The sequence below is a fragment of the Bacteroides sp. Ga6A2 genome (assembly GCF_000702225.1).
Taxonomy (GTDB): domain Bacteria; phylum Bacteroidota; class Bacteroidia; order Bacteroidales; family Bacteroidaceae; genus Ga6A1.
The window spans coordinates 115344-173014 of the sequence record NZ_JNKX01000007.1 but is presented as its reverse complement, the minus strand read 5'-3'; the positions used below and the strand labels follow the sequence as shown (position 1 = coordinate 173014).

Below are 57671 nucleotides of genomic sequence, written 5' to 3'. Positions count from 1 at the left end.
GTGTCAGCAACCTCTACACCATCTTCCCGGTGGGACAGGTTGTCCGCATCAGCCTGAAAGGTCTTTACATCGGCGGATATGGCCAATGCCCAAAGATTGGCGAGCCATACATCACCGCCAGCGCAACACCTACCCAGCGCATCGGACCAATGTGCCTGCCGTCAATGACAAAGCACATCCAGAAGGTGGGCAAGGCTGATGCCAAAAACGTAAAGGCTCGCGAACTTACAGCCGATGACGTGAAGAATGGCGACCTTTCAAAACTCTCGCCAATGCTCGTTAGTCTGAAAACCGTTAAGATTAAGGAGGCTGACGGATTCACGATGTATGCGCACAAGGAAAGCGCAACAACATATTCGGTCGAGAACAACATCTTGTTCAGCGACAAGAGTACAAAGATTCTGCTCTATACAAGTTCGAGTGCGACATTTGCCAACAATCTGCTGCCCGAAGGATGGCTCAATATGCAGGGAATCCTTTCGCGCTACAACAGCAGTTGGCAGTTCCAGCTTATTTCTGAAGACGATATAGAGAAAATAAAATAACATTAAACTGAAGATTTATGAAACTTTATTCAAAAATACTTACAATGGTTGGCTTGGCTGCTACTGTTGCTTCGTGCAGCGATGTTCCAGCGCCATACGAGTTGAACTTCGACCCAACCGCTGCTTATACGATGCCTTACAAAAACGCTTCGTTGCAGAATAACTTCAATACCATTACGGTAAATGGTATTGCGTGGTCGCTGGGCTCAACATATGCAAAGGCTTCGGGCTACAATGCCGACGACAAGTCGTACACAGCAACCGAGGCTTGGCTTGTTTCTCCTGCCATTAACACAACTACAACCGAGAATGCCGCTTATCTTAGCGTAGACTATGTTGTACGCTACGGTTCAAAAGAAGAGGCTGACTTGAAGGCTAATCACAGAATTCTTGCAAGTACCGACTATGCTGGCGATGTAACCAAGGCTACTTGGACAGACCTCGGCTTTACTCCGGAGCAGGCAAGCGACTGGACTTTCAAGACAAAGGAAATCGCTCTTCCTGAAGGTTTGGTAAACAAGGAGAGAGTTGTCTTTGCATTCGTTTACAAGAGTGGCGAAAAGCAGGCTGAATGTTCAACTTGGGAACTCGAGAACTTCCTTGTAAAGGCTGGTGTTCCTGTTGCCGACGAGCCAACTCCAACGCCAGACCCAACTCCAACTGTTGAGCCAACCGGTGAGGGTACACTTGCAAGCCCTTACAACGTGGCTAAGGCTCTTGCAATAATCAAGGCTGGCACTTATACTACAGACGAGGTTTATGTTTCTGGTATCATCTCTCAGATTGATAATATTGATACTGGTAGCTACGGAAACTCAACTTACTACATCTCTGACGATGGCAAGACTCCAACTCAGCTCGAGGTTTATCGCGGTTACAGCGTAAACGGCGAGAAGTTTAAGGCTGATGACGAGATTAAGGTTGGCGACAAGGTAGTAGTTCTTGGTAAGCTTACTCTCTACAAGGAGACTCCAGAGTTCGCTCAGGGCAGCAAGATTGTTTCTCTTAACGGCGGAACAGTTGAGCCAACTCCAGACCCAACTCCAACTCCAGACCCTGTAGGCGAGAATCTGCTTTCAAACGGCGGTTTCGAAACTTGGGCTGACGGACTTCCAACAGGCTGGAAGAGCGCATCAACAGCAAGCAATGCAACTCTGTCTCAGAACACAACAGCTAAGTCGGGCAATTACTCAGTCTTGGTAGAGGGTGCAACAGCAAACAAGCGTCTTGCATCTGCCGAGATGACTCTTGCTGCAGGAACATATAAGTTCTCAGTATTCTACAAGTCGGCTGAGGCTGGCGTTAACGCTTCTATCGAGCTTGGCTATGCAACTGTAGATGCAGAAAATAAGGTAAATTACGTTTACCCAAACATCTATGTGGATTCTTCTGACGAGTGGAAGGAGGTAAGCAATACCTTCACTCTCGAAACTGAGACAAAGCTCTGCCTTGTTGTAATGAACTCAAAGAAGCCGGGTAAGAGCGTTCTTATCGACGATGCAAGCCTCTACGCTGTTAAGGCAGCATCTGCAAAGAAAAGATAATCTCAAAAACAGAAAAGATAAGTTATGAAAGCTAAATATCTGCTCCTCCCGCTCGCATTCCTTGCTGTGGCGATGGTGTCGTGTGGAGATGATGACGATGTGAGGAAGACGAGCATCGAGAAGTCAGATGTTAATGTAAATGCCAACAAGAGTGCCGACCCTTCTGCCCGCAGATGGGAGATTCCGGCACTCAACAATGGCAACGACTACATAACTCATTACACGGGCGACGGCGAGCTGAACTACGCTCTTGAGTGGAACAAGTCTGCCAACCATTCGCAGTGGGTGGCATATCGCTACGACAACTATCTCAACAAGCAGAAAGTTGGTCGTTCAGACGAGTGGGGCGCAGACCCTTATTATAACAGCCAGCCGCAGTATCAGATTGATATTCAGACTTTCAAGGGATACAACCGCGGCCATCTTGTTGGCTCGGCAGAGCGACTCTACTCGCGCGAGGCAAACGTCCAGACGTTCTACATGACCAATATGTCGCCTATGAACGGCAACTTCAACAGCGAATATTGGGGCGAGATTGAAGACCGCGTTCGCGACTGGGGACGCAGTTGTAGTGCCGGCGACACGCTCTATGTAGTTAAGGGAGGCACTATCGACGACCGCATCAATGGCTCGGTATCGCTTCGCACCACAAACGGAAACCGCATCGACATGGTTGTACCAAAGTATTACTACATAGCGGTTTTGTCGCTATCGGCAGACGGCACGGCAAAGGCTATCGGCTTCTGGATGGAGCACAAGGACTATGCCAACACAAGCAGTTCGTTTCTGAAGGAGTTGCGTCGCAGTTCGGTATGTTCTGTCGACGAACTCGAGGAGCGTACTGGCATCGATTTCTTCTGCAACGTTCCCGATTGGATTGAGAATTTTGTGGAGAAGGCATATACATTGAGCGATTGGAACGGAATGTAATACGTATAAAAAGGCGTTGGATTCGAAAAAAAATCCAACGCTTTTTTGTTTGATATGTATATATGTAATATCTTTGTAGCGAATAAAGATACTATAAAAGTAACGTAAACAAATTAAGGTAAAAATGAAAAGATTTCTGTCGTTTTTGGGCGTAATGCTTTTTTGCGTTGTAAGTGCGGTGGCACAGGTTACAACTTCGGGCATTACCGGAAAAGTTACAACTGAAGGAGAGGCTGTTATTGGCGCAACCATTCAGGCTGTACACGTTCCTTCTGGAACACACTATGGTACGACAACCAACCTGAACGGTCGTTTCGACATTCAGGGTATGCGTGCCGGTGGTCCATACAAGGTGGAGATTTCGTATGTTGGTTACGAAACCAAGGTGTACAACGAACTCTACTTGCAGTTGGGAGAGGCTTTGACTCTGAAGGTCAACCTGAAGGAAGACTCTAAGGAGCTTAACGAGATTGTTGTTGTTGGTCGTTCTGGACTCGATGCTAACAAGACTGGTGCTGCAATGAGCATCAACGCAAAGCAGATTCAGAACATGCCTTCTATCAGCCACAGTATTGCCGACATCACACGTCTGAATCCTCAGATTAACGTGAGCCAGAGCGGTGCCATGACTTTTGCTGGCGCAAGCAACCGTTACAACAGTTTCCAGGTTGATGGTGCAATGAACAACGATGTGTTCGGTCTTACATCAAACGGTCAGAACGGTGGTCAGGCAGGTTCTCAGCCTATCTCACTTGAGACGATCGACCAGATTCAGGTTAATGTTGCTCCGTTCGATGTTCGTCAGTCTGGTTTCACCGGAGGTTCTATCAACGCTATCACTAAGTCAGGTACAAACGAGTTCCACGGCTCTCTCTACGGCGACTGGAACAACCAAAAACTCATCGGTAAAACATATAAGATGATGAGTGGAAAGAACAGTGAGAAGTACGAGAAACAGAACGAGTATCACTTTGGTGCTACAATCGGCGGTCCGATAATCAAGGACAAGTTGTTCTTCTTTGCAAATTTCGAGAAGGCTAACAAGACTTATCCTAATAAGTACGGATACCGTTCAAGCGCATCTAAGCTTACTCCATCTGGAACAAACGGAAAAGACGGATGGGCTGTTGTTGACGAGATTATGAGTTTCATTACAAAAAACGCAAATCAGAAGGGCTTTAACTATACTCCATCGCTTGCAAATCCTGATATCTATCAGAAGTCAACAAAGGCAGGCTTGAAGCTCGACTGGAACATCAACGACAAGCACAAGGCTATGGTTAGCTGGCGCTTGAACGATGCAAAGCAGCTTAACGGCGGTAGCAACGCTTCTACATTTAAGGCTGCCGACCAGCAGTACGACTTCGTTTCAAACACAAATACGTTTACTGCCGAGTTGCAGAGCCGCTTTAGCCAGAGCGTAGCAAATGAGTTGCGTGTGTCATACGTTCGCGTTCGCGACCACCGCGATCCAATCGCTGCCGCTCCGATGATTCAGATTTCGGGCGTTGGAAACGGAACTTTCACAACTGGTACTGAGTATTCATCAGCAGCTAACGCGCTCGATCAGGATACTTACACATTCACCGATAACTTTACACTTTACAAGGGAAATCACACATTCACCTTCGGTACTCACAACGAGTTCTACAATTTCAAGAACCTGTTTATTCAGAATTACTACGGATGCTACTACTTCAACAGTCCAGAGGATTTCTACGGATTTGCTAATGGCGACTACACTAAGTTGAAGCAGTACTACTATACTTGTGCAAACGAGGAGCTAACTGGCGACCCTCGCTGGGCTGCTGAATTTGGTGCAGGTCAGCTTGGCTTCTATGTTCAGGACAAGTGGGATGTAACAGACAACTTCCAGCTTACTTACGGATTGCGTGCTGACGTTCCATTGTGCTTCGACACTCCAACAGAGAACCCAATATTCAACAACTATGCAAAGTCAATGTACGACAAGTACGGCAAAATTGCTGAAAACTACAGCAATTTGGCTGCTCAGGCTTATAACTCAGGCGATATTGAGGCTGCAAATGCTTACGACCGTCAGTGGTACGAGACTGACCAGATTAGACAGCGTTGGGATTGCAAGACAAACCAGAAGATGAGCAGCGCGCCAATGTGGAGCCCTCGTATTGGTTTCCGTTGGAAGCTTGACGATGCAAGCAAGTATGTTCTTCGTGGTGGTGCTGGTGTCTTCACTGGCCGTATTCCATTCGTTTGGTTGAGCAACAATATCTCTAACACTGGTATTCAGCTTAAAAGTTATAGTACAAATTCTGGTATCGATGGCTTGACTCTTAGATGGGATCCAAATGACCAGCAACCTAATGCTGAGGTTATGCAGGCATCAGGTTCACAGCTTATCAATGTATTCGACAAGAACTTCCGTTTCTCACAGAATGCACGTTTCAGCCTCGGTTTCGACTTCCGTGCTGCTGGCATCGACTGGACATTCGACGGAATCTACTCAAAGACTCTTAACGATGTTGTTTACCGCAACCTTGCATACGATTTGAACGGCAAGACTGTGGCTGAGACTTATCCTTCATTGTCATTCGACAATCGTCCGATGTTTGCTCGTCAGACTACAAAGGCTCTTGCTGGTGCTAAGGCTGCAAATATCACAAACATCTACCATCTTGGCAACACTTCACAGGGCTATTCATACAGTTTGTCTTTGAAGGCTGCAAAGAGCTTCGCATTCGGTCTTGACTTGAGCGCAGCTTATACTTACACTCAGTCTAAGTCTGTAAACAGCGGTACAAACTCTGTTGCTCAGTCTAACTTCCGTTACAACTATACTCATGGAAATTCTAACGAGCCAGAGCTTGGCTACAGCGCATACAACATTCCTCACAAGATTGTAATCTCTGCATTCTACAACAAGGAATATGCTAAGCATTGGAACACAACTGTAGGTCTTATCTATACAGGTTCAACTGGTGCTCCATACTCAGTTTACTACTATGGCGACCTCAACGGCGATGGTGCTGATGGCAACGACTTGATGTTCATCCCAACTGATGCTCAGATTGATCAGATGAGCTTCAAGGCTACTTCTGCATATTCTGAGGAGCAGCAGAAGGCAAACATGAAGCAGTGGCTTGCAAGCGACGACTATTTGAGCAAGCATCGTGGCGAGTACTTTGAGCGTTATGCTGCAAACGATCCGTTCGAGCATCACTTCGACTTCCACTTTGCTCAGGGCTTCAAGTTCAACACAGGCAAGTATGTTCACAAGTTCGAACTTACATTCGATGTGCTTAACATCGGTAACATGTTCAACAAGGAGTGGGGACGCTATTCTTCAGCAGCAGGTAGTGCTTCATACTACAGCCCTGTTACTTATGCTAAGAACGGTCAGTTCCAGTTCTTGCACGACGGCGACTACAACATGCATTCATACTCTGACTATTACTCTCGCTGGAGAGGTCAGATTGGTTTGAAGTATACATTCTAATCAAGAATACATATACGCTAATACAAAGGCTACTTCGCATAGAGGTAGCCTTTTTGCGTTTTGTAGTAATTTTTGTTTTATTAGACTTTATTGTTTGGATATTTGATTTTTTGGTGTAGTTTTTCCATTTTTTATGGTTATCTTTGCACTCGCTTTGTGATAGCTATTTTCCGATGAATATTTTGAAAGTGATACTTCTTGCCTGCTCTTTCCTTGTAAGTGCAGGGGTAAATGCTCAACAAATGGTTGGGCTTTCAAGCGTACCGCGAAAACTGAACTACCTTCCCGACGGAGAAAGCTTTGTAAGCATAAACGGTAAAAACCGATATACGCGTCCTTTGTATGGCTCGCACGACTCATGGCGACTTGAGACTTCAGATTTCCCGGTTTTTGCAATATATTCTAAAAACGTACAGCGAAACATTCAGTTCTATCTGCGCAAGCATAGCGGCGGAGTGGTGTATCTTGACTCGGTTGACTACTGCGAGTCGCGTTTCACTCCAGGAAAGCGTTCGTATCATCTGAAGGACAGAAACTGGAACGGCGGAACAATCGACATAAATGTAATTGCTAATTACAAGTCGGAAGAAGCTGTAATGAAGATTGAGTTCAAGAACATACCATCGGATATCCTTCTGTATGCCTACGTTCGCGAGATTCGAGGAAAGGAATTGCAGCACAACGGCGATTTGGGCGGAGAGAAGCCCGATGTCTTCGAACCCGACTTGAAATCGCCTCCAATCCAGCATCAGCAAATATATCTGCAAAGCGGAAAAGTATATCTTCTTCTTCGCAACTATCAGATTGTGGTTCCGCGTGACAACGAGGCTGTCTTGGCTTATGAAAAAGCCGAGGAGGAACGGCACAAACTCGTTTCGCAGTTCGAGATAAAGACTCCCGATGTGTTCATAAACAATCTTGGCGGCGTGCTGATGGCGGCAGGCGAGGCTTTGTGGACAGGTTCGGTTTGGCGACACACGCCGATGGACTGGTGTATTCAGCATCCGGGCATGAGAACCGCCTACGTTGGCGATATGCTTGGCTGGCACGAGCGATCGAGAATTCATTACAGCAACTACGCATCTAGTCAGGTGGTTGATGTAAAACAGAAACTTTTCCATCCAACGCAAGACCCCGAAAGAGGCATGAGTTCGAGCCGAATGGAGTGGGGATTGCCAATTTATAGCAACGGATACATTTGTAGCGTTCCGCGCCGAAGAGACGACATGCGAATATACAACAACAACGAGTCGTTTATCGATGGTCTGATCTCGCATATCAGATGGACAGGCGACAAGGAGATGGCGAAAAAAATGTGGCCTGTAATAGAAAACCATCTGAAATGGGAAAAAAGCAATTTCGACCCCGATTTCGATGGCTTGTACGATTCGTACGCAACGATGAATTCCAGTCCCGGAATTTATTACAATGGAGGAGCAGTTACATACTCGTCGGCTAACAACTACAAGGCTTTCCTTTTTGCTTCGGAACTTGCAAAGATGCTCGGAAAGGATGGTACGGCATACCGTCAGGAGGCTGAACTGATAAAGCGTGCAATGCATAACCGCCTCTGGGTTTCGGATTGCGGACATTGGGCAGAGTACGAAGACCTGATGGGGCACCGAATGTTGCACAAAAGTGCAGGATTGTGGAGCATATATCAGCCTATTGACTGCGGACTGAATACAACATTCCAGTCTTATCAGTCAACACGATATATCGATTCTGAGATTCCGCACATTCCTGTACAATCGGTTGGCAACACTCCGATGGACGCCGAGGTGAATCGCGGAGATTATGCCGATGTGTCGACAACAAATTGGATGCCTTACGCGTGGAGCGTAAACAACGTGATGACAGCCGAAAGCATGAATGCTGCGCTGGCTTATTTCCAGTCGGGCAGAGCAAACGAGGGCTTCAAACTCTTCAAGTCGGCAATCATAGATATTATGTATCTTGGCAGATGCCCGGGAAACGTTGGTTACATCAGTTATCTCGACCAGGCGCGCGGCGAGTTTGCGCGCGATTATGGCGATGCTGTGGCAACAACGGCTCGCACGGTGGTCGAGGGCTTATATGGAATTGCGCCTGATGCGTTGAAGAGATGCCTGCACATGAAGCCGCAGATTCCAACCGACTGGCAGTTTGCAAGCCTCAAGACTCCCGACATCACGTTCGACTATCGTCGCGACGGAAGCGTGGAGCGATACACAATAATGCACAACATAATGGCTGTCGATACCGTAGAGTGGCGTCTGCCGCTGAAGTATTCGGCTGTCGAGATAAAGGTGAACGGAAAGGTTCAGAAAGACTGCTATGTTGACCCAAACAGCGTTCAGAAGCCTTACATGGTCTTCAAGGTTGTTCTGAAACCCGGAAAGAAATGTAATGTTGAACTTAGAGGACAGGAAGGCGAGGAACTTTTTGCCAATATGCTTTCGCTCGGATTGCAGGGTCCCGGCTCGTTCGCAACGCTCAAAAATCCTTCTGAATTGCACGTCGATTGGCTCAGATGCTACGACCCGGAACAGATTTTCGGCGGTTCGGAACGATTGACTCGAAGCAGTTTCAAAGGCGAGATAGAGCAGAATGTTCCCGAAGGTCATCACACGTTCTTCATTCAGGCTCAGCAAGGCTATCAAAACTGGTGGATTCCGGTTGATGTCGAAGTCCGACAGAAGGTAACGCGAATGGTCAAGCCCGAGGCTTTCGACGAGATGAACGTCGCAACTCTCGAACCTGTTGATATGTCGGGTTGTTTCAACGCTAATGTTACGGACATTTTTAAGAACAAGTATCTTAAACCGCGTCCGCCATACACAACGCTTCAGATTCCGATAAGTGGTTTGGGCGACTGGCGACATCCCGACAGAAAATTCGACGTTGATGACAGCGGATTGCGCGCAATGTCGAAAAACGGATTGTTCGTAACCGACAAGGGCTGGAAGTGGCTCACGCCATCAAGCGGAAAGAATATTTTGTACACAACGCTCTTCGACAATTATCCTGATAAGGGACGGGTGCAACTCTCAGGCTTTGCCGAACACGCCTATCTGATGATGGCAGGAAGTACCAATCCAATGCAGAGCCGCATCGAAAATGGAGTGGTAACCGTTGTCTACAAAGATGGCTCAAAGCAGAGAATGTATCTGGTAAATCCTACAAACTGGCCTTCAATCGACCAGGCTTATTTTGAAGACGGAAAAGCGTTCGACCGAAATGCCCCAACACTCTATCGCCTTTGCCTGAAGACTGGCTATGTAACCAATCATCTGGCGCGAGACATCAACTCAACAGTCTTGCTCGTAGAGGGCGGCGCGGCGGTATTGCTCGATATGCCTCTTGATATGTCAAAAGAACTTGATTATCTCGAAGTCGAGACTCTTGCAAACGATGTCGTAATTGGTCTGATGGGTGTAACATTACAGAGATAAAAGAAAATCTCCACAAAAGCAATTCGCATTTGTGGAGATTTTTCTTTGTTGTCTTATTTTCTCTTTGTATAAAGGTCTTTAATTTCTTTAACCATCTTTCCGATGTCGTCCTTGCCGATTGGCTTCCATTCGCCGCCCATGTTTTCCGAACGATGAATTACGTTGTCGTTGTCGGCATGGAAGAAATTGTGAATGTACATGTATCTGTCCTTGGACATATCGATGGTAATTTGAATGTTGCCTTTCTGGAACTTGCATGTGTATTCTGTGAAGTTCTTGTAGAAAGGCGATGTGCTGTACCATTGAGTGTTTACTACGAGAAACAGACCGTCGGTCTTTTCCCATTGCAGGTCGTCGTTGATGAAGTACACGCTTTTCTTTGCTTCTGTTTCGACCGTGAATTGTGGAAATCTGTAGTGGTCTCCGATAATTCCTTCTATTTGCTTGTGGATGGTTCCGACTCTCTTTTGTGTTGTCTGTCCAAACACGTTGAGGCTGCCCATCAAAAGTAATGCTAATATAAAGACTTTCATGTTCATAGCGCGTGGATTTTCTATATTATGTAATACTGCAAAGATAGTCTTTTTTAATTTTATGGCAATATTTTTATATGCTTTTATTGCGTAATCGTCTATATTTATTATGCGAGTTCGGCATAATTCTGTAATAATATGCAAAAAAAACGAATCATTACTTAAAAAGTTAAGACTTGAAAGTTGAAAAAGCTATTTAATTGACAATTGTCAGTTGACAATTATTTTAGTTGAGAATTGAAAAAACTTTTTTAATTCACAATGGACAATGAAGGGAAAAATCCCATATCGTAGTAATTAACGATATGGGATTTTTCCGTTGAATACGCTATTTTGAATTTATTAAGGAGATAGTAAGGGGAAAACAAGGGTGTAGGTACGGGGAAGATACGGGATAGCAAACCGAAAGGTATGCTCAAGGTACGGGATAGTAAGGAAATAGTAAGGGAGTAACAAGCCGGAAGATTTGGAGTAGCTACGGGGAAGATACGTTCAAGCTACGTTGTAGCTACGGGGAAGGTACGTTCAAGTTACGTTCAAGTTACGTGGAAGGTTCGGGGAAGTAAGCCGTAAATCCCAATTCACAATTGCAGTGAACAATTGACAATGAATGGGGGAGTAAGGGGATAGCAAGTGGTAAGCAAGCAGAAAACTTGGGACAATGTTTTTGAATTTTGGAACTTGAAAGTTGAAAAATCCAATTCACAATGGAAGCCGCGTAGGAAAGAATTGTCAGTTATCTTTCAACTTTCAAATTTCAATTCTCAAATTTATGATTCACTTTCGGCATAAAATGGATGTGATATCTATGTTTACCGAATGAAAGGTATTTGTGCTTGAAAGCGTAGGATTTTCATCGGCCTTTTTCATCCAGAACATAACCATCTCTGGCGATGTAATGGTATGGCTGTCTTCGAAGATGCACTTTTCGGGCTTGATTTCTTCCCATTTGCGTGATGTATGGCGAAGGGTTCGCATATTGTCAAGTTTGATGCTTTCGTCCACATCGCCGTACAGATTGTCTCTATTTATGAACATCTCTGCCATGCAGTCGGCTTGCAACTCAAAACGTTCTTCGAGAAGTGCTTTTCTTTCCTCGTCCATTCTCGTGCCCAGTTCGTTTATGTAACTGCTTATTCCAAGAATATTCTGAACGTGATGACTTACACAATGTGCCACAAGATAGGTGGTTATGAAATCTTGCCTTATGCCGCTTTGCTTATGCAGAAATTCAAGATATGCCATGTCGAAGTATATTGTGCTGTCGGCTGCCGAGTAGAAGATTCCGGTATGCGTCTCTCCCTTTGACGATTTGCGGCATTCCACCTCGCCCTTATATATAATAAGGTTAGGCTCTCTGTATTTCGGAAAGCTATCAGAAAGCACGTACAACCAGAAATCGGTCGTACGTGCAATATTGTCTTTTATAAACCTTACGGTCTTATCCTCTTCTTTTGTTGTCTCGAATCTTATTCTTTCTGTCGATTCGGTGTTCTGCTTGTCCCATTGGCTTTTGGCAAGGAAGCAGCCGCCAATGATGATTGCCGCAGTCAAAAAGTAGTAATACTTTCTTTTCATTTGTTCATGTCTTTGTCGGTGGTCGATGCGTACATACCTATGTATGCGCCCGTAAATCCGCCTGCAACTTTAGTGCTCAGAACGGTTGCATCCTGCTCGCTGAATTTCATTTCTATCTTGTTTTCAGCCTTTGCTTCCTGAAAGAAATAACTGAACTGCATCTTGTCGCCAACTTGCTTTACCTTCAGCACAAGTTCCGACAGTTTCTTCTTGTTCGGAATCAGTTGTTCTTCCGAAAAAGTCTTGTCTTTGTTTCGCCCGCTCAGTCTGATAACCATCTTGCCCTTGCTGTTTACTGTCTTTCCGAGAGTATAGAAGTGCTCGTCGTTGTAGAAGCAAGCCATTCCTGCAAATTCGCCTTCTTTCAGAGGCAGATAGTCGAGGTGTACGGTGGCTGTGTATTCTTTGCTGATTACGCGCTCGCCAATGAACGACGGATTTCCGTAACTGTCGAGCGTAACAGGGCGCGGCGTTATTCTCAGCTTTCCGCCGCCAACCTGATACCAACTGTTTGCCGGCTCTTGCGGAGTTCTGATAAAGTTCCACTGATTAGAGAGTTTGTTTGCCATGAAGTCGTCGCAGTTGCCGGTAAGATCGCGGTTTTCCGGGCGCAACATTCCCTTTTTCAGTTTCAGCGGAACGCTTTCGCCTTCTTTCAGGATTATCGGCTGCTCGTCGTTCCATGTTACAGGCAGCAGGAATGTCTCTCTTCCGGTATTGTAGAAGTCGTCTTTGTACGGGCGGCATCCGAGGAATACTGAAAACCAGTTGCCGTTTATGTCTTGAATAAGGTCGGCATGACCTGTGCATGTTACAGCATCTTTTCTTCCTGCCGGCAGATTTCTTTGGGTTAATATCGGGTTGATAGGGCATTGCTTGTAAGGTCCCATCACGCTGTCTGCCGAGAAAATAACTTCAGAGTGAGCCTCTGCTGTTCCTCCTTCGGCTGCCATCAGATAGTATTTGTTGTTTACTCTGTAAAGATGCGGTCCTTCAATCCAGATTGGTTTCTTCTCCGGATTCGTTCCTTTGTCTATGATTACCTTGCTTGTGCCTTTCACAACCTTGCCGGTCTTTACGTCAAACTCGTGAATCCATATTGCTCGATGGCCGTCGTACTCGGCAGGGTAGGAAGGTGCGTCGTTGTTCACGATATACGCCTTTCCGTCAATGTCGAAGAAGAACGAAGGGTCGATGCCGCCAACCTCAGGCAGCGGAATAGGGTCGCTCCAATGATTGTACTTCGGATTTGTGGTCTTGACATAGAAGTTTCCGCCCATATCGACGGTTGTATAAACAACGTAGAACGTATTGTTGTGCTCGTTGAACTGAATATCGGGAGCATATACGGCGCGCGACATTCTCAAGTCCTTGATGTTGAGTTGCGACTTTCTGTTCAGGACATATCCGAGTTGCTTCCAGTTTACGAGGTCGGTGCTGTGCCATATCGGAATTCCCGGATAATATGCAAACGAAGAGTTTACAAGATAGAAGTCTTCGCCTCTTCTGCAAACGCTCGGATCGGGATAGAATCCTCTGATTACCGGATTCAGATATTCCTCGTTTGGGTCGTACTCTATTGTTTTGTCATCGTTGTGGTAGAAAAAGTTAGAGAAAACGGCTTTTTCCTGCGAAAAGCAATGACCATAGGCAAAAAGTAGTGAACAAAATGCTGCAACTCTTATGAATTTCATGATTTTTAATATATTTATTATGATGAAAACTCCTTAAATACTTGGTAAATATAATATAAGGTATTTAGAAATAGCATATAAAATATTTTACTGCAAATATATACTTTTCCAAGAGATAAATTTGTATTTAAAAAAGGTTTTTTATATTTTTGTCCCCAAAAGCATGTTCTATGCTCGTAAAAATTATGAGCTGTAGTTCTTAAAATTAATATTTCGGTATGAAATACACCATGATGTTAAAGCCTTTTGGGCTATTGTTTTTACTCTGCATGTTGCCTTTGTGGGCAGCTGCGCAGACTATTACAGTGCGTGGTACCGTTAAGGATAATGCCGGTGAAGCTATTATTGGTGCTAACGTCGTACAGACTGGTACGACAAATGGTACTATCACCGACTTTAACGGTAATTATACTTTGAAGGTGCCAGCTAACGCCAGTTTGAAAATTTCGTTCGTCGGATACGAGCCGCGACTCGTGTCTGTTGCCGGCCGTCATAACATCAACATTGTGTTGCGTGATGACTCTAAGGTCTTGAACGAAGTCGTTGTCGTTGGTTACGGACAGATGAAACGAAGTGACCTTACCGGTTCCGTTGTGTCTGTATCTAACGAGGCTATTAAGAAATCTGTGGCAACATCTATCGATCAGGTACTTCAGGGTAGAGCTGCTGGTGTGCAGGTACAGATGAATAGCGGTTCTCCGGGTGCAGGTTCTGCAATTCGTATCCGAGGAATCAACTCTCTGAATGCAACATGTCAGCCAATCTTTGTTATTGATGGTGTCGTTGTTGATGGCTCAACCGAAGGTGTTAATGATAACCCTCTGTCAACCATCAACCCAAGCGATATTGTCTCTATGGACGTGCTGAAGGATGCTTCTGCTACAGCTATCTATGGTTCACGAGCTGCAAATGGTGTAATTCTTGTCTCTACTCGCCGTGGTACAAAGGGTGATGCACATATCACTTACGATGGTTACGGCGGTGTTCAGCAGATGCCAAAGAAGTTAGATTTGCTGAACTTGCAGGAGTATGCAGCTCACCAGAATACTTTGGCCAAGTTGGGTCTTACAAGCTTCGATGATAACTTTGTAAGCGCAAAGGATCTTGGTGATGGTACAAACTGGCAGGATGCATTGTTTCAGAATGCGCTTATAACATCGCATAATATTGGTGCTACCGGTGGTACTGAGCGTTCTAACTTCGCGCTTGGTGCTGGTTTCCTTGATCAGGAAGGTATTGCACGCGGTTCTGCATTTACACGTTTCTCCCTTCGTTCAAATGTCGACTGTTTGGTTAAGGACTGGGCTAAGGTAGGTATGAACTTCGCCGTAAGTGATGCCCGCCAGAAGGTTGGTTGCGATAATGACGTAATCCTTACTTCTTTGCGTCAGACTCCAAACGTATCAATCTTTAAGGCTGACGGTACTTACGATGGTCCTCATACATCATTGAGTAACAAGGATGTACAGAGTAACCCGATTGGTCTGGCAAGTCTTACTGAAAACAAGAAGAAAATTGCTGACTTGAGAGGTGATGTGTATGTCGACCTTTCTATTGTAAAGGATCGTCTTTCATTCAAGACTGAGTTCTCATTCGACTACTCTGTAGCAAGTACATATTATTATCTTCCTTCTTACGAGTTTGGTACGGTTACAAACGACCAGCGTACATCTACTCGTTCAAAGGCAACTTCTGAGTACTATTGCTGGAGAAACGTTGCAACTTATCAGAACCTTATTGATAAAGTTCACTCAATTAACATCATGGTTGGTCATGAGATGAGTAATACCAACTACGAGTATTTGGGCGGTACACGAAGCGGATTCCTTTCAAACATTGCGCATGACCTCGATGCCGGTAATGCTACAACTGCTTTGAACAGCAACCATTCATACGACAACTCTATCCTTTCTTTCTTCGGACGTGCGTTCTATTCTTACGACGACCGTTACTTGCTTACTGCTACAATACGTGAGGATGGATCTTCACAGTTTGCAAAGGGTCACCAGTGGGGTATGTTCCCTTCAGGTGCGTTTGGATGGAAGGTTTCTAACGAGAAGTTCATGAAGGATTTCAAGTTTATCAACAGCTTGAAACTTCGTCTTGGTTATGGTGCTGTAGGTAACCAGAATGTTGAGCAATGGGCTTTCGCTTCAACGATGAAGGCTATTACTAACAACTGGGGTGGTGGTTTGAATTATATGAACATGGGTAACGAAGACCTTACTTGGGAGACAACATATGCTGCCAATGCCGGTTTCGACTTGAATATGTTCAAGAACCGAGTAGAACTTGTATTTGATGTTTACTATAAGAAGACAAAGAACCTGTTGCTTGAGTTGGCTTTGCCTGCTTATATGGGTACAACAGGTAGTGGATCTATGGAGGCTCCTTGGGCAAACGTAGGTTCCCTTATAAATAAGGGTATTGAGGCAACTATCAATACCATCAACTACGATAAGAAGGGCTTCTCTTGGAAGAGTAATATCGTCTTCTCAATGAACAAGAATGAGGTTAGCGAGTTGAATATCCAGAGCGGTGTTGTAGACCGTACCATGACAGACCCTAACGGTGTGTCAACAGTTGTAACTCGTACTGTTGTTGGTCAGCCTATCGGTCAGTTCTATGGATACAAGGTTATCGGTCGTTTCAACAACATGACAGACTTCTATTATAAGGATGCTTCTGGCAAGATTAAGGAAGTGCCACGTCCAGAGGGTACAGCAATTAGCGAAAATAGTGTTTGGTTGGGCGACTACATCTTCGAGGATGTTAATGGCGATGGCGTAATCAACGCAAACGACCAGACATTCATCGGTGATCCAAATCCATTATTTACATTCGGTTTCGGAAATACGTTTGCTTATAAGAACTGGGATTTCACAATCTATTTGAACGGCTCTTATGGAAACGATGTGCTTAACTATGTTCGTCGCTGGAGCGAGGAGCCTTCTCAGACTACAAATTTGTTCAAGTCTGCTCTCGACTATCCTGTAGTTAAGGGTACAGGTAGTGAGGCAACACTTTCTGGTGGTGATGAGCACATGTATCGTTTGAGCGCAACAAACGCTAATACAAACAATCGTATGAGTAACAGATATATCGAAGACGGTTCTTATATCCGTATTCAGAATATATCATTTGGTTATACTTTCCCTCGAAAGATTACTCGTAAGTTCAGTGCCGAGGCAGCCCGAGTTTACGTCAATCTTCAGAATGTTTACACATTCACAAAGTATAAGGGATATGATCCAGAGGTAGGTTGCTACGGTTCAGATGCCTTGTTGCAGGGAGTTGATTACGGTCGATATCCATCGGCTCGTGTATTCACTGCAGGTCTTAGTTTAACATTCTAAAAGTTTGATTGTATGAAATTTAAGTATATACCTGTATTTTTCGCATTGTTTGCCGTTTCGTTTGCAAGCTGCGATTTCCTCGAGAAAGAGCCTTCTGATCGTCTGGTCGATGAAGAGTTCTACAAGGACGAGGCGGACTTGGCTGCGCTTACCGGAGGTTTGTATAATACGGCTTGGTTCGATTTTAACAGACATTTCTATCACGCTGTCGGAGATGGTTTCGCAAACAACTTGTGGGGACCATACGACAAATATCTTGCTCCGTTCAATAACATTTCTGATATTTCAAGTAGTGGTGCTATTGACGAAGGCTGGAACTCATTGTACAATGTCGTTAATCAGTCAAGTATGATGATTAAGAAGATAGATGAGTATTCGGCAAGCACTATTCCAAGTGAAGTAAAGCAAAGATATATTGCTGAAGCAAGATTTATGCGTGGTTTGGCATATTGGTATCTTGCATCATGTTGGGGTGATGTGCCGATTATCGAGGATAATGCTGCAATCATCATGACTCCTTTGATTCAGAAGGTTAAGCAGGAGGATGTATTTAAATATGCCCTTGCAGATATGGAATTTGCGGCATGCCATTTGCCAAGAACCCAGAATAATGCCGGTCGTGTAACTCGCTATTCTGCTCTTGGTATGTTGTCACGTTTCTTCTTGGTATATGCAGGATATAAGGCAGCTCATGATTATGCTAATCCTGCAACATATAACCAGAAGTTCCGCGATGCAACCTATTTGGAATATGCAAAGTTTGCTGCTTTTGCTGTAATCAAGATTAGTGGTTTGTCGCTTCAGCAGAACTACAAGGATCTGTTCACTACAGATAATAATAACAATAGTGAGAGTTTGTTCGCTTTGCAGTGGGTTCCGGGTGTGTATGCTTACGGAACATCAAATACTCATCAGAATTGGTTGGGCTATTCTACCGCTATCGTTGCTGGTCAGGTTGCCGAGGGTAGTGATATTTACGCATCTGCTGATATGATAAGGTCATATTCAAATGATGACCTTCGCTTACATTCAACATGGTTCAGCTATAAGGATACATATTCTGAAATATGCAAGATATATGGTGGCTTGACTTTTGATAGAACTCAGAACTTGAGCGATATGATATATCGTGCAAATGCAAAGAAGGGTATCGTTGGTTCTTACGAGGATAATGGTGTGAGTTACGAGAACAACTCAGGTCTTAACACATATATGCTTCGTTTGGCTGAGGTATATCTGAACTATGCAGAAGCATCTATTACAAGTACAACAGACGTTCTTACAAGTAGAACACAGGGCGTTAGCGATACTAAGATTAAGAAGACTCCTCTTGACTTCTTTAATGATGTTTATTCTCGTGCCCATAATGGTGAGAAACTGACATCTGTAGATATGACAACCTTGCTGAGAGAGCGCAGACTTGAGTTCGCTTTGGAGGGAAGATATTGGTACGATTTGCTTGCATGGTCATACTACGATCGTTCAAATACAATCAACTACATTTTGGGTGATCAGAACCGTACATATCAGTACTACTATCGTACACAGGAGTTGAGATATGAGATTGACAAGACAAAGACAATCGGTGTTGTTGGTGTAACAGCTGATAACTTCAACTTCCTCTTGCCTTATCCAGAGTCTGAGGTAACTCAGAATCCATACTTGAGCGGTGATGCAATATCGTACCCTGAAATCAAGTCATTGGAGAAGGAAATTGCTTCTTATGAGGCTCTGCTGATGTCTGCTTATCAGAGTACTGTTTTAGGTAGTGGTAACTAAATGAAGTTTAATATTCTAAATATATTAACAATGAAATCAAAGTTTTTCTTGATCGCATTGTCTGCGTCGATTATACTTACATCTTGTAACAAAGATTTGTTTAAGTATGAGAACGGAGATTCTACTATAAGCATCAGCCAGATACATTATTTGCATGCTTCTGCTAATGGTACGACGGATGTGTCTACTGATTATGCGCGTTTGGGTGAGACAATACGCCTTACCGGTACTGGTTTTGTTGGTGTAAAGCATGTATATGTAAACGGTTATGATACATATTTCAATTTGCAGTATCTGACAAACAACTCTATGCTTGTTACAATTGACGAGAATACTCCAATTGAACAGGTGAATGACCAAGTGAATAACAAGAATTGGATTGTTCTTGTTAAGGAAAATGAAGCAATAAAGGCAAAAAAGGCGTTGAAGATTCGTCGTGCTGCCCCTGTCGTGCATGATATTTCAAACAGTATGCCACAGCCAAATGAGTGGATTACTATTTATGGCGAAAATCTGCAGAACGTTGCTTATGTACAATTTCCGGGTGCAGATATAAGTACCGTATATGCTGATGGTGGGGATAATTTGTATAGTGATGATGAGAAAGGTACGTATGTAAGGGTGAAAGTGCCTGCAAATTTTGATACCCGTACTGCAGAGAATAACAAGCATCAGGGTGCTATTATTATAAATGCCGACCATGATGGAAATGGAGTATGCGAAACACCTGCATATTTCAACTATCGTAGGGGCTTGTTGGAGAATTTCGAAGAGGGTTCTTCTGCTTTCAACAACTCTAAGTTTGATGCTTCGGAATGTACTATGACAGATGAAGCGTCAGGAAATGAAGACGGTACGAATGACGGTCATTATTATGTGATGAATTCTAATTCTACTTATATCAGTGACACTACAGCTTCACGCAGAAATATTTATGTATTTGAGAAGCTTGAGGCCTTCAATAATCTGCCAAGCGAATTGGATGAATTGTATTCAACAGATGTTGCGTTGCAGTTTAATGTAATGTGTCCGCAGGAATGGAATTCAGGAAATATTGATGTTGTATTCGATATTAACTATGGAAACTACAAGATGACTTATGCCCCTTGGGTGTCAGGTAAGACTGATGATTTCAGTAAGGGATTTGCAAAGGGTAGTTGGTTTACTGTTACCATGCCGTTCAGTACTATTACTGATTTCCAGGGCAAGACATTCGGTGAAATCCGTAAGATATTGGCATCTATCGAAAGTCCGGTTTGGGGAATCTATTTCGAGAATGTAGATCAGACAAATGTATTAAATGGTGTTTCTGTTGAGTTTAAGGCTAAGATGACCACGATAACACCTTATATTGACAATATTCGTGTCGTTCCTTTGACTGTATCTAAAGATAAAGTATATGGACGCGATAATGAATATAATTAAATAGAGGAGGGCATATTATGAATAAGTATTTAAAAGTAGGTTTCGTTTCAGCTTTCGCAGCAATAGCGTTGCAGTCATGCTACGATGAGAAGATGGAATGGTATAACCCATATACCCCTATCTCTAAAAGTGAAATTCCTCAGGAAACAGAAAAGTTGGTAGCACAGTGTCAGCCTTTGAAGAGTTATGCAGCCAATGCATCGTCTGACTTCCACTTGGGTGTTTCAGTCTTAGGCTCTTCGTATGTTGAAAATACTAAATATGCTGAGACTGTAAATGACAATTTCAACTCAATTCAGCCAAGCACAGAGTTTGCGTTGTGTAATGTTGTTACCGATATAAACGGTACTTACAACTATGATATGCCTGATGCTCTGTATAATGCTGCGATAGATAATGGATTGAGCATTTTTGGACATTGTTTGATTTCAAATCAGTTCCAAAATGTTGAGTTCCTTCAGAATGCCATTGCAGACAAGGTTAGTCCAAGTGAGGAGACAAACTATATCAATGTATCTGGCAACGAGAATGAGTATGATTTCTCATATAGTTTCAATTTGGAAGATTACCAGTTGTATGGCAAGGATCGTGAGCATTACAATGACGGATGGTCTTTCTCATCAAACGTAAGCGATTCGTACTTCAATGTTGGTGTTCAGTCTTTGGAAATCACAGATGGTGACGACTGTGTGAAATCAGAAAATAAGGCATGTCTTTGGGCTTCAACAGAAGGTTGGGAACAGGGTGATGCAACGGATGTTGCGCAGGTTGTAAGTGATTATGTACCTGTACCTAATACAGGTAAACTGTCATTTTCATTCTATGTGAAAGGATATTCGCTGACAGGGCAGACTGCAAAAATGAGAGTTAGGATTCTTGGTGTGAAAAATGGTCTTAATGGTCTTGTTCCTGCGTCAGGTGGTACTTCTGCATATACTTCAGAAATTAGATTGACTAATGATTGGAAGCAGATTACGTTCCGCGACCTTTTGCCAGATGGTACTGTTTCTGATTATTCTTCACCAGTTCCTGCTGTTCGTATTGTGTTTGATATAACAGAAGCGCCAAATAGTTATGTATATTTCGATAACTTGGTTTTGAAAGTTTCTGGAGGAACTTCTGCTGATGGTCCGAACTATATCGCAAACTCATATTTCGATGGTAACGAAAAGACATATAATTGGTCGTTCGTTGAAAACCGTGAGTCTGTTGCAAGAATGGAGCTTGGAAAGTCAATCAATGGAAATGACAACTCAATCTCTGGAGGCAATTGCTTGAAGATTGTTAATACTGCAAGTTATAACAGCGCTGGCGATGTTACGGTAAATGCTATGTTTACTGATAACAAGACGCTTGTTATGGGACAGAGATACCGTCTGACATTCTATGCGCGTGCAGATGTCAATAATGCAATCGTTGAATTCAGTACATCAAACAAGTCGGCAGACAAGAGCCCGGCAAGTGCTCAGTCTCCTGCTGAAGGCCAGCAGAGCTATGTTCTTTCTACAATATGGGAAAAACAAGTTTGGGATTTTACTGCATTGAGTTCGGACATCGGTTCTATGAACTTTAAGTTTGCAAAGACTGCAACAACATTCTATCTTGATGATGTAACGCTGACACCATTAGACGAACCGTCAAGTGCCAAGTCTACTCGTCTTCCAAACTATGTAAGTTCTTACGATGATGCGATGAAGGCCGCCAAACTTTCAGGCATCATGAAGACACATATTGAGAATATGATGAATAGATATGATAAGGTTGATGGTTGGGACGTTGTTCAGCATATTGTTTCAGATAATCAAACTTCAACATCATCAACCTATCTTGATTCTAAGGGCTTGTCTGTTGGAAATGGTGAATTCTATTGGGGCGACTATATGAAGGAGGACTTCATTTTCAATGCCTTTACGTATGCAAGGAATGTCTTGAAGGCAAACAACAGTAAGGCTAAGTTATTTGTTTCTGAAGGCAACTTGGTTCATAATGAAAAAAAGTTTGATCGTCTTAATCAATTTATAAACAGATTGCAGGCATATGAAGGACAGAAATTGATAGATGGTTTGAGCCTTGAGCTGCATCTGGTTTGTTCAACTGAGATTCATACTCAGGCAGAGCTTTTGAATCAGGTTACAGAGTTGTTTAAAGAGCTTAATAGTACATATTGTACAGGTACAGGTTCTGAAGATCCGTTCCTGATTAGAATTGGTGAGCTTGATGTTCAGATTGAATCTGATTACTTGCCGTCTGTGGCACAGCTTGCTGCTCAGGCTGAGATGTATGAGCATGTAATAAACTGTTATCGTACGATCATTAACCAGAGAAACCAGTATGGTGTGTATATGTGGATGCTGACAGACTCTGATGTTGAGCAGGGAGGTAAGGCTTATAACCGTCACAGAAGTCTGTTCGACGAAGACTATCAAAGAAAGCACGCATATTTGGGCGTATGCAGAGGCTTTGATGAATTAGCAGGAACTTCTGCATATTAAGAAGAATAAATAAAATCTCAAGTAACGTAAGAGGGGTGTTTTGTAACATCCCTCTTTTTGTTTTTAAGGGTGGTTATTGTATTTTTTACAATAAGTTTTGAAAAAATGTTTAAATATATAGTTGATATTACAAATATTTTGTTACTTTTGTGGCTGATGTATAACCATAAAAAACATTTGTTTACATAAAAAATACATTAAGTATTGTGGTGCTTTGATTAGTAAGGCGATAACCTTTAATGCAAAAAATAAATTAAATAATAAATATAATCGAGGCAGGTTGAATGTCTTTTTCGGCTTGTTTCTTAATCATTTTTCTTTATACAAAATGGCAAACAACGAAACAAATGGCTTTTACAAGCTTTCATGGGCTCAGCGCATTGGTTACGGTTCGGGCGACCTTGCGCAGAATCTGATTTTCCAGACGGTGGCATGTTACTTAATGCTCTACCTTACTACAGTTTTAAAGATCAGTCCAGCCTTTGTAAGCGGACTTATCCTCTCTGTTCGACTAATTGACTGCTTCTGGAGTCCTGTAGTTGGACGATATATCGACAACCGAAATCCTAAACTGGGCAAGTATCGTGCATATCTCCTTTATGGCGGTATTCCTCTTACCGTTGCAGCTTGCTTGCTGATGCTTCCACAGGCTGCAGAATGGTCATCAACAATGAAGATTGTATATGCTACAGTCAGCTATACTGTTCTTAGTATGATTTATTCAGTCGTGAATATACCTTACGGCTCAATTATGGCAAGTATGACCCGTGATAACGATGAGGTGCTCAAACTTACATCAACACGAATGGTATGTGCTAATATTGGTCAGATAGTTGTTCAGGCTGGTTTTCCTATAGGTCTTGCTATTGTTGCTCATACAGTTATCGACTGGCCTCAGGCAACATTTATGGCTAGTGGTACAATTCCGGCTTTCGTTATTCTGCCATCTTTGCCAATGCTGAAGAACTGGCTTGGCAAGAAGGGACTCTATTACTTGCTTCTTGTAATCGGCTTTGTTGGATTTTGCATTCTGTTTACCGTTGGTAAATTCTTTGATGTTGAGAATTGCAATACGCTCGTACAGACTGCAAAGGTAATGACTGGTGTAGGACTTCTTGTTGGCTCTTTGATGTGGGCTCTTGTTCCTGAGGTGATTACAGAGGCTGAGTATCGTACAGGAAACAGACCTGCTGCAACTGTAAACGCTCTTGCAGGTGTAGCCTTCAAGGCTGGATTCTCAATTGCAGGTTGGATTACTCCATTGGTAATGGGAATGATTGGCTTTGACTTGGCAAGCGAGGAATCGGCTTTGCCTATTGCACCTAATGCGTGGTTTACTGTTACAACCGTTTTTGCTATCGTTGGCTTTTTCCTTCTGCTATATTGTTTTGTTGGTTGTAAGGAAAGAATTGCTACGACCCCAGCGAAACCAGTTTCGTACGGTGAGATGTTCGCAGAGTTTAAGGCAAACAAGTGCCTTCAGCTTGTGCTCAGCATCTTTGTTGTTGTGTTCCTTGCATCATTCATCAGCGCGCCTGTAAATGTATATTATACAAAGCTGAATCAATATTCAGCGACTGCACAGAATGCAATTCTTTGGTTTACTTGCATTATTCCTGCAATTCTTCTGATTGTTGTAGGATTCCTTATCTACAAGTATCCTCTTACAGATGAGAAACTTGACGAAATGAATCGCGAAATTGAAGAAGGACATAAAGCGTAATAACAGTAAAATAATTAATATGAAAACAGCAAAGTATCTTTGGCCAAAAGACTATATGGCTGACCCGTCTGTTCATGTTTGGAACGGCAGAGTATATATATATCCATCTCATGACTGGGATGCAGGCGTTGGTGACGACGATTCTGGCGCAGAGTATGAGATGAAAGATTATCATGTGTTCTCTACTGATGACCTCGAGGCTGTATGCCGTGGCGAGAAAGAACTCGTTGATCATGGTTGTATTCTCGACCTGAAGGATATTCCTTGGGCAAGCCATCAGCTTTGGGACAATGATGTTCAGGAGAAGAACGGCAAATACTTCATGTACTTCCCTGCAAAGGATAAGACCGAAATTTTCCGCACAGGTATTGCTGTGGCTGATAAGCCAGAAGGTCCGTTTATTCCGTTGAAAGATCCTATGCATGGTTCATACTCAATTGACTATGCTGTGTTCAAGGATGAGGATGGAAAGTACTACTTCTACTTCGGTGGTATCTGGGGCGGTCAGCTTCAGTGGTATAAGGACAATAAGATTGCATTTAACGAGTCGGGCGTTGCTGCTCCACCTCCTGGAGATTCTGAGCCTATCGTACCTGCAAAGAAATCAGAGACTGATGCATTGCCATCGCGAGTAGCCCTTCTTGCTGACGATATGCTTGGTTTTGCAGAAGCGCCAAAACCAGTCGTTATCCTCGGTGAGGACGGCAAGCCTTTGAAGGCAGACGATCCGCATCGTTTCTTCGAGGCTTCGTGGATGCACAAGTACAATGGAAAGTATTATTTCTCTTATTCAACAGGTGATACTCACATGATTTGCTATGCAATCGGCGATAATCCTTACGGACCATTCACTTACAAGGGAGTAGTTCTTACTCCGGTAAAGGCTGGCTGGACAACTCACCATTCAATAATAGAGTTCAAGGGCAAGTGGTATCTTTTCCATCACGACTCAGCTCCTTCGGGCGGTGTGAACAGCCTTCGCTCACTAAAAGTCGTTGAACTTGAATACAACGAGGATGGTACGATAAAGACTATTCAAGGATAAGCAGAATTGCATTAAAAATATGAGAAAAGCCTTTTTTACATTAGCATTTTTATTCTCCGTTCTCTGTGCAAAAGCAGAGGACGGACATTCTCTTTGGTTGCGCTACAATCAGGATGTGCGCCATGTAGACATAACGGTGAACCGCGACAGCAAGACCATAAATCTTGCCGTAGAGGAGTTGCAGAAAGGCTGGAAGGGAATGCCTGTAAGTCTTGTTGTTGCAAAGCCGAACAAGAAACAGAAGAGCAAGAACGGTAAGGTTCAGCAACTTTCGCCCGATGCCTTCACAATCGAGACGGTGAACAAGGCAAAACAAGAAAAGCACATCAAGATAAGTTCGCAGACCGATGCGGGCATTTTGTATGGTGTGTTCCATCTCTTGCGATTGCAGCAGACAGGCAAGTTGCCTGCCGATATGTCGTGGTTCAAGGTGTCAGAATCGCCAGTCTATCAGCACAGAATTCTGAATCATTGGGATAATCTCGACGGAACGGTTGAACGCGGATATGCCGGACATTCAATCTTCTGGCATGACAATGAGGCTGAGCCAACCTTTACCGACGATGATGCAAAACTCTGGCAGGAATACGGAAGGGCAAATGCTTCAGTCGGCATAAACGGAACGGTTGTGAACAACGTGAACGCATCGCCAAAGATGTTGAGCAAGCCATACATAGACCATGTGTGTAAGATTGCCGATGTTTTGCGCCCTTACGGCATGAAGGTTTATATATCAATAAACTTTTCGTCGCCAAAAGAACTCGGAGGTCTGCCTACATCCGACCCTCTGAATGCTGATGTAAAAAAATGGTGGAAGAAAAAGGCTGATGAAATCTACAAACTGATTCCTGATTTCGGCGGATTCCTTGTGAAGGCTAATTCCGAAGGACTGCCCGGTCCGCAGGATTTCGGTCGTACACATGCCGACGGAGCGAACATGCTTGCCGATGTGCTCAAGCCTCACGGCGGAATTGTGATGTGGCGCGCCTTCGTCTACAAGTCAGACGACAGCGACAGAGCAAAGCAGGCTTATCAGGAGTTTATGCCACTCGACGGACAGTTCCGCGACAACGTTATCATTCAGATAAAGAACGGTCCAATCGACTTTCAGCCGCGCGAGCCGTTCAGTCCGCTTTTCGGTGCGCTGAAGAAGACACAGACGATGATTGAGTTCCAGATTACTCAGGAGTATCTTGGACACAGTTTCCAATTGTGCTATCTTGCTCCGATGTGGCAGGAATGTCTGATGAGCGACACTTATCAGAAAGGCGAGGGAACAACCATCGCCAGAGTGACCGACGGCAAGACATATCCTCAGAAATACACAGCCATTGCCGGCGTTGCAAACGTTGGACGCGACACAAACTGGTGCGGACACATTTTTGCGCAGAGCAACTGGTATGCTTTCGGCCGATTGGCTTGGAACTGCAATCTCGACAGTAAGGACATTGCCGAGGAGTGGATTGCACAGACATTCACTACCGACAAGGAATTTGTTCAGAAGGTTGAATCGATAATGATGGACAGTCGCGAAGCCGTGGTTAACTACATGATGCCGCTCGGCTTACACCATCTGTTTGCGTGGACGCATCACTACGGACCTGAGCCTTGGTGCGAGATTCCGGGAGCGAGAGCCGACTGGCTGCCAAGTTACTATCACAAGGCGTCTGAAGATGGTATCGGATTCGACCGCAGCAGCAAGGGAACAAATGCCGTGAGCCAGTATCACGAACCGCTCAGCACTCTGTTTGATAATGTAAGCACATGCCCCGACGAGTATCTGTTGTGGTTCCACCATCTGCCTTGGGATTACAAGATGCAGAACGGCGAGACTTTGTGGAGCGCGCTTTGCCACAAGTACGACAAGGGCGTTAAGCAGGTGAGAAACTATCAGGTTGTTTGGGACGGACTTGAAAAATATGTCGATGCCGACAGATTCAAGCATGTGCAGAGCAAACTGCGTCGTCAGGCGCACGATGCCGTTTGGTGGCGCGATGCCTGTCTGCTTTATTTCCAGCAGTACAACAAGATGCCTTTGCCAAGCGATGTTGAACGTCCAGTTAAGGACCTCGACGAATACAAGCAGATAAAGTTCAGATGGTCGCATCATAACTGATGTAAAAGCAAGATATTTCTTTTGAGAAGTAAAAAAAAAGCGGTATGTTTGTACCGCTTTTTTTGATTTTAACGTAAAATACATAATGTTCAACGATTCAATCTTCGATGCGCAGAACATCGAACTTCTAAGGAAAAAGATTTCACAGGCTAACAATGTTGTCATTTGTGTGCATGTTTCGCCCGATGGCGATGCCGTAGGTTCGGCAACCGGACTGGCTGCATATCTGCGTCAGATAGGGAAGAACGTAACCATTATCTTCCCAAATCAGATGCCGGATTTTCTGAAGGTCGTACCTTCATCGCACGACCATCTTCGTTATGACAGAAGTCCCGAAGCGTCAGACCTGATGATAAAGGCTGCCGACCTCATCTTCTGCCTCGACTTTAACAGCAAGAGCCGAATAACAGATATGGGCGAGAAAATTGCCGCTGCAAAGGCGTACAAGATAATGATTGACCATCATCTTGATCCCGACGATTTGTGCGACTTGGTTTTCTCTTATCCCGAGATGAGTTCGACTTGCGAACTCGTATTCCGCATTCTCTGGACGATGGGCGAGTACGACAAACTCTCGTTTGATACGTGCAAGTCGCTCTATATCGGCATGATGACCGACACCGGCGAGTTGAGTTACAACAGCAACCGAAGTGAGGTGTTTACCACCATTGCCATGCTTATTGAAAAAGGCATCGACCGCGACGAGGTTCATAACGAACTTTTTATGAACGGAACAGAATCGCGCTACCGAATGCAGGGGCACATGCTGAAAGACAATCTCACACTTTATCCCGAATTTGGAGCAGCCCTTCAGACTCTTACGAAAGAAGAATTCAAGGAATACGGTTGCATAAAGGGCGATACCGAGGGCAATGTGAACATTCCGCTGTCTATTAAAGGCATAAATTTCTCGGTCTTTCTGCGCGAGGATACAGAGAAGGAGAACACCATCAGAGTGTCGCTCCGCTCACTTGGCGACATCAAGTGCAACGAGATTTCTGCCGCATGCTTTAACGGCGGAGGACATGCCAGGGCATCGGGCGGCGAACTTCACTGCTCTATGGAAGAGGCAGTCGAAGTATTCAACAAAGCACTCATCAAGTTCGAGGACATGCTGAAGGCGAGATAGCCGTCTTTTTCGGCCTCAAAAACGAGATTCTGAAAATCCCGACGATACGATGGCTTTTTGTGCTATCGCACTTTTTCGGGCTGTGCGCGTTAATTAGCGTTGCAGAATTTTGTCTTTTTCGATGAGTTTATTATTTTTGCAACGATTTTATTCAAAAATAATGCGAAAAAAAGTTTTTTATACCTAATCCTACTATTTGGAAATTTAATGTTCACGGCATGTAACGATGTTGTGAGCTATGCCGACTTAAAGGAAAAAGAAAAGGATGCGATAAATTCCTTTCTTGTGTCGAACAATTTTGTCGAAGGACCTATAAACGTTATCAGTCAGGCTGAGTTTATAGCCAAGGATTCGACAACTGATGTTAGCAAAAACGAGTTTGTGCTTCTCGGAAGTACTGGTGTCTACATGCAAATTGTACGAAAGGGAGAGGGCGCTAAGATGCAGAGCGGCGATTCGAAAACCGTTCTTGCACGTTTTCTGGAGTATAACATCCAGTCGGGAGATACAATTCTGACAAACCGTTTCAGCGCATCGAACGTAGACAAGTTTACCGTTTCTCTTTCGGGAACAACGTTTACAGGCTCGTTCATATCTGGATATATGTACAGCTATTATTCATCGTCGTACGGAACGTCTGTTCCAACGGCGTGGATGATTCCGCTGAGTTATATAAACCTTGGAAGAAATACCGCCGACTTGGCGGAAGTTCGCCTTATAGTACCTCACGATCAGGGCACGCAGGCTGCATCGCAGAGTGTGTACCCTACATATTATGAAATATCTTACGAAGCAGGATTATGACACTAATCAAATCAATTTCGGGCATCCGCGGAACAATTGGCGGTGCCGCAGGAGAAGGATTGAACCCTCTTGACATTGTAAAGTTTACTTCGGCGTATGCTACTCTTATACGCAAGACAAGCAAGGTTCAATCGGGAAAAATCGTAGTAGGCCGAGATGCTCGTATCTCTGGCGAGATGGTAAAGAACGTTGTTTGCGGAACTCTCATGGGAATGGGATTCGATGTTGTTAACATCGGTCTTGCAACAACACCAACCACCGAATTGGCTGTAACAATGCTTGGCGCCGACGGCGGCATCATTCTTACGGCAAGTCACAACCCACGTCAGTGGAATGCCCTCAAACTCCTCAACGAGCACGGAGAGTTCCTTAACAAGCAGGAAGGCGAAGAAGTTCTTCGCATTGCTGAAGCAGAGGATTTTGCATTTGCCGATGTTGACCATCTTGGCAAATATACTGAGGACAATACAATGGACCAGAAGCACATCGACAGCGTTCTCGCTCTTAAACTTGTTGATGTCGAAGCCATCAGAAAGGCAAACTTCAAGGTTGCAATAGATACAGTAAACAGCGTTGGAGGAATCATTCTTCCAAAACTTCTGAAGCAGTTGGGCGTCGAGACCGTTACTGGGCTTTATACCGAGGCAACAGGAGATTTTCAGCATAACCCAGAGCCGTTGGAGAAGAACCTTTCGGACATCATGAATCTGATGAAGAAGGGCGAGCACGATGTTGCATTCGTTGTTGACCCTGATGTTGACAGACTTGCATTCATCTGCGAAGACGGAACAATGTATGGCGAGGAGTATACTCTCGTAACTGTGGCAGACTACGTTCTTCAGCACACTCCGGGAAATACTGTTAGCAACCTTAGTTCAACACGCGCTTTGAGAGACGTTACACGTCAGTATGGCTGCGAATATAACGCTGCTGCCGTTGGCGAGGTTAACGTAACAACAAAGATGAAGGAGACAAACGCTGTTATCGGCGGAGAGGGAAATGGCGGAGTTATCTATCCAGAAAGCCATTACGGACGCGATGCCCTTGTTGGAATCGCCTTGTTCCTCAGCCACTTGGCACACAAGAAGATGAAGGTGAGCGAACTTCGTGCAACCTATCCTCCATATTTCATTGCCAAGAACCGTATCGACCTTACTCCAGACACCGATGTAGACGCTATTCTCGAGAAGGTGAAGAACCTTTACAAAGACGAGGAGGTGAACGACATCGACGGCGTTAAGATTGACTTTGCCGACAAGTGGGTTCACTTGCGCAAGAGCAATACCGAGCCGATTATCCGTGTCTATTCAGAGGCTTCGACAATGGAGGCTGCCGACGAACTGGGCAAGAAGATTATGGATATAGTTTATTCAATGACAAAATAATAATGATTTTTAGACTTAAACCTTTTTTCGGAGCACTTCTGATGCTCTGTGCTGTTGCTTTTACAAGTTGTCATGATGATGAGGGATGGGATTGCCCTTACAAGATAACGGTAACCATGCCTGTGTATGAAAATGCAGCATCAAGCGATCCGACAATCCTTTCGGGCACTTTGAGTGGCGGAGAACAGGTGTGTGTGCTCGACCTTACAACGTCCATTAACCGCTCAATCCTTACGAACGACGGAAACGGCGAGTTTTCGGGCAGATTGTACGGTGGTTACGAAAACGACCGCATGGCTTTGTTCTATCCTGCATCGGCGGTGAATGCTTATACAAGCGACACGCTTACGCAGACTCTCAGCGCAATGGAACAACTTGGAACGGCTAAGGACTTGCACAAATATATGTATGCGTGGGCAAAAGATACGCTCAACGTAACATATACCGAGCAGACGGCTTATTCGGCTCGCAAACTCGGTGCAATTACCGGAGTGGTTAAATGGATGTTCACAACCGACGGTGTTACGCCGATAAAGGACATCGTAAGCGTTGTTGCATCATCAGAAATCGGAACGATGTACTCAAAAAGAGTGTTCCGCATGAGCACAGGTGGCTTTTCAAGTTCAACCGAAGGAAGTGTTTCGATGACAAATGCCGATGGAGTTACGGGAACAATCTACATGTCGATGTTCCCAGCCACATTTGTTCAACTTCACTTTACTGTGATGACAAAGAATGGCGACAGATACGAGGCTATTCAGCCTGAAGTAACGACCTACGAGGCAGGAAAGGTTTATGATACTGAAGTCTTCACTTGTCAGCCTATAGCCAAGGCAAAGGTGGGCGACTACTATTACAGCGACGGTTCAACAAGTTCTGTTCTGAATGCCGACCGTACTTGTGTGGGCATCGTATATGCGCTTACAAACGCAAATGGCGAGATTGATCAGAATCTTACAGAGTCTTCATCGGGCTGTGTGGTTGCCATAAAGGATTTGAACAATTCAACCCTTTACCGTTGGAGTGCGAAGGTTGAGAACACATCAATCGCCGACTATACAACAGTAGACGGAACAAAGAATACGGCATTCCTTCCATTCTACAAAGGTCAGGCAGGTGTTTATTATTCAACAGAGAACAAACTCGAAATTTCAGACGCAAGCAACATCGCGTTGTGGCCAAAGCAGGGCTGTATCTCTGATTTTGCGGGCGACGACCATGCGCAGTATTTCACAAGCAGTACATATTATGCTGCTGGATACAATAGCCGTAACGACGGACTTGCTTCACTCAACTGGTATCTGCCAAGTATGGGCGAGTTGCTGATGGTTTATCTTCAGGAGAAGAACGGAGTCATCAGCCATGCCAAGCAGTCGCCATACATCAATCTGAGCGACCAGTCATATTGGTCGTCATCAGAATACGACGACAGTCATGCGTGGGCATTCTCTTACACAAGCGCGAACATTTTTGCTTGCTACAAGACCAGCACACACAACGTGCGTCCAGTTCTGAAATTCTAAGAAAAAAGTGTAATTTTTGCCACTTTAATGGCTGGAATTTATATTCACATACCGTTCTGTCAGCGTCGTTGCATCTATTGCGATTTCTATTCAACGACCGATGCTGACAGGACGGTTTCTTATGTCCGTGCGCTAAAGAAAGAACTTCTTCTGCGGAAGGATTATCTGCACGGCGAACATGTAGAGACTATCTATTTTGGCGGTGGAACGCCGTCGCAACTATCTGTCTCTCAGTTGGCTGAGATTCTAGACTGCATCTATTCGATTTTTGAAGTCAGCAAGAATGCCGAGGTTACGATAGAATGTAATCCCGATGATTTGAATGAAGAATATGTTGGCGGATTGCGCTGTCTTGCGTTCAATCGCGTGAGTATGGGTGTTCAGAGTTTCAGCGATGAGCATCTTACGCGACTTCGCCGCCGACATTCTGCCGCGCAGGCTGTCGAGGCTGTCAGACGTTTGCAGAAATCAGGAATCGCAAACATCAGCATCGACTTGATTTACGGACTTCCGGGAGAGACGCTTCAGGAATGGAAGAAGGATTTGGACGCGGCTTTCTCGCTCGATGTGCCGCATCTTTCGGCTTATCATTTGATGTACGAGGAAGGAACGCCGCTCTATAAACTTTATCAGCAACACAAGGTTAGCGAGGTGGCTGAGGATTTGAGCGTGGCGATGTTCGAAATGCTTATTGATAAGAGTGCGGCGGCTGGCTATGAGCATTACGAGATAAGCAATTTCTGCTATCCCGATATGTTTTCGCGTCATAACAGCAGTTATTGGCATGGTGTGCCTTATTTGGGCTGCGGAGCGTCGGCACACAGTTTCGACGGACGGTCGCGCCAGTGGAATGTGGCTTCGCTCGATGGCTATATTGACGGCGTAGAGTCTGGCACGCTGAATTGTGAGGTCGAGGAACTCGATTTGTACATGCGATACAACGATTTTGTGATGACGGCTTTACGCACGAGCATTGGCGTGCCGTTTGCCCAGATGCGTTTGCAGTTCGGTACAGAACTTTCGGACTATTGTATGAAGATGGCTCGAACATCGCTCTCAAACGGTTTGCTTGAGATTGCCGAACGAGACGACGATAGTTATCTGAAACTGACTCGGAAAGGCATTTTTGTGAGCGATGATGTTATGAGCGACCTCATGTGGGTGTAAAAAAGAAGTGTGATGACGTTTTCCGTCACCACACATCGCATTGCTTTCTTTCTGTATCTTCAGTAGGTTGCTCGTCAATTTTCTTTCCGTTAACCTTGCAGTTTACAAACTTGCAATCTTTCGTCTTGAAAAGATAATGGGCGTGCCCAGCCTTTTCAACTTCAAAATTCTCGACCTTGATATTTCTTATCGGCTCGGCATCGTTGCCGTCGTGGTAGATGGCGTATGCTTCGGCTTTTCTTGCTTTGACGTTGCTTATGCTGAAGTCTGAATACCGCGCTGGAAAGTTGCCGCCTCGATAGCCGAAATAGTTCGTCTCGAATCGCAGAACGGCTCCGGCTGCCGATTTTATGCTGATTGAATCAACGAATACGTTCTCGATGAATCCGCCGCGGTCGAGGTTCGATTTAAAGAGAAGAGCGTTCTTTACATTGCCAATTTCGATGTTGCTCATGAAAACGTTTCTTACGCCGCCCGACATCTCTGAGCCGATGCACAATCCGTTACATTCGCTGTAGAATTTGCAGTTTCTGATTACAATCATTTCTGATGGTCGGGCAACACGCCGGCCGTCGGCATCGCGCCCCGATTTTATTGCGATGGCATCGTCGCCTGTGCGGAACGTGCAGTTTTCTACCAGAACGCGTTTGCTCGATTCCGGGTCGCATCCGTCGTTATTTGGAAAATGCGAGTCGATGGTCACGTTTCTCACTGTAACATCCTCGCAATAAAGCGGATGGATGCACCAAAACGGACTATTCTTCAGTGTGATGCCATCAATCAGAATCTGTGAGCACGAATTGAACTCGATGGCGCACGGACGCAGATGCGTATTCTTTCCGAAGACTCGCTTTTCTACCGGCACAAGGTCGTCGCCCATCTGTCTTAGCCTGTCAACATCGGCTTTTTCGGGCGTTTCGCCGTGTGTTCCGTGAATGTTCTCCTTGAAATCTTTCGTATCCATAGGCATTCCCCAGCGCGCCATCTCGCCTCCGTTGGCATCTATAGTGGCGTTCCCTTCGCCGGTTATGGCGATATTCTTCTGATTGTAAGCCCTAATCATCGACGAACGGTTGTAGACTTCCGTGCCTTCCCATCGCGAGAGCACGGCAGGCAGGTAATCATCGGCCTTTGGGCTGAAAACGATTTTTGCACCGTCTTTCAGATGCAGTCTCACGCCCGATTTCAGTTCGATGCTTCCTTTTATGTTGTACGTTCCTTGCTGAACGATGATTGTTCCGCCGCCGTTTTTGCTGCAATCGTCAATCATTTTTTGCAGAACTTTTCTCGAAGCGTTTTGCGGCAGACTGAATGTCTTGTCAGAAATCTTCGGAGTGCTGATGCTTGCGGCGATGAGTTCTTGCTGACGCTTGCCCGAAACACCTTTCAGATGCACGCGTTCGGCATTGAGCGTTGGCGAAACCTTGCAGATTGTTCCGTCGGAATTGTAATTTAGTTTGTCGTAGCAGACCGAGCGGCGCACTCCGCAATGAAAACCGTCGTGCAGATATTTGCTGATGTCGGCGGTGTGATAGAACAGATAATCCTCGCCCTTGTAGTTTACGATTGAATGATGATTCGTTCCGCTGTTCACAGGGTCGAGAATCACGCCCTGATAGGTGTACGGACCGAGCGGCGACTTGCTTGTGCAGTAGGCAATCTGCGGCTCATGACCGTGAAAAGGTCCGTCGGAATACGACATGTAATAGATTCCGTTTCGCTTGTGAACCCACACCGCCTCGAAGAAATCCTTCACGCCCTCGATGATGTGAACCTTTCCGTCGTACGAAATCATGTCTTCGTTTAGTTTGATGCTGCAAACTGTGTTCTGCCCCATGAAGAGATATGCCTGACCGTCGTCATCGATAAAAACGCAAGGGTCGATGAAATCTCTGTCGCACACAACTCCCGGAGAATCTATTGAAATGAGCGGATGCCCAAGCGGGTCGCGGAATGGTCCGTCGGGACGGTCTGAAACCGCCACGCCGATGTGTTTCTTGTCGGTGGGGTAGTACAGATAGTATTTTCCGTTTCGGCAGATGCAGTCGGGAGCCCAAGCCGCTTTTTTCGCCCATTTCGTCTGCTTTGTTGGATTGAAAATCACGCCGTGGTCTGTCCACGTTTTCATATCTGTTGTGCTGAATGTGTGATAATCTTCCATCGAGAACGAAAGTGCGTCGTCCTTGTCGTGGCTCGGATAAACCCACAGAGTGTCGCCGAAAACTCTTGCCGAAGGGTCGGCGCTGTACATGCTGTTTATTATCGGATTCTGATTCTGTGCCACGGCATTTGCGGTTGTCATGGCAAGTGCCGACAGCAGAAGTGCTGATTTCAGTTTCATTTTTGTCATTAGGGTTATAAAAAGTAATGAATGCAAAAATAAACATTTCTTGTCTAAGCCTTTGGTCTTGCTGCTGAAAAATGTTAAGTTTGCACAGCAAAAAACAAAAATAATATGAATGAAACTATTAAGAACATCGTCACACGCCGAAGTGTGAAAAAGTATCAAGACAAGGCTGTCCCGACAGAACTTGTCGAAGAGATTGTGAAAGCCGGAACATTCGCTCCTTCGGGAATGAACAAGCAGTCTGCCATCATCATTGCCGTTACTAACAAGGAGATGCGCGACCGCCTGAGCCGCATAAATCTCGACATCGTTACAGGCAGAGGACTGAAAACTTCTTCTGGACATTCCGACCCGTTTTACGGTGCGCCGGTAGTTCTCGTTGTTCTTGCAAAGAAAGAGATTGGAACCCGTGTTTACGATGGCTCTCTGGTAATGGAAAACATGATGATTGCCGCTCACAGCCTTGGCTTGGGCTCATGTTGGATTCATCGTGCCAAAGAAACCTTTGAGACCGAGGAGGGCAAGCAGATTCTTAGCGAACTCGGAATTCCCGACGAGTACGAGGGTATTGGCAACTGCATTGTAGGCTATGCCGCCGACGATGCGCTGAAGCCTCAGGTTGCACGAAAGGACGATTATATTAAATGGGTAAAGTGATTAGCTTTACCCATTTTTTTGTATCAATAGTTTTCAATCAACGCTTTTCGTTTCTGTCTTTTCAGATTCTGGCGGTGTTGAATTTTCTTGCCCCAAAGTTCATGGGAAACAAGGCCTAATAAGGCTCCGACATTGACACCCTGTTGTATCTGTTGCATCATCTTTATGTCATGTTTCGGCTTCGAAAAATCGAACTTTCGGTTCATGCTGTTTGAGTGTCCGTAGATGACGACCTCGTCCAGCGCATAGGAGTTTGAAAGCAGAAAAATTGTGTCGTTTCTTATATTGTCTTTGTAGACAACGCGTTTCTCGTAGGCGGGATGGGTGAGCGTCATGCTCTTGAAACTGTTGCGTAGTGAGAATGTGCCATCCCAGATGCTCTTCGTCTTTTGCTTGTCGTCGGTGTAGACAATAATGTCGCGTAACGGCACGCCAGTTTCTACGTTTACGACGATGAAATGTCGCATAGAGTCGGCCTCGTTGCTGCGGCACGAATCGGCAGGTGCTTGTGCATTTATGTTTTGCATCGTAAGCAGACCTGCGGTCATTAAGAATGTTAGTTTACAAATCATTAGTTTGAGGTTTAAGTTATAAAAAGTATGTAGTTTTATGATTTCAGATTGTTTTGGGCATACAGATTGACTGATGTTTTTGTGAAGTTTGGGTAAAGCCTTTCAACCTTACCCAAACTATTTTTTTTCGGCTATTTTGAATAATTCTTCAGTTTGTTGCGATAGTATTCGGCAAGGTCGCTCCATTTGTAATAAGGATAGGTGTCGGTCTTTGCTGGCAGACTGACCTCAACCTCGTTCAGTAGAGCCTTTACCAAGATGTCGCCGTTGCCTTTCTTTGGACGGAAGAACACAAGTTGTACGTTCGATGCCATCGGATAAATCTTGTAGTTGCGCCAATGCTCGTCGAGTTTGTCAAGGTCGTCGAATGTCTTACCGTAGTCGCCAAGTTCGAGAAGAGTTACAAGCGGCATTAGGCAGACTTCGTGGCCGAATCGCATTGTTGCGCCGTTGAACGAACGGTTGTTCACAATCGTGTCGCAGGTTTCGATGATGTTTTCGAGCAGATTGTACTGATGATACGGGCCTTCGAACTTGTTGTACTTTGAGTTTCCGTAGCGCAGATAGTAACTGATGTTCTTTATTCGCCAAAGATTGTAGCACTCGTCGGTAGTGAAGAGGTCGAGTAGCGAGTAGTTTACATCATGGCTCTGCATGTTTCCTGCAACGTCGAAGAAATTCTGCATCAAGCTATGCGAGTTGATGTTGTCGGAGATGTATTTCTTGTCGTTGAACAGTTGAGATACAAATCTCTCTGGGTCAACCCATTTCTGACGGTATGTCTCTGGAATCTCGTTTATGCCTTTCATCGCCTCGGCAACCTTTGGTGTGATGCTCTGGTTTAGGTATCGCTGAAATTTCTGGCTCGCATCGTTATGTATTCTGATGTTCGGGTTGAATGCTGCAAGTTCCTCGCACTCGGCAACCATGCTCAGCATACATCTGATAACAACAGTAGAGCGTGCATCGACCTGTGCGTTGCCTCTAAAGACCTCGGGAAAGTTCTGTGTCATACGCTTTCCGATGCCGTGATGCTGGCGTTCGCCAACAGGAGTAAGGTCGCCAAGTCGCTTCTCGGTTGTCTTGTAGAACTCTTTGAGGATGTCCAGTACCTCCTCGCCCTTTGGCGTAAGTTTGCCGTATTTTTTTGCTGCACTCAGTTTTTCTATCAAGCCTGAGTACTGACTGTCGTTGATGAGCCATCGTGAGCCGTGGCGTGCGTAGGTGCTGATGTAAAACGGCTCGTAGCCCTTTGGCGCAGGCGTAAGTTTTTGACTTGGTGCCTGATACGCAACGTAGTTGCTTGCGCAGAGAAGTCTGTTTGATGTTATCTCAGCCAATGCCGACTCTTGTGCGCTTGCGCTGATTGTAAGTGCTGTGAGTATTACAGAAGATAAAAATTTTCTCATCGATTATTGTTGTTTGGTTAAAAGATATTCGGCAAATACCCTTGCAGCGCTTTCGACTTTTTGCGCGCAGGGACGTTTCTTGTAGTATTCGGCATTGCGCTGGTCGGGAATGTAGGTATTCTTAACCACGGGGCAGCCGTTAAGGCCTAACAGCTCGGCGCAAATCACCGAGCCGTTACGCTGTTTAAAAACTCCAAGCAGATCTTGTACAACCTTGTAGCAGGCTGCTTTTCCTTCGCGGTCACTGCCTTCGGTCTGTCCGCAGTCAAGTCCCACGAGTGTTACTATTCCCGACACGGCTCCGCACATCATTCTCATGCGTCCCACGCCGCCGCCAAATCCTGCTCCAATCTTTTTTGCCGTTGTGCTGTCAATGCCGTAGATGTCGGCAAACGCACAAATCACGCTCTGACAGCAGCCGTAGCCTTGCATAAAGGTTTCTACGGCAAGTTGTACTCTTTCGTCTGCTTCTTGTTTAGTCATATCTTCTTATAGATTTTTATTTTCTGCCGTGTCCTGCCGAAACTTCAACAGGTCTTACCACAGGTTTAGGAGTAGGACGATAGTTGTCCTTTCTGTGATTTCTGTCGAGGCGGAACTGGCCAGTATATTTTTTCAGAGTCCATCTCTGATTGCTGTTTCCGTTGTACTGATACAAGTGGATACGTGTTCCTCTTGATGCGTAGCTCTGCGGAACGTCGAGAACGTATCTGCTGTCCTGTGCGCTCTCAATCACCACGCTTCCGTCGGGATACTGAATGAATCTCCACTTCTGCGCATTCGATGCGTTAGGAATGTAGAACTGTATTCTTCCGCCGTTGATAGCCTTTCCGGTGTTGAGGTCGAGGGCGAGACCCTTGTTAGCATCGTCGTAGATGTAGTAATAGTCGCCCACGCGCTTGATGTAGAGTGGTTCTTCGCGGTCGTCAAGGCCGATTCTGTTTCCGCTGATTCCGGCACGCATAGAGATGTAGTATGAATTGTTGCAGTTTGTTGAAAGAAGGTAGTATCCGTCGCTTGGATAGATAACCGTTCCTCTTTGATGATGTTTCTGCTGGTGATGGTGAGGCGGATTGGCATGCTGCTGATGATGCTTCTGCTTCTCATATCCATGCACTTTCTGAATGTTTGTCTCGGCGTTAGCCACTAATGTCATACCGCAAAGCAGTAGGGCGAATAAACTTTTTGCACTCATAGTCTTTAAATGTTTTAAATTGGTTATTTTGCAAAAATATTAAAAAAATACATTCTGCAAGCGTCCGACATAATAAAAGTTGTCAAAATGCTTTTGCGTTTTGGCAGATTATTTCAGGAGTGTTATTGACATGATAAAAAAACATATCAAAATACTCTTTGGCATAAAATTTGATACGTTCAGATTAAATGTATAAAATTTTTTCTGATTATGAATAATAATGAAGTTCCGGTTTTGCTGCTAACCGGATATCTGGGAAGCGGCAAAACTACTCTTTTGAACCGTATTCTTTCGAACAAAAAAGGTATAAAATTCGCGGTTATTGTAAACGATATAGGCGAGGTTAACATCGATGCCGACCTTATTCAGAAGGGCGGAGTTGTTGGCTCAACCGACGACAGTCTTGTGCCTCTTCAGAATGGTTGTATCTGCTGTACGCTGAAGATGGATTTGGTTCAGCAGTTGCACGACATCGTTGCTCAGGGGCGTTTCGACTACATCGTCATCGAGGCAAGCGGAATCTGCGAGCCTGCGCCAATTGCCCAGACTATCTGTTCAATTCCGCGCATGGACCCTAAGTATAGCGAGGGCGGAATTCCTAAACTCGACAGCATCGTTACGGTTGTCGATGCTCTGCGCATGAAGGACGAATTCGGAAGCGGAAGCAGTCTGTTGGCTACATCGATAGGCGAGGAGGATATCGAAAATCTTGTAATTCAGCAGATTGAGTTCTGTAATATCGTTTTGTTGAACAAGGCTGCCGAGGTCGCTCCTGCCGACTTGCAGAGAGTCAAGGAAGTGGTTCACGCTCTTCAGCCAAAGGCTCAGATAATTGAGACGAACTATGGCGATGTTGATTTTGACAAGATTCTGAATACCAATATGTTCAACTTTAACGAGGTGGCTACGTCTGCCGCGTGGATGACCGAGATTGAAAAGCCTATGGACGAAGAGGCTATGGAGCACGAGTTGGAAGAAGAACACCACCATCATCACGACCACGAGCATGATGAGGAGCATCATCACCACGACGAGGAGCACGAGCATCACCATCATCACGATGACGACGATGATGAGGATGGCGAGGTTTGCGAGAAGTGCGGACATCATCATCACCATCACGACCATTGCCATTGCCACGAGGGTGGCGAGGTAGAGGAATACGGCATCGGTACGTTCGTATATCTACGCCGCAAGCCTATGGACATGGTTAAGTTCGACAATTTTGTGGCTAAAAAGTGGCCTAAGAATATTATCCGTGCAAAGGGAATTTGCTATTTCCAGACAGAATATGATGTCTGCTACTTGTTTGAGCAGGCTGGAAAGCAGGTTTCTATGCAGAACTGCGGTCAGTGGTACGCTACAATGCCAAAGGACGAGCTGGAAGACTTTATGGCTAAGAATCCGGGATTGCAACGCGACTGGGACGAGAAGTACGGCGACCGTATGCAGAAGATTGTTTTCATTGGTCAGCACCTCGACAAGGAGGAGATTGTAAAGGCTCTCGACGAGTGCTTGATTTTGGATTGATAGATATTTTCAGAAATAGAAAAAAAGGAGAAATGCTTGAAATGGTATTTTTCCTTTTTTCTTTTTCTGATGCCGAGATTTGAGAACCAAACGAAAGTTGGAACTTTGGATATAGTCAACAATGTGTTGCTACTCTTTTACATCTTCGAAGATGTGAAGCCAATCTCTTCCTTCGTGAGCACAAATTATACCTGTGCCATAGCATTGTATGGCATAACTGTTTGTCCATCCACGTCCTCTGCTTCTTTCTTTTGGGGTAAACATTCTGGTCGAGAATTCTATTTGCCTTGTCTCGGTATTGTAGACAAAAAAGCCAGAAGGAGTTTGGTCACCATCCCTAAACTTACACAAATAAGTTATGTACTTTGCACACAAATTGCTGCCTATTATATAATAGACTTTTGTTTCTGTTTCTGTACCTTTTTCAAACTCTTCTTTTGGATTGAATGAATCAATGATATTCAATGTGTTTGAATCAATTACCGAAACACAATCATACACATTCATTACCTGTCCGTTTTCTTGATTCAAGAAAACTTCATTTATACACAAAGTGCAATGTGGCAAATCTGTATCTTCTTCGGAATCAGAAAAAGCCTTTACAAGTTCGCCCGTATTTACATCTATGGCAAGGAGTATCTCATGTCTGTCATGCTTTGATTTTACCCAAAGTTTACCGCCACAGACACCTTCAAGTACAAAGCCAAGGTCTATAGTTACATTAAAGTCTGGCTCGTAGTTATGCTGCCACATAATGCTGCCGTCCCAGTCATAGCGTGTAATGATATTGTCTCTGTTTGAGAAAATCATATCATTGAATACGACAGGACACCTTTCTAAAATACCCTCTTTGAATATAACACGACCAGTTTCTATATCTACAAGATTAAAATACCTTGTTAATCCTATTCTTTTACAATTATTCAGGTAGTGAGGATTTGTATCACTAGTAATAGAAATTGTATCATTTACAATATTCAGAAGTTCACCTTCTTTGGTAAAAAGCATAGCATCATAATGCCATTTGCCATCATCAACCTGAACGACAACTTTGTCTTCATAACTTCTGATATGACCAACTTCCCTTATCGGAATTTCCTTGCCATTGATATAGAGAATAGAATTACCGTCTTTATCAGTAGTGGCATACACTCCGTATCTGGCATCAAAACTATAAAAATGCCTTACGTCTTTTACAACTTTAGTTTCTTTCCACATAGTTTAGGATTTTGCTTTGTAAAGAACGGTGTTGCTTTTTTCGTGGCGGAAAAGATTGCGTGCCTGTTCTCTTATGCCGTCGGCTGTAACAGCCAAGTAGTTTGGTACTTCGCGGTTAAAGTGCTCAACATCGCCAAGCGAGGCCGCAAAGGCTATGTTTGTGGCAAGCGACAGATAGCTCTCGTTCTCGATTATGTGCATTGATTCGAATTTGTTTTTGACCTTTTGCAACTCGTAGTCGCCTACAAGTTCGGTCTTCAGTCTGTCGAATTCGCCCCAAATCTCGGTCTCGGCAGTATCGAATGTTATGCCCTTGTTAAGTCTGCCCATCACGGTAAGGAATCCCGGGTCGACCGTGTCCATGAGGTAGCAGTCAACCTGCGAGAAAATCTGCTTTTCTTGCACAAGATTCTTTATCATTCGAGCCGACTGACCGGTTGTCAGAATGTCGGTTATGCTGTCGAGTGTTGGATATTCGGCATCCGTAACGCTGCAAATAGGAATTCCGATTGTAATCATGTCGAATGGCACGTCGCGTTCAACCTCCAATCGTCGCTCCTCGGTTTGCTGAGGCTCGCGTGGCGGCTGAGTTGTGTCGATGGTTCGGCTCGGAATTGGTCCGAACCATTTCTCGGTAAGGCGTCGTGCCTCGTCGAAGCTTATGTTGCCCGTTATTGCCAAAACGGCATTGTTTGGCGCATAGAATCGGAAGAAAAAATCCTTTACATCGTCGAGCGTGGCGTTTGCAATATGCTCAAGTTTTAGTCCGATGGTAGGCCAGCGGTACGAATGTTTTTTGTAGATGAGCGAGCGCAGCAGGTGTCCCACATCGCCGTAAGGCTGGTTTATGTTGCGCTGCTTGAACTCCTCCATAACCACGTTGCGCTGAACCTCGAGGCTCTTTGGCGTGAAGGCGAGGCTTAACATTCTGTCGGATTCGAGCCAGAAGGCCGTCTCGGCATTGTTACGTGGAACGGTTATGTAGAAGTTGGTGCGGTCGGTGTTTGTCCACGCGTTGTTTTCGCCTCCGGCATTTTCGATGTGCGTGTCGAAATTCGGAATATTTACCGAGCCGCCAAACATCAGATGCTCAAACAGATGGGCAAAGCCTGTGTGGTCGGGACTCTCGTTTCGAGAGCCAACCTTGTACATCGTGTTCAGAGCCACCATCTGTGTGCTCTTGTCTTCGAAATGAATCATTTCGAGACCATTGTCGAGCGTATGTCTGTTAATCTTAATCACTTGTTGCTTGGTTTGTTAACTGTCACTTTTATAATCTTGATGTCCTCCAGAGGTCGTTTTGCTTGGTCGGTCTTTACATACTGAATGGCATCTACCACGTCCATGCCTTCAAGAACTTCGCCGAAGACCGTGTACTGGCTGTCGAGGAACGGACATCCGCCCACGTTTACATAAGTGTCTATGATGCTCTGCGGAAAGCGGATGAAAGGATGCTTTGCAACCTCCATTTGAGCGTTGTCTTCAATCTGCTCGTAGATGTTCTGAACCTCTTCCTTCTTGCCCTCCTTGCGCAGTTGGAAAATCTCTTTCATTCTTTCCTTCTTGCCCTTTTCAATCAGCTTCATCTTCTTGTCCAAGTCCATGTTTATTTCGTACTCGCGAAGTTGTTCGGGCTTGTACTTCTTTCCGGTAACGATATACCACTGGGTGCCGCTCGATTCCTTCTTTGCGTTTACGCTGTCGGCCTGACGGGCAGCAGCCAACGCTCCGCGCTTGTGGAAGTATTGCGGAAAGCGGAATTCTGCCGGAATGGTAGAGCAGTCGGGATCTTCGCCGCCCAGAAGTTCGTGCGGCTTTGCGTTCTTAGAGTCAGGGTCGCCCGTCTGAATCATAAAGTCGCCGATGACGCGGTGAAACAGAACTCCGTCATAAGTACCGTTAGAACAGAGTTTTATGAAATTGTCGCGGTGAAGCGGAGTTTCGTCGTACAACGCAACCTTGATATTTCCCTTCGATGTCTCGATAAGTACAGTTGTCAGATTTTCTTCCATAGGATTCTTTTTGTTGCCGCAACTGCCTGCTGCAAGGCATGCAATAATTACGGCAAGTGATATAAATATTTTTTTCATTTTACAATTCTTTTTTCGGTTTGCGAAAATATAAAAATAATTTAAAAAGTGCGGCAGAAGTGGCGGCTATTTCCTAAAAAAATGTTTTCTTTGCATTTATACATTTATAAATGAAAATAATCTATGAATAAATATATAAAATGGAGTGCAATAATATTGGCAAGTCCGTTTGTATTATTCCTTATAGTTACCTTGCTGCTATATCTTCCTCCCGTTCAGAATCTGGTGGTTGGCATAGCCTCTGACTACGCAAGCGAGGCCACCGGAATGAAAATCTCGATTGGTCGGGTTAATCTCGGGTTTCCTCTTGATTTGAAGGTAAAGCGCGTTGATATTGTTGAGAATACCGACACGCTTTTCAAGGTCGATGATATGCGAATAGACGTGCAGCTTCTGCCTTTGTTCAAAAACAAGGTTGAGATTGATGCCGTTGAGATAAAAGGCGTAAAACTTAACACCAAGGAGATGGTCGAGGCAGCCCGAGTTAAGGGACACATCGACTATCTGTACATGAACAGCCACGGCATTGAACTCGAACCCGAAACGGCTGTCATTACTCAGGCAAACATGAAAGATGCCTATCTCGATGTGTGCATAAACGATACTCTGCCCGAAGATACCGCTACTTCAGAGCCAACATACTGGAAGGTGATGCTCGAGAAAGTTAAGGTAGAGAACGTTAGGATGAGGCTCACGATGGTGAGCGACTCACTCTTCGAGGTGACAGCCAATCTGGCCGATGCCAATATGACCGACGGCATCCTGAATCTGAAAGACACTCTCTACACTATAAACAAAGTAATGCTTGCCGATGGAGGATTGACATACAAAAGTGCTGCCGGCGAGCCTAAGCGAGGCTTCGATCCCGAGCATATTCAGTTAGACAAGATAAACCTTCAGGTCGATTCGATAGAATACAATCCGCGCCGCACGGCTCTGAATGTTTCGCGATGCTCGTTCAGCGAGCGTTCGGGACTGAAGATGGGTTCGCTCATGTGCAAGTTCTGGATGGATTCAACATCAATCCACCTGTCCGAGGCGATGTTCCGCACGCCCGATTCGTACGGCGATGCCATAGTCGACTTCGACCTGAATTCGTTCGAGAAGGGTTCGGGAGGCAGAATGTACGCGCGCTTCAGGGCAAGCCTCGGAAAGCAGGATGTCATAACATTGGCAGGCGAGAATCTGCCTGAAAACGTGGCGCGGCATTATCCAAACGTGCCGTTCAACCTTCGTGCAAATGTTGACGGAAATGCCGATGCAATGGACATCACGGGCTTCTATGCCAACATGAAAGGCTGCTTGGAGGCAAAGGGAAAGGCTCACATCAGAAATGTGATGGAGCCTGAAAAAATGTATGCCGATGCCGAGATGACGGCGACGACCGGAAATCTGAAATGGATTTCAGCCATTATGCCCGACGTGATGGGCGACTACAATCTGCCCGACGGCATGACGCTCGATGCCCATGCCACCGCCGATATGGCCACCGAATCGTATAATGCCAAGGGCGTGTTTACCGAGGGCGGCGGAAGAGCCACCTTCGATGCACTTTATAACGGCAAGAGCGAATCGTACACAGCAAATCTCGACATAAAGGACATAAACGTTCATCACTTCATGCCAAAAGAGGCGATGTACACCTTCTCGGGCAACGTTGAGGCTCGCGGAAAGGGCACGGACGTTTATTCGGCTGCCACTCATGCCGAGGCAAAGGCGCACATCAGTAAGTTGCACTACGACAAATATCATCTCGACAAGATAGATTTCAACGCAACATACGCCAACAATCATTACAAGGTTTCGGCCGATACTGACAACAAACTCATCGCCATGAAAGCCAATGCCGAGGGCGATTTGAAGAAAGATTTCGTATCGGCAGATATGGACGTTGATTTGCGAAAAGTCGATTTCCTTGCAATGGATGTTGTCGAAGACCCTCTCGATGCCGGAATGAAACTGAAAGCCAGTGCTTCTACCGACATGAAGGACATGTATCAACTTCAGGCTTCGGTAAACGATATGTACATCAATACCGAAAAAACATCGTACTATCCGCAAGATTTCATTTTAAATGCCTACGCCGATGCCGACACAACTTATGCTTCGGCTTCTTCGGGCGACATGAAACTCGGAATGCACGTCGGCGGCGGATTGATGGCTCTTTCGGACCAATGTATGAAACTCGGCGAGATTATCAGCGACCAACTCGAAAAGAAGCGTATCGACCAAAACGAACTTCGCCGCGCAATGCCTCTGATGGACTTGAAACTAGAGATGGGTAACAATAATCCGGTTTCGAACCTGCTGGCTATCAACGGCTACAGTTTCGGTGATTTCAGAATTAGAATGAATACTTCGCCAGAAAAGGGTTTGAACGGCAAGATGCACATCTACTCGATAGATGCCGACAGTATGCAGATTGATACTGTGCGCCTTGTGGTTTCGCAAGACACAACGAGCATCAAGTTCCGCGGACTTGTCGAAAACGGTCCGAAGAACAAGCAGTTTGTTTTCAAGGCGAAACTCGATGGCGAGATGGTAGAGAACGGAGCAAAAGCCCTCGTGGCACTCTACGACGACAAAGACAAACTCGCTATAAAACTTGGCGCGCAGGTTGGGGTAGTAGAGAACGGCTATCTGATAAACTTCTATCCGTCGCACCCGACGCTCGGATATCGCGAGTTTAAACTGAACGACGATAACTTCATCCTCATTTCAGGAGAAAGATATCATGTCGATGCCAAAGTCGAACTCCTTGCCGATGACGGAACCGGTCTGAAACTCTATTCAACGCCCGACAGCGAATATTGGCAAGATTTGACGCTCGATGTCAGTCATTTGCAACTCGGCGACATCACCTCGTCAATTCCGTATTGCCCTTATGTAACTGGCGATTTCAACGGCTCGTTCCACGCAATGGTCAACAGCGAGACCGATTTCTCTGTGGCAAGCGATATCGACGTGCATAATATGACATACGAAGAATGTCCTATCGGAAACATCGGCGCCGAATTCGTTTATCTGCCAAAAGGCGAGGACGGACATTATGTTGACGGCAGAATGATGAAGGACGGCGTTGAGGTTGCCACAGTCAAGGGAACTTACTACAACACCGAGGCTGGCGACCTTGATCTGACGGCCCGTTTCTACAAGTTCCCGCTCAGTATCGTAAACGGATTCATTCCCGACCACATGTGCGCGTTCGATGGCACATGCGGCGGCTCGCTCGATATAACCGGAAACCTGAACCGCCCGATTGTAAACGGCTCTGTCGAACTGAACAAGGCAACCTTGTCATCGGCATTGTACGGTTTCAACTTCAAGTTCGACGATACACCGGTGAAAATCGAGAACAGCGTTATGAAGTTCGAAGACTTCAATGTATATTCGTTCGACAAGAATCCGTTTAAGATTAACGGTGACATCAACTTTGTGCGTACCGACAAGATTCGCGTAAACATGCGAATGGGAGCACGAAACTTCACTCTCGTAAGTGCCAAGCGAAACATCAATTCGATGGTCTACGGCAAGGTGGTTGTAGATTTCTTCTGTTCGGTTAAAGGCGTTATAAACGACCTCGTTGTCCGCGGATATCTCAATGTTCAGGGAAATACCGATGTAACATACGTTCTTCGCGACACGCCTCTCACCGTCGAAGACCGACTTGCCGACTTGGTTGTGTTCGAGGATTTCAGCGACACAAATTCGGGCAAGAAGATTATCGAGGAAGATGCCACAATCTTTGGTATGGACATGCTTCTGAACATCCAGATGGAGCAAGGCGCGCAGATTAAGTGCGACATTAGTGCCGACCGCCAGAGTTACATCAATCTCGAAGGCGGCGGAAACCTCGTGTTCCAGTACACTCCGCAAGGACAGATGATACTTACAGGACGCTACACGCTGAACAACGGCGAGATGAAATATGCTCTTCCGGTAATTCCGCTCAAGACGTTCACCATCCAGAACGGTAGTTACATTGAGTGGACGGGCGATGTGTTCAATCCAACCCTCTACTTTATGGCAACCGAGCGAGTAAAGGCGACGGTTACCGATGGCGAGACACCTCGTTCGGTAGCCTTCGATGTGGGCGTAAAGGTTACAAACACCCTCGAAAACATGGGACTCGAGTTTACTCTTGCCGCTCCCGAAGATAATGCCGTTCAGAACGAACTTAATGCCATGACGAGTGCGCAGCGCGGAAAGCTGGCTGTGTCAATGCTTGCAACCGGACTCTATCTTGCCGAGGGCAACAACAGCAACTTCTCTATGAGCAATGCGATGAACAGTTTCTTGCAGAGCGAGATAAACAACATTGCCGGCAACGCCTTGCAGACAATGGATATCAGCCTCGGAATGGAAGACCATACCGGAGCCGACGGACAGATGCACACCGACTATTCGTTCCGCTTTGCAAAACGATTCTGGAATAACCGCGTGAGCATCGTGATCGGCGGAAAAATCTCGTCTGACAACAATACCGATGCCGGACAGTCGTTCATCGACGATGTGGCTATCGAGTATCGTCTCGACAATTCGGGCACGCGAGTCGTCCGTCTGTTCCACGACCAGGTTTACGACAACATGCTCGAAGGTCAGTTGACCGAGAATGGCGCGGGTCTTGTGCTCCGCAAGAAGATGGATAAGTTCAGCGAGTTGTTCATCTTCAAGAACACAAAGAAGAACGCTCCGATGCCTCAGCGTCAGCAGCCAAACGGCTCTCAGCAGATGCGGCGAAACGAGCCTTCAGCCTCTGAAGAGCCGAAGCCAGCTGCAATAAAGAAGGAAGAGGAACAGAATGAAGCCGAGAAAAAATAAACGACAATGAAGAAATATTATATATATATAATAATGGTAATGATTGGTTTCACGGCATGTTCGGAGACAAAGAATATTGCCGAGAATGAAACCCTCTATACCGGAATCCGAAAGATTAAGTACGAGGACAAGGGAAGTGGTCCGCACTACGACGAGATGATGATAGAACTTGATGCCGCCCTGGCATACGCTCCAAACGGCTCGCTGATGGGAAGTTCGTCGTTGCGCTCGCCACTGCGCATCGGTCTGTGGACATACAATGCGTGGGTAAATCATCAGAACACATTGTTCGGAAAATGGATGTTCAACGCTTTCGCCACATCGCCAACTTACATCTCGAATGTCGTTCCGAAGACGCGTGCGCTCGTTGCCACAAACACTCTTCACAACTGGGGATATTTCCGCGGAAAGGTTGACTACGACATCATTAAGACGAGCGAGCGGAAGGCAAAAATCGATTATATCGTGAGATTCGGACCGCTCTATTGTCTCGACTCAATAGAATATCGTCCGTTCCCAAATACGGCCGACAGTCTTATAAAGGCAACCGAAAAGGAGCGCGTGCTACAGAAGGGTGAGGCTTTCAGCGTTTTGAGTCTCGACGAGGAACGCACGCGAATAGCAACGCTTCTGCGCAACAACGGATATTACTATTTCCGTCCCGACTACATCGCTTATCGTGCCGACACGGTTATGAAAAAAGATTCGGTGCAGATGAAAATCGAGCCGATTCCGTTCCTTCCGCAGAACGCCCAGCATCCGTGGTATATTGGAAACGTGAAAATCAATCTGAAAAAAAATGCCCGCGATGTGCTTTCTGACAGTCTGAAGTCGCGCCGAAGCGGAACAATCGTAAAATTCTCGGGAAAGAAATCGCCTTTGCGAATGGGCGTTCTCAACCGCAACCTTAATATAAAGAAAGGTGAGTTGTATTCAGAAGAGAAGCAGAACGCGGCGATGCAGCACATCAACGGACTCGGCATTTTCAGTTCGCTCGAGTTCAAGTGCGAGCCAACCGACACGCTCGAATCGTGCGACACTATGAATCTCGTTGTTAATGCCACGATGGATAAACTCCTCGACGGCGACCTCAACCTTAATGTTGTTCAGAAGAGCAATGGGCAGGTTGGTCCGGGATTCGAGCTCGGCGTAACCAAGCGAAACGTTTTCAGAGGCGGCGAGCGGCTTTCGTTCAGGGTGAACGGCTCATACGAATGGCAGACTCAGGATGTTGACGGACAGGGCGCCGACCGCATCAATTCGTACGAGTTTGGTGGAAAAATCCAACTCGACTATCCGCGACTTATGGTTCCGGGATTCAGAAGATACATGCGCCGTCATTTCACTTATCCGGGAACGACAAGTTACGAGATTCACGCAAATATGCTGAATCGTGCAGGCTTCTTCAAGATGCTGTCGTTCGGTGGCGGCGTAAAATTCAGTTTTACGCAGAGCAGAACGCGAAAGCATACTTTCACACCGTTCAGCCTTGTGTTTAACCGCCTCGTCTCAACAACCGAGCAGTTCGATGCCATCACAGCCGCCAATCCGGCTTTGGCAATGAGTATGAAAGACCAACTCATTCCTGAGATGAGTTATACTTACACATACGACGATGCGTGCAAGACTCACCGCAGCAAGCATTTCTATTGGGAAAACACCATTGCTGAGGCTGGAAATATTATCTCGACAGTTCGTCTGTGCAAGGGCGATTCGTATTCACGACAGGGCAAGACGCTTTTCAATAATCCTTATGCCCAGTATATTAAGATTACGAGCGATGCCCGCCGCACATGGAATCTGAGCGACAAAGACAAGTTTGTATTCCGACTCTACGGTGGAATTATCTATGCCTACGGAAACAGTTTCGAAGCACCATATAGTCAGCAATTCTACACCGGAGGAGCCAACAGTCTCCGCGGATTCACGGTTCGTACTCTCGGACCGGGAAGTTTCCATCCGGCAACGCGAAACAAGTATTCGTACATCGACCAGACTGGCGACATCAAACTTGAGATGAATCTCGAATGGCGTCCAAACATCGTTGGAAGTCTTTACGGCGCTCTGTTTTTCGATGCCGGAAACATTTGGGCTATCCGCAGCGACTCCGAGCGTCCCGGCTCAAAGTTCAGCGGAAGCAATCTTCTCGACCAGATTGCGACCGATGCTGGCTTCGGTCTCCGCTATGATATGGAGTTCCTTGTCATCCGCCTTGATCTTGGTTTCGGCCTTCATGCACCATATGATACAGGCAAGAGCGGCTACTTCAACATTCGTAAACTAAAGGATATGACTAACTTCCACTTCGCCATAGGTTATCCGTTCTAACAGCGTATAACCTATGCAATGAAAGTTTTTTTACGGTTATATGTTAAGATTTCGTTGGAAAATTTTGCAGAATAGTTTTTTTTACATATCTTTGCACCCGCAAAACAGCAAGGTGCCATAGCTCAGTTGGTAGAGCAAAGGACTGAAAATCCTTGTGTCCCCGGTTCGATTCCTGGTGGCACCACTTTGAAAGGCTAAAGAATCTAATTCTTTAGCCTTTTTTTGATGAAAGAGAGTTGGTTTTTAGAAGAATTTTTTTAGGGGATGGTAGTATTGTCTTTTGGATAGGTGTCGCTTTAATAAGTACATGGAAAAAAGTGTATGCCCTCCTCTTTTGTTTTTATGGTAAATTAATGTTTCTCCATTATTGATGTAAAATAGTGGAGTCCCCCTTTTATTTCTGTCAAATATGTTTTAGCACAAGGAATTTATGTCTGAGGTATCTGATAATAACAAACGAATAGCCAAGAATACGCTTTTGTTGTATTTCCGAATGTTTTTGATGATGGCTATCTCACTTTATACCAGTCGAATTGTTTTAAAGACATTGGGCGTAGAAGATTTTGGTATATATAATGTTGTTGGTGGTCTGATAGAGATGTTCGGATTCATAAATGGTTCAATGGCATCGTGTACTCAGCGTTTCTTGACCATTGCAATTGGAAAGAAGGACAGCGTGGAGATCCGGAAGGTTTTCAGCAACAGTATTTTTATTCAGATTGCGGTAGCTGTCATATTCTTGCTCTTGGCTGAAACTGTCGGATTGTGGTTCTTGTACCACAAACTTGTGATTCCAGAATCCAGAATGTTTGCTGCTCACTGGGTATATCAAGCCACGATATTCGCAACAATAATTATGATTATGAGCGTACCGTATAATGCTTACATCATAGCAGAAGAACGAATGTCGGCCTTTGCATATATATCAATAATCGAAGTTGTGCTGAAGTTGCTGATTGTGTTTGTCGTGATGTATTCGGCAATAGATAAGTTGATTTTCTATGCTGTTTTGATATTGTCGGTTCAGCTTCTTGTACGGTTTTGTTACACAAGATATTGCAACAAACATTTTCCTGACGCAAAGGTCGAATTTAAATTCGACAAGCCGCTTTTAAAGGAGATGGTGGGCTTTTCTGTATGGAACATGAATGGAAATCTTGCCCTGTTAGGAGCTACGCAGGGATTGAATTTGCTGTTAAATATGTTCTTTGGTACGGCGGTTAATGCTGCAAGAGGCATTGCGGTTCAGGTGCAGACAAAGGTCTATTCTTTTTGTACAAATTTTGTGATGGCCGTAAGACCTCAGATAACAAAATCTTATGCAACAGGCGATTTTAATAGTCTGCACTCATTGATATTGGCAAGTTCTAAATTCTCTTATTATCTGTTGTTCTTGCTTTCGCTTCCGATATTTTTTAATATCGATTTCATTCTTGATTTGTGGCTTACGGTCGTTCCTGTTTATACGGGCGAGATTGTAATTGTCATGCTTCTAACTTGCATGGTCAGATCGCTTGCACATCCGCTTATTACTGCTGTGCATGCAACTGGTGATATTAGAAAGTTCCAAATCTGGGAGGGGACGGCGATGCTTCTAATCTTGCCAATGGCGTATCTTCTGTTGAAATATTTCCATATCAACCCTGTTCAGGTGATAATGGTTTATCTGTTCACAGAGATTCTGGCTCAGGGCATCAGAGTTTGGATTGTATTACCAATGATAAATATGCTTTATTCTACATATTTAAAAGAGGTTTTAGGTAGAGTGCTATTATCTTCAGTTTGCTCTGTTATTCTGCCTTTCGCGTTGTGTTACCTAAGTGAATCAAAGTCTTTTTCATATAGAATACTTTCTGTTATTATATGTTTATTCTCAGTCCTTGTAAGTACATATTTTATCGGTTGTAATCGTTCAGAAAGAGAGTTTATGCGTGGTAGAATAGCGAAAATCAAAGACAGATTCGTTCATAAATCATAATGAAATACATGCCGGAAATATCTATTATAATCCCTATATATAATGCAGAGAAGTACCTTGTACGTTGTCTTGACAGTATTAAGGCGCAGAATTTCACAGACTGGGAATGTATATTGGTAAATGATGGTTCCACCGATAATAGTGAGGCTTTGTGTGAAAGATATGCTGATGAGGATTCGCGATTTAGGCTAATCAACAAGATTAATGGTGGAGTGAGTTCTGCCAGAAATGTTGGTCTGGACATTGCTGTAGGTACATGGATTGCATTTGTGGATAGCGATGATTTTGTTGATCCCGATTATCTTACAATACCAGAAAGTCTGCGTAATTGTGATATTGTTCAAAAAAGCTACACTATATTAAAAAAGAGTGAGCAGACGGAAATACCTCTGCCTCTTCGTGATGGATGTGTATTGAAAGATAGAGACTCGCTTTGTCGTTTTTTTCTTAATAAACGCAACAATGCATTGTGGGATAAAATTTTTAAGAGAACACTTGTTGGAGATTGTCGCTTTGATACTTCCATATCCATTGGCGAGGATTTTATGTTTCAGACTGTTTTGATGCAAAGGGTCAATCTTTATGGCTTTTCTGAGGTAGGAAAATATATGTACGTAATTAGAGATGGATCTGCTATGACACAGGTTGAAGGTTCAATAACAAATAAATTGTGTGTCATAGAAGAAAACATATATCATATTGATGGTATAATTAGGAACAAGGACTTTATTTATCTGCATGATGGACTGATATACGGAACTTATGTTACATTTCTTTTAAAGAATAGAAGGATTTTAACAGACAGTCAACACGTACTTCTTGCAAACAGGGTAAAGGCATTGAGGTTTTGCTGTCTCAAGTTTCTGGCGTTTGGAAGAAGGAGAAAATTGATTTTCCTTATTTTAAAGTATTATATAGAGAATTTATTAGCATTTATGTTTGGTCGAAAAGGCTACTAAATACTATAGATCAAGAAGTAATGAATATAAAGGAAGTTCACAACTGTTACGGTTGCGGTGTGTGTGCAACCGCATGTGCTCGAAATGTTATTGAGATAAAACTTAATAACGAAGGTTTCTACGAGCCGTATATTTCAGATGAGAGTAAGTGTACAGACTGTGGCCTGTGTACCGAGGTTTGTGCATATCTGCATGACGATTTGTCGTTGAAAGATGTTGGTAGGCAATCGTATGCAGCATGGAGCAACGACAAGTTAGTTCGCAGAAGGTGCTCATCTGGAGGTGTAGGTTTTGAGGTTGGTGCACTTCTTCTTAATCGCGGTTACAAGGTTTGTGGAGTAAGATACAATGCAGACAACAATCGTGCAGAACATTATATAGCATCTGATATAAGAGAACTTGTTCAAAGTGCTGGCAGCAAGTATATTCAGAGTTATACGGTTGATGGTTTCAAGGCAATAAACCGAAAGGAGAAGTATCTGGTTACAGGAACGCCTTGCCAGATAGACTCTTTCCGCCGATATATCCAGAAGTTCCGTTGTGAGGAAAACTTTGTCCTTCTCGATTTTTTCTGTCACGGTGTGCCTTCAATGCATGTTTGGCAGAAATATATAAAGTGGGCAGAAAAGAAGGTTGGCAAGATAACATACGCATCATGGCGTAACAAACGGAATGGCTGGCACGATTCTTGGGCAATGGGCTTAGGCGGAGAAATGCATGGTACTTCTGTTGATTGGCATGATAGTTATAATTTGTTGGTAAAGGGTGAAAGAGGCTTTTTCAACTCACAGATGTCAAAAGGTGACATGTTTTATGGTTTCTTTCTTTCCGACTGTTGCTTGGGAAAACAATGCTACGATAATTGTAAGTACAAGTACAAGAATTCCTCTGCCGATATCCGTATTGGCGACTTGTGGGGCAAGACTTACAAGGACAATAAGGATGGGGTCAGTGCAGTTGTTACTTTTACTCCGAAAGGTAATGAACTGCTGAAACAGTGTAACTGTGAGTTGGTAGAGCATCCGTTTGATGTTGTGGCTGAGTTTCAGATGAAGGCTTGTGCAAAGCGTTCGCGTCATTTTAACGTTGTGCTTAACTCTCTCTTAAATCCGCAGAAGGATATAAAAGATGCCTATAAGTATGTCAAAAGAGATTTTTTAAGAAAGAGATGGAAATGCCGATTCAGAAAAATTCTAAGAATACTAAAAATCAGCAAATGAAAATTTACACAATAACTTGCCACGATGTCTATAATTATGGAGCATCTTTGCAGGCCTATGCATTGCAACATTATCTTGCGTGCCAGAATCATGATGTCGAGATTATAGATTATCTGCCCGAGTATATGGATAAGTCTTACAAGTTAAAGTGGAGCACCTATAATATGCCGGCAGTTTCAAAACTATACAAGTTCAGAGGCAGAATTCCATTTGTGGATACGCTATATAAAATGTCTGAAAGCAGGCGGCAAATTTGCTTTATTTGCAGCAAGTGGGGACGAAAAAAGGCTTTCGACAGTTTTAAGGATAATTTCTTGAGGTTGACTGACAGACATTTTAAGACATTCGGTGAGTTGCAGAATGCAGACTTTAAGGCCGATGTCTTTATTGCTGGAAGCGACCAGATTTGGAATACCTCATTCCAAAACGGGCGCGATGCGTCATTCTTTCTGATGTTTGCCGACGGAAAGCGCATTTCTTATGCTGCAAGTTTCGGGCTGTCCAAGTTAGAGGATATTGATAAGCCGAGGATCAAGGAGCAGTTGGAAAAGTTCAGCAGCATCTCTGTCCGTGAAAAGACTGGCCTTGCAATTTTGGACGATCTTGGAATCAAGAATGCAATTCAAGTTCTTGATCCGGTATTCTTGTTGGATAAAAAGCAGTGGCTTGAGGTTGCATCGCACAAATATGATTTTAAGGACTATCTTCTTGTCTACAATTTAAGTTCACTGAACGCAGAAATCAAGAAATGTGCTCTGGCGGTGGCAAAGGAAAAGAATCTGAAGATTGTCAGTGTAGAGGAATATGCAAAGATAACTTATGCCGATATCAGAATCACTGATGCCGGTCCTTCTGAGTTTGTAGAACTGTTCAGCAAGGCATCGTTCGTTGTAACTAATTCGTTCCATGCCACGGCATTCTCTCTGCTGTTCAATGTTCCGTTTTTCAGCATCATAAAAAATAAAACGGCATCGAGAATAAATGATGTTCTCGAAATGGTTGATTTAAAGGGCAGACTGAATCCTGAAACAGTCTTCGACATCGCTCCAATTTGTTGGACGAAGGTAAACGATTGCTTAAGTAAAAACAGAAACAAGTCTGTCGACTTCTTGGAGAATTCATTGCTTTAAATGGGTAGTCTTATATTCATATTTGAGGCTTGTCTGCATATCTACATATCGGTAATTTTGTTATCGAAAAAAGATAAGCAGACAAAATTCTTGTGGATGTTTGCAGGATTTGCCTTCTTGCACCCCTTTCTTAGTATAAAAATTGTTCCAAACAACAGTTTCTTTTATTGCTTTTTGGTTCTGCTTGATGCGTGGCGGACAAAAAGTTTAAAACAGATTTGGAATGACTATCCATTGAAGGGCATCACTCTTTGTATATTTTTGTTTCATCTGGCTCATCCGCTTTTTTACGACTGGCAAGGTTTCGGACAGTCATTGTATGCTGAAATTCAGGAGTTTCTTCGTACTTTTGCAATAGTGTTTGCAGGCTTTGTTTTGTGTCCTCAAAAGTGGGATTGGGAAAAAGCCATTCACGTTCTTGAACGTATGGCCGTTCTACTAATATTGATAGCGTTTTCCATACAGATATTGCATGAAAACTATATATCTGCGTGTTTTACTCAAAGTGATGTTTTTTATGCGTTTGACCCGGAAGCGGAA

The 57671-nt window shown here is 44.6% G+C and carries 37 protein-coding genes and 1 tRNA gene (2 of these 38 cut by a window edge); 27 read left to right on the top strand and 11 right to left on the bottom strand.

Going from position 1 to position 57671, the window contains the following annotated elements:
• The 5 genes from T538_RS0101570 to T538_RS0101545 form a co-directional block, all read left to right on the top strand.
• Positions 1-545, top strand: partial view of a DUF5689 domain-containing protein gene (locus T538_RS0101570; protein ID WP_231497048.1) — the 3' portion only. It extends 325 nt beyond the left edge of the window; only the last 545 of its 870 coding nucleotides appear in the window; its start codon lies off the left edge, out of view; the stop codon is at positions 543-545.
• A gap of 17 nt (positions 546-562) precedes the next feature.
• Entirely contained in the window at positions 563-2089 is a 1527-nt protein-coding gene (locus T538_RS17500; RefSeq protein WP_081835045.1) for a carbohydrate binding domain-containing protein, read from the top strand.
• 24 nt (positions 2090-2113) lie between these two features.
• The gene (locus T538_RS0101560; protein ID WP_031535483.1) at positions 2114-3019 is read left to right on the top strand and encodes a DNA/RNA non-specific endonuclease; all 906 of its coding nucleotides are present in this window, start codon (positions 2114-2116) and stop codon (positions 3017-3019) included.
• Between the two features lie 124 nt (positions 3020-3143).
• Positions 3144-6494, top strand: coding sequence for a TonB-dependent receptor (locus tag T538_RS16900; RefSeq protein ID WP_034538725.1), 3351 nt, complete (start codon positions 3144-3146; stop codon positions 6492-6494).
• 242 nt (positions 6495-6736) lie between these two features.
• A complete protein-coding gene (locus T538_RS0101545) occupies positions 6737-9928 on the top strand; it encodes a DUF4450 domain-containing protein (RefSeq protein WP_197025807.1) in 3192 nt (1063 codons plus the stop codon).
• A 53-nt stretch (positions 9929-9981) separates the two neighbouring features.
• Here T538_RS0101545 and T538_RS0101540 read toward each other — a convergent pair whose 3' ends face one another.
• The 3 genes from T538_RS0101540 to T538_RS0101530 form a co-directional block, all read right to left on the bottom strand.
• Entirely contained in the window at positions 9982-10461 is a 480-nt protein-coding gene (locus tag T538_RS0101540; protein ID WP_155992943.1) for a hypothetical protein, read from the bottom strand.
• A gap of 777 nt (positions 10462-11238) precedes the next feature.
• The gene (locus T538_RS17495; RefSeq protein WP_031535477.1) at positions 11239-12039 is read right to left on the bottom strand and encodes a neutral zinc metallopeptidase; all 801 of its coding nucleotides are present in this window, start codon (positions 12037-12039) and stop codon (positions 11239-11241) included.
• Positions 12036-13733 carry a glycoside hydrolase family 43 protein gene (locus T538_RS0101530; protein ID WP_051655798.1) on the bottom strand — a complete coding sequence of 566 codons (1698 nt, stop codon included), beginning with the start codon at positions 13731-13733 and terminating at the stop codon, positions 12036-12038. Before T538_RS0101530 ends, T538_RS17495 begins: the two co-directional genes overlap by 4 nt.
• 218 nt (positions 13734-13951) lie before the next feature.
• Between T538_RS0101530 and T538_RS0101525 the strand changes: the two genes are divergently transcribed.
• The 12 genes from T538_RS0101525 (at position 13952) to hemW (ending at position 33677) form a co-directional block, all read left to right on the top strand.
• Positions 13952-17089 carry a SusC/RagA family TonB-linked outer membrane protein gene (locus tag T538_RS0101525; RefSeq protein WP_031535474.1) on the top strand — a complete coding sequence of 1046 codons (3138 nt, stop codon included), beginning with the start codon at positions 13952-13954 and terminating at the stop codon, positions 17087-17089.
• A 12-nt stretch (positions 17090-17101) separates the two neighbouring features.
• Positions 17102-18868 carry a RagB/SusD family nutrient uptake outer membrane protein gene (locus T538_RS0101520; protein WP_081835044.1) on the top strand — a complete coding sequence of 589 codons (1767 nt, stop codon included), beginning with the start codon at positions 17102-17104 and terminating at the stop codon, positions 18866-18868.
• A 30-nt stretch (positions 18869-18898) separates the two neighbouring features.
• Positions 18899-20293 carry a glycan-binding surface protein gene (locus T538_RS0101510; protein WP_155992941.1) on the top strand — a complete coding sequence of 465 codons (1395 nt, stop codon included), beginning with the start codon at positions 18899-18901 and terminating at the stop codon, positions 20291-20293.
• Positions 20294-20310: 17 nt separating this feature from the next.
• Positions 20311-22785, top strand: coding sequence for an endo-1,4-beta-xylanase (locus tag T538_RS0101505; protein ID WP_081835043.1), 2475 nt, complete (start codon positions 20311-20313; stop codon positions 22783-22785).
• 328 nt (positions 22786-23113) lie between these two features.
• Positions 23114-24508 carry an MFS transporter gene (locus T538_RS0101500; protein ID WP_031535466.1) on the top strand — a complete coding sequence of 465 codons (1395 nt, stop codon included), beginning with the start codon at positions 23114-23116 and terminating at the stop codon, positions 24506-24508.
• 19 nt (positions 24509-24527) lie between these two features.
• The gene (locus T538_RS0101495) at positions 24528-25553 is read left to right on the top strand and encodes a glycoside hydrolase family 43 protein (RefSeq protein WP_031535465.1); all 1026 of its coding nucleotides are present in this window, start codon (positions 24528-24530) and stop codon (positions 25551-25553) included.
• A 19-nt stretch (positions 25554-25572) separates the two neighbouring features.
• Entirely contained in the window at positions 25573-27669 is a 2097-nt protein-coding gene (locus T538_RS0101490; RefSeq protein WP_031535463.1) for an alpha-glucuronidase family glycosyl hydrolase, read from the top strand.
• 85 nt (positions 27670-27754) lie between these two features.
• Complete coding sequence (locus tag T538_RS0101485) at positions 27755-28798, top strand: DHH family phosphoesterase (RefSeq protein WP_031535461.1); 1044 nt, start codon at positions 27755-27757, stop codon at positions 28796-28798.
• Between the two features lie 207 nt (positions 28799-29005).
• A complete protein-coding gene (locus T538_RS0101480) occupies positions 29006-29602 on the top strand; it encodes a DUF4827 domain-containing protein (RefSeq protein WP_051655796.1) in 597 nt (198 codons plus the stop codon).
• The gene (gene glmM, locus T538_RS0101475; RefSeq protein WP_031535457.1) at positions 29599-30987 is read left to right on the top strand and encodes a phosphoglucosamine mutase; all 1389 of its coding nucleotides are present in this window, start codon (positions 29599-29601) and stop codon (positions 30985-30987) included. The genes T538_RS0101480 and glmM overlap by 4 nt, the downstream gene beginning before the upstream one ends.
• A gap of 2 nt (positions 30988-30989) precedes the next feature.
• Complete coding sequence (locus tag T538_RS0101470; RefSeq protein WP_031535454.1) at positions 30990-32510, top strand: Lcl C-terminal domain-containing protein; 1521 nt, start codon at positions 30990-30992, stop codon at positions 32508-32510.
• A 27-nt stretch (positions 32511-32537) separates the two neighbouring features.
• Positions 32538-33677, top strand: a complete 1140-nt coding sequence (gene hemW, locus T538_RS0101465; protein WP_031535452.1) for a radical SAM family heme chaperone HemW — start codon at positions 32538-32540, stop codon at positions 33675-33677.
• A gap of 25 nt (positions 33678-33702) precedes the next feature.
• On the opposite strand, the gene T538_RS17490 is transcribed toward hemW, so the two are convergent.
• Positions 33703-36018, bottom strand: coding sequence for a family 43 glycosylhydrolase (locus tag T538_RS17490; protein ID WP_197025806.1), 2316 nt, complete (start codon positions 36016-36018; stop codon positions 33703-33705).
• A 114-nt stretch (positions 36019-36132) separates the two neighbouring features.
• On the opposite strand from T538_RS17490, the gene T538_RS0101455 reads away from it, so the two are divergent.
• The gene (locus T538_RS0101455) at positions 36133-36681 is read left to right on the top strand and encodes a nitroreductase (protein WP_031535448.1); all 549 of its coding nucleotides are present in this window, start codon (positions 36133-36135) and stop codon (positions 36679-36681) included.
• A gap of 23 nt (positions 36682-36704) precedes the next feature.
• Here the strand turns inward: T538_RS0101455 and T538_RS0101450 are convergent, their stop codons facing one another.
• From T538_RS0101450 to T538_RS0101435, 4 genes are all read right to left on the bottom strand, one after another.
• A complete protein-coding gene (locus T538_RS0101450; RefSeq protein ID WP_155992939.1) occupies positions 36705-37253 on the bottom strand; it encodes a hypothetical protein in 549 nt (182 codons plus the stop codon).
• A 131-nt stretch (positions 37254-37384) separates the two neighbouring features.
• Positions 37385-38662 carry a histidine-type phosphatase gene (locus T538_RS0101445; protein ID WP_031535445.1) on the bottom strand — a complete coding sequence of 426 codons (1278 nt, stop codon included), beginning with the start codon at positions 38660-38662 and terminating at the stop codon, positions 37385-37387.
• 3 nt (positions 38663-38665) lie between these two features.
• Complete coding sequence (locus T538_RS0101440) at positions 38666-39145, bottom strand: C-GCAxxG-C-C family protein (protein WP_031535443.1); 480 nt, start codon at positions 39143-39145, stop codon at positions 38666-38668.
• Positions 39146-39161: 16 nt separating this feature from the next.
• Complete coding sequence (locus tag T538_RS0101435) at positions 39162-39857, bottom strand: RICIN domain-containing protein (RefSeq protein WP_081835042.1); 696 nt, start codon at positions 39855-39857, stop codon at positions 39162-39164.
• 210 nt (positions 39858-40067) lie between these two features.
• Here T538_RS0101435 and T538_RS0101430 point away from each other — a divergent pair, with 210 nt between their 5' ends.
• Complete coding sequence (locus T538_RS0101430; RefSeq protein ID WP_031535439.1) at positions 40068-41387, top strand: GTP-binding protein; 1320 nt, start codon at positions 40068-40070, stop codon at positions 41385-41387.
• Positions 41388-41516: 129 nt separating this feature from the next.
• Here the strand turns inward: T538_RS0101430 and T538_RS0101425 are convergent, their stop codons facing one another.
• From T538_RS0101425 to T538_RS0101415, 3 genes are read right to left on the bottom strand one after another with little or no spacing between them, the layout of a single operon-like run.
• On the bottom strand, positions 41517-42605 hold the full coding sequence (locus T538_RS0101425) for a hypothetical protein (protein WP_031535437.1): 1089 nt from the start codon (positions 42603-42605) through the stop codon (positions 41517-41519).
• 3 nt (positions 42606-42608) lie between these two features.
• Positions 42609-43847 (bottom strand): M16 family metallopeptidase, encoded by a 1239-nt coding sequence (locus T538_RS0101420; RefSeq protein WP_031535435.1) that lies wholly within the window; start codon positions 43845-43847, stop codon positions 42609-42611.
• Positions 43844-44695, bottom strand: coding sequence for a peptidylprolyl isomerase (locus T538_RS0101415; protein ID WP_031535433.1), 852 nt, complete (start codon positions 44693-44695; stop codon positions 43844-43846). The genes T538_RS0101420 and T538_RS0101415 overlap by 4 nt, the downstream gene beginning before the upstream one ends.
• 123 nt (positions 44696-44818) lie before the next feature.
• Between T538_RS0101415 and T538_RS0101410 the strand changes: the two genes are divergently transcribed.
• The 8 genes from T538_RS0101410 to T538_RS0101375 form a co-directional block, all read left to right on the top strand.
• The gene (locus T538_RS0101410) at positions 44819-49516 is read left to right on the top strand and encodes a translocation/assembly module TamB domain-containing protein (protein WP_051655794.1); all 4698 of its coding nucleotides are present in this window, start codon (positions 44819-44821) and stop codon (positions 49514-49516) included.
• A gap of 6 nt (positions 49517-49522) precedes the next feature.
• Entirely contained in the window at positions 49523-51844 is a 2322-nt protein-coding gene (locus tag T538_RS0101405; protein ID WP_031535428.1) for a translocation and assembly module lipoprotein TamL, read from the top strand.
• A 111-nt stretch (positions 51845-51955) separates the two neighbouring features.
• Positions 51956-52028: transfer RNA gene (locus T538_RS0101400), tRNA-Phe, on the top strand.
• 246 nt (positions 52029-52274) lie between these two features.
• On the top strand, positions 52275-53822 hold the full coding sequence (locus tag T538_RS0101395; RefSeq protein ID WP_031535426.1) for a lipopolysaccharide biosynthesis protein: 1548 nt from the start codon (positions 52275-52277) through the stop codon (positions 53820-53822).
• Positions 53822-54781 (top strand): glycosyltransferase family 2 protein, encoded by a 960-nt coding sequence (locus tag T538_RS17485; protein WP_051655792.1) that lies wholly within the window; start codon positions 53822-53824, stop codon positions 54779-54781. The genes T538_RS0101395 and T538_RS17485 overlap by 1 nt, the downstream gene beginning before the upstream one ends.
• A gap of 20 nt (positions 54782-54801) precedes the next feature.
• Positions 54802-56001 carry a Coenzyme F420 hydrogenase/dehydrogenase, beta subunit C-terminal domain gene (locus T538_RS0101385; RefSeq protein ID WP_031535422.1) on the top strand — a complete coding sequence of 400 codons (1200 nt, stop codon included), beginning with the start codon at positions 54802-54804 and terminating at the stop codon, positions 55999-56001.
• On the top strand, positions 55998-57131 hold the full coding sequence (locus T538_RS0101380) for a polysaccharide pyruvyl transferase family protein (RefSeq protein WP_031535421.1): 1134 nt from the start codon (positions 55998-56000) through the stop codon (positions 57129-57131). The genes T538_RS0101385 and T538_RS0101380 overlap by 4 nt, the downstream gene beginning before the upstream one ends.
• Before the next feature lie 96 nt (positions 57132-57227).
• On the top strand, positions 57228-57671 hold the 5' end (the start) of the coding sequence (locus T538_RS0101375) for an O-antigen ligase family protein (RefSeq protein WP_155992937.1). It continues 804 nt past the right edge of the window; only the first 444 of its 1248 coding nucleotides appear in the window; its start codon is at positions 57228-57230; its stop codon lies beyond the right edge, outside the window.

Coding starts and splice junctions, on each gene's coding strand:
- T538_RS17500 (WP_081835045.1), top strand. CDS start 563: ATGAAACTTTATTCAAAAATACTTACAATGGTTGGCTTGGCTGCTACT.
- T538_RS0101560 (WP_031535483.1), top strand. CDS start 2,114: ATGAAAGCTAAATATCTGCTCCTCCCGCTCGCATTCCTTGCTGTGGCG.
- T538_RS16900 (WP_034538725.1), top strand. CDS start 3,144: ATGAAAAGATTTCTGTCGTTTTTGGGCGTAATGCTTTTTTGCGTTGTA.
- T538_RS0101545 (WP_197025807.1), top strand. CDS start 6,737: ATGGTTGGGCTTTCAAGCGTACCGCGAAAACTGAACTACCTTCCCGAC.
- T538_RS0101540 (WP_155992943.1), bottom strand. CDS start 10,461: ATGAAAGTCTTTATATTAGCATTACTTTTGATGGGCAGCCTCAACGTG.
- T538_RS17495 (WP_031535477.1), bottom strand. CDS start 12,039: ATGAAAAGAAAGTATTACTACTTTTTGACTGCGGCAATCATCATTGGC.
- T538_RS0101530 (WP_051655798.1), bottom strand. CDS start 13,733: ATGAAATTCATAAGAGTTGCAGCATTTTGTTCACTACTTTTTGCCTAT.
- T538_RS0101525 (WP_031535474.1), top strand. CDS start 13,952: ATGAAATACACCATGATGTTAAAGCCTTTTGGGCTATTGTTTTTACTC.
- T538_RS0101520 (WP_081835044.1), top strand. CDS start 17,102: ATGAAATTTAAGTATATACCTGTATTTTTCGCATTGTTTGCCGTTTCG.
- T538_RS0101510 (WP_155992941.1), top strand. CDS start 18,899: ATGAAATCAAAGTTTTTCTTGATCGCATTGTCTGCGTCGATTATACTT.
- T538_RS0101505 (WP_081835043.1), top strand. CDS start 20,311: ATGAATAAGTATTTAAAAGTAGGTTTCGTTTCAGCTTTCGCAGCAATA.
- T538_RS0101500 (WP_031535466.1), top strand. CDS start 23,114: ATGGCAAACAACGAAACAAATGGCTTTTACAAGCTTTCATGGGCTCAG.
- T538_RS0101495 (WP_031535465.1), top strand. CDS start 24,528: ATGAAAACAGCAAAGTATCTTTGGCCAAAAGACTATATGGCTGACCCG.
- T538_RS0101490 (WP_031535463.1), top strand. CDS start 25,573: ATGAGAAAAGCCTTTTTTACATTAGCATTTTTATTCTCCGTTCTCTGT.
- T538_RS0101485 (WP_031535461.1), top strand. CDS start 27,755: ATGTTCAACGATTCAATCTTCGATGCGCAGAACATCGAACTTCTAAGG.
- T538_RS0101480 (WP_051655796.1), top strand. CDS start 29,006: ATGTTCACGGCATGTAACGATGTTGTGAGCTATGCCGACTTAAAGGAA.
- glmM (WP_031535457.1), top strand. CDS start 29,599: ATGACACTAATCAAATCAATTTCGGGCATCCGCGGAACAATTGGCGGT.
- T538_RS0101470 (WP_031535454.1), top strand. CDS start 30,990: ATGATTTTTAGACTTAAACCTTTTTTCGGAGCACTTCTGATGCTCTGT.
- hemW (WP_031535452.1), top strand. CDS start 32,538: ATGGCTGGAATTTATATTCACATACCGTTCTGTCAGCGTCGTTGCATC.
- T538_RS17490 (WP_197025806.1), bottom strand. CDS start 36,018: ATGAAACTGAAATCAGCACTTCTGCTGTCGGCACTTGCCATGACAACC.
- T538_RS0101455 (WP_031535448.1), top strand. CDS start 36,133: ATGAATGAAACTATTAAGAACATCGTCACACGCCGAAGTGTGAAAAAG.
- T538_RS0101450 (WP_155992939.1), bottom strand. CDS start 37,253: ATGATTTGTAAACTAACATTCTTAATGACCGCAGGTCTGCTTACGATG.
- T538_RS0101445 (WP_031535445.1), bottom strand. CDS start 38,662: ATGAGAAAATTTTTATCTTCTGTAATACTCACAGCACTTACAATCAGC.
- T538_RS0101440 (WP_031535443.1), bottom strand. CDS start 39,145: ATGACTAAACAAGAAGCAGACGAAAGAGTACAACTTGCCGTAGAAACC.
- T538_RS0101435 (WP_081835042.1), bottom strand. CDS start 39,857: ATGAGTGCAAAAAGTTTATTCGCCCTACTGCTTTGCGGTATGACATTA.
- T538_RS0101430 (WP_031535439.1), top strand. CDS start 40,068: ATGAATAATAATGAAGTTCCGGTTTTGCTGCTAACCGGATATCTGGGA.
- T538_RS0101425 (WP_031535437.1), bottom strand. CDS start 42,605: ATGTGGAAAGAAACTAAAGTTGTAAAAGACGTAAGGCATTTTTATAGT.
- T538_RS0101415 (WP_031535433.1), bottom strand. CDS start 44,695: ATGAAAAAAATATTTATATCACTTGCCGTAATTATTGCATGCCTTGCA.
- T538_RS0101410 (WP_051655794.1), top strand. CDS start 44,819: ATGAATAAATATATAAAATGGAGTGCAATAATATTGGCAAGTCCGTTT.
- T538_RS0101405 (WP_031535428.1), top strand. CDS start 49,523: ATGAAGAAATATTATATATATATAATAATGGTAATGATTGGTTTCACG.
- T538_RS0101395 (WP_031535426.1), top strand. CDS start 52,275: ATGTCTGAGGTATCTGATAATAACAAACGAATAGCCAAGAATACGCTT.
- T538_RS17485 (WP_051655792.1), top strand. CDS start 53,822: ATGAAATACATGCCGGAAATATCTATTATAATCCCTATATATAATGCA.
- T538_RS0101385 (WP_031535422.1), top strand. CDS start 54,802: ATGAATATAAAGGAAGTTCACAACTGTTACGGTTGCGGTGTGTGTGCA.
- T538_RS0101380 (WP_031535421.1), top strand. CDS start 55,998: ATGAAAATTTACACAATAACTTGCCACGATGTCTATAATTATGGAGCA.